Origin of the sequence: Shewanella sp. Iso12 (assembly GCF_012030025.1) — a bacterium.
GTDB lineage: Bacteria > Pseudomonadota > Gammaproteobacteria > Enterobacterales > Shewanellaceae > Shewanella > Shewanella algae.
The window spans coordinates 286,118-343,788 of record NZ_JAAUHW010000004.1 but is presented as its reverse complement, the minus strand read 5'-3'; the positions used below and the strand labels follow the sequence as shown (position 1 = coordinate 343,788).

Genomic DNA, 57,671 nt, shown 5'->3' with positions numbered 1-57,671 from the left:
GGATAGTCACCGGCTCGAATTGGCAAGAGGATATGCGTGCTCCGCTACAGGCCATTGAAGATGAGTGGATCCAAAGCCAGCTCGGGAATATTGAGCTCAAGCTGTTTTCCCGCAAACATCACTTGCGCAAGGATGCCATAGGGACCCTGGTCAATGCGCTGGTCACCGCCATCAAAATCGACGAGAACCCGGACTTTGCCGAACCCTTGCTCAGATTCAATGCCAAGTTGGAACCGGCCTTTGCCGAGCTGCTGGAGCTGCTGAAACAGTTTGTCCTCAAATATGTGGTGCGTAAGCCCGAGATCCAGATGCTGGAGTACAAGGGCCAACAGATAGTGATGGAGCTGTTTGAAGCCTTTGCCTCGGATCCTCTGAGGCTCCTGCCCCACAATACCCAATCACGCTGGCAGCAGGCCAACTGCAGGGGGGAAAACAGCCACAGAGTGATAGCAGACTATATCTCGGGAATGACAGATGAGTTTGCCGCCAGGCTGCATCAACAACTGTTCAGCCCCAAAGGCGGTGCCATCATAGACTTGAGCCAGAATTACTGATGAACAATCGTCGCAACCAACTAACAATAAAGCGCCCGAAGGCGCTTTATTTTATCCCAGTAAGTTGGGAAACAATCCCTTGAAGCCGGCAGCTATCACCTCTATGCCGATGGATAGCATCAAGAGTCCCATCAGACGGGTGATCACGTTAATCCCTGTCTTGCCGAGGAGCTTATTGATAACCGAAGCCATTCTGAACAATGCAAAGCTGAGCAGACCAAACAGGGCCACAGTCACCGACATGGCCAGCAGATTGGCCAGGCCTTTATGCTCCGCGGCAAAGACGATGACTGAGCTGATAGCCCCCGGGCCGGCCATTAGCGGCAAAGCCAGCGGCACCACGGCAACCGATTCCATCGCCGAGGCTTCCCTGTCCTCTTCCTGATTGCGTTTCACCTCGCCCAGCTTTCCCTGCAACATGGACATGGCGATGATGGCAATCAGTGTACCGCCGGCAATTCGGAATGCCGACAGCGAAATACTGAACATATTCAATATATACTGACCCGCCACTGTGGTAACCAGGAGGATCACCACCACGGCAAAGTTGGATATTTTGGCAGTATGATTACGCTCAGCCTCAGTCTGGTGACTGGTGAGGCTGACAAATACCGGCAACAGGCCCATCGGGTTGATGATAGCCACCAGTCCGAGGAAAAATTTAACGTACAGGGTCAAATCCAATTTCGTATCCTTCCAGTGTAGGGAACTCACCGGGAAACAGTAGCTTGAGACGGTGCATACTCTACCCTAAGTTAACAAACCCCAGAAATGAGATTTTCTATTCTCGGTCACAACTTCGAATAAATTTTCGTAATATCAGTGCAGCCAAAGCTGCAGTATAGTCGACACTAATGCAAAGTTATTTTTCGCTCCTGGATGAGATCCAACGTTGTTGAATTACATAAAACGCCATGCCTGTGGCCAAGATCACAGATAACAACGCCGTTTGATTGTAATTTTATTTCATGTGAGAGAGTTTAACCAAGATGAGTCTTTGTTAAATTTTTTTACGGGAAACTGATTATGAAAGTCACCAATACCGAGGAACTGGATCTGCTACTGGAAAGAGTCAGCCAGGCTCAGACGAAATTCGCCGGCTTCAGTCAGCAGCAAGTCGACAAAATATTTCGCGCTGCAGCGCTGGCTGCCGCCGATGCCAGAATTGTGCTGGCGAAACAGGCCGCCGCCGAAACCTCCATGGGAGTGCTGGAGGACAAAGTGATTAAAAACCACTTTGCTTCCGAGTATATCTACAACAAGTACAAAGATGAAAAGACCTGCGGCATTCTGGAAGAAGACGATACCTTCGGCACCATCACTATCGCCGAGCCCGTGGGGATCATCTGCGGCATAGTACCGACAACCAACCCTACCTCCACTGCTATCTTCAAGGCGCTTATCAGCCTGAAAACCCGTAATGCCATAGTGTTCTCCCCACATCCCAGGGCCAAGGCATCAACAGTCGCGGCCGCCCGAATAGTACTGGATGCCGCCATCAAGGCCGGGGCTCCCGAGGACATTATAGGTTGGATAGATGAACCCAGTGTCGCACTATCCAATCATCTAATGACCCACGAAAAGATAAATCTCATACTGGCCACCGGCGGCCCGGGTATGGTGAAGGCCGCCTACTCTTCCGGGAAACCGGCTATCGGTGTCGGCGCAGGTAACACACCTGTGGTTATCGATGAAACCGCGGATATCAAACGGGCTGTGGCCTCCATCCTGATGTCAAAAACCTTCGATAACGGTGTGGTGTGCGCCTCCGAACAAGCGGTAGTAGTGCTCGACAGCATCTATCAGGCGGTGCGGGAGCGCTTCGCCCATCACGGCGGCTATCTGCTCAGTGACGAAGAATGCCTTGCGGTGAAACAGGTTATTCTCAAAGACGGCGCCCTCAACGCCGCCATTGTTGGCCAGAGTGCCGCGCGCATTGCCGAAATGGCCGGCTTCAGTGTACCGAACTGGACCAAGGTACTGATCGGTGAGGTGGATGAAATAACTGAAGCCGAAGCCTTCGCCCATGAAAAGCTTTCGCCGCTGCTTGGTATGTACCGCGCCAAAGACTTTGACGAGGCGCTGGATAAGGCCGATGCCTTGGTGAAACTCGGTGGTATCGGCCATACCTCTGGGCTCTATACCGACCAGGATACCCAGGTGCAGCGGGTCAAGCGTTTCGGTGAGCGAATGAAAACCGCTCGAATTCTGATCAACACCCCGGCATCTCAAGGCGGGATCGGCGATCTCTATAACTTCAAACTGGCGCCCTCCCTCACCCTGGGCTGTGGCTCCTGGGGCGGCAACTCCATTTCGGAGAATGTGGGTCCGAGTCACCTTATCAACAAGAAAACCGTCGCCAAGAGGGCCGAGAATATGTTGTGGCACAAGCTTCCATCTTCCATCTATTTCCGCCGCGGCAGCCTACCCATAGCACTGGAAGAGTTGGCCGACAAACGCCGCGCCTTGATAGTGACAGACAAGTTTCTGTTCAATAACGGCTACTGCGATGAAACCATCAAAATCCTCAAAGGCTTGGGGCTGGATACCGAGGTGTTTTATGAAGTGGAGGCCGATCCTACCCTGGCTGTGGTTCGCGCCGGAACCAAGGTGGCCGAGAGCTTCCAACCGGATGTGATCATAGCCCTTGGTGGCGGCTCACCCATGGACGCCGCCAAGATCATCTGGGTGATGTATGAACATCCTCAGGTGGACTTTGCCGATCTGGCGCTGCGCTTCATGGATATTCGCAAGCGTATCTACAAGTTCCCCAAACTTGGACGCAAGGCCAAGATGGTGGCTATCCCCACCACTTCAGGAACCGGCTCTGAAGTCACGCCATTTGCCGTGGTGACCGATGAGAAGACAGGTGCCAAATATCCCATCGCCGATTATGAGCTGACCCCCAATATGGCGATTGTGGATCCCAACCTGGTGATGGATATGCCCAAATCCCTGACAGCCTTTGGTGGTATCGATGCCATTACCCATGCCTTGGAGGCCTATGTCAGCGTGATGGCCAACGAGTACAGTGACGGCCAGGCATTGCAGGCCTTGAGTCTTCTGGTTGAGCACTTGCCCAAAGCCTATGAAGAAGGCGCTGCAGCGCCGATTGCCCGCGAAAAAGTGCACAACGGCGCCACTATTGCCGGTATCGCCTTTGCCAACGCTTTCTTGGGAATATGTCACTCTATGGCCCATAAATTGGGTGCCGAATTCCATCTGCCCCACGGTTTGGCCAATGCTCTGCTCATAAGCAATGTCATCCGTTTCAACGCCACCGACCTGCCTACCAAGCAAGCCGCCTTCAGCCAGTATGACAGACCCAAGGCGCTCTGCCGCTATGCCGCCATTGCCGATCACCTCAAGCTGACAGACGCTGGGCTGAGTGACGCCGAAAAAGTCGAGCGTTTGATAGCCAAAATCGAGCAGTTGAAGCTGGCTTTGGGGATCCCGGCCTCGATTCAGGAAGCCGGTGTCAAAGAAGCCGATTTCCTGGATAAGCTCGATGAACTGGCTGAAGATGCTTTTGATGATCAGTGTACAGGCGCCAATCCCAGGTATCCCTTGATAGGTGAACTGAAAGCTTTGCTGCTGGCGAGCTTCTATGGTGAAACGTATCGTGACTGACGGGTAAACCTGCACAAACAACAAAGGCCTCCCTATGGAGGCCTTTGGCTTTCAAGCGTTATACCGAATCGGTAGGTATAAGCGCCTTACCACATAAGATCGTCCGGAATGACATAATCTGCGTAAGGGTCGTCTTCTTCCGTTACTTGCGCGGCGTTGTTCTCGGCCTGCCACAAATAGCCACACCAAGCCGGCACCAACAGATTAACCCGCTCGGCGAGTTTATGAGGCACCAGATAGCTGCTTTGCTCAATTCGCACTATCCCCAAGCGGCCACCGAGTAACTGACTCTGAAGTTTTTCATTGATATACAAGGGGTATATCTTGTTCTCCAGGGTATAGTTGAACTTGATCTCGCCATCTTTCGGCAGCGCCACCGCATTTTGCTTAACTTCGGTGACCAGGCCACGGACCAGACCTTTCTCTGTGGCCTCGGCAAAGCGTTGTTCATTGAGTGCCTTGTCCTTTTCTGCCTGCTGCTTTTTCTGCTTAGCGATCTGCGCCTTCAGCTCAGCAGAGCCGTCATCAATATTGGACTTGCGGTTACGTTTCTTTTGGGTTTTGACATCGCGAACTTTTTGCTTGCTGGCGAGACCCGCCTTGAGCAACTGTTCCTGTAATGCGTTTGCCATTTTATAATCTCTCTCTTGCTACTTACTTGATTCTTGCTTTGCTGCCAGTGCCCCGAGCTGACTCATGGCCGCACTGGCACCGCCAAGCGACCAACCGCCGTCAACCGGTAATATGGTTCCGGTAATATACGAAGCCATTGGCGATGCCATAAAGAGTGCAGCATTGGCCAAGTCTTCCCCCTCACCGTTGCGTTTTAACGGCACACTCTCGGCCACCTGTTGCTGCAACTGCGCCGACGGCGCCAGGCGATTGAACCCTTCGGTACCGGCAATCGGCCCGGGTACCAGGGAGTTTATCCGAATACCCTCTGGCCCCCATTCCAAAGCCAGGGTGCGGGTCAACATATCGACGCCCGCCTTGGCGGCGCAAACGTGGATCTGCATCGGCATGGCAATATACGCCTGCGGCGCCGAAATTTGAATAATGCTGGCGCCAGGGCGCTTAAGCATGGGATAGGCTTGCTTCAACACCTGAAAACTGCCCAGCAAATCGATATCCATGACAGATTTAAAACCGTTGGCACTGAGCTTGGCGGCGCTGGCGGGGAAATTGCCGGCGGCGCCACTGACAAGCACATCGATATGCGGGAAACTCTGGGCCAAGACGGCAAAGCCTTGCTCGAGTGCCGGCAAATCCCTGACATCGAAGCTCAGGCCCAGATGTTGACCTTGTGGATTGGCTTCATTCAATAACGCCACTGCGGCTGCCGCTTTTTCCGGGTTACGGCTGGCAACCGCCACATGGGCACCAGCAACTGCGAACGCCTTGGCGATACAGAGGTTAATGCCGCTGGTACCCCCGACGACCACTACATACTTACCCTGATAATCGAACATTGAGCTTCTCTCCTATCCACTGATCATTCGTTATTCCGGTCCATACTGCGAGTCGCCGGTATGTCACAAGTTTATGCCAGCGATTGATGTATCGCCTGCAGTGTCGCCAAAGGATCGGCCGCTTGAGTAATGGGTCGGCCTATGACCAGATAATCTGAGCCCGCCGCCATCGCTTCAGCCGGGGTCATGATGCGTTTTTGATCGCCGGCATCACTGCCCGCCGGACGAATGCCCGGGGTCACCAGTTTGAAATCGGCGCCAAGTTCAGCCTTGAGCATACTGGACTCACGGGCCGAGCAGACCACGCCATCGAGGCCGGCTTTTTGCGTCAGGCGCGCCAGCCTGCGAACCTGATCTTCAGCACTGCCTGCAACACCAATAAGCTTGAGCTCATCGTCGCTCATTGAAGTCAGCACAGTAACGGCAATCAGCAAGGGGGCGTTATCCCCGTAAGGCAGCAATGCTCGGCGGGCGGCTTCCATCATGGCGAGGCCGCCACTGGCGTGGACATTCACCATCCAGACGCCCATTTCGGCGGCAGCAGTGACCGCCTTGGCCACTGTGTTGGGAATGTCGTGAAACTTCAGGTCAAGAAACAGATCAAACCCACGGTCATGGATCTCTTTCACCAGTTGAGGCCCGAACAGGGTAAACATCTCTTTGCCTACCTTAAGGCGGCACATAGACGGATCCAACTTATCAATAAGTTGCAATGCTTTGAATTTGTTATCAAAGTCCAAGGCGACCACAATAGGTGTCTCTGTCATTTTTACTCCGTTATCTGAGGGTTATTCACCGTCCAAGCCACGCACCCGCTTAATACTGCCCCAGCTCTTGCAGGATGGGCAGTGCCAATATAGGGTGTGTGCCGGGAAACCACACTCCCGACAGCGGTAACTTGGACGGAATCTTATTTGTTGTTCTACCAGTTTTTCCAGCATCGCCAGGCTATCTCGCGCCTGCCCCTGCTCTGCCTGCTTGATATGCATCTGCATCAGGTGCTGGAACCCCCGCATGGTGGGGTGGCGATAGAGAGCTTCCATCACCATGTCTTCGGCGCCTTTGATGTTGCCGTCTTCAATCATGCGTTGCGCCAATGCCACCACAACCGAGGCACCGGCGCCCTTATCTATCGCGTGAGCCAATAGCTCGCGATAACCATCGATATCTTTGAGCTCTTGATAGAGCTGGCGGGCACAAGCGAGTGCATCGGCAAAAAGCTCGGCATCAGCGTCAATCAGTTGGTTGAGCATCTGCTTGGCCTGAGGCAATTGCCCGGCATCCAGGTAGGTCTTGGCCAATGACAACAAGGCGCGGCCACATTGAGAATCTTGCTTGAGTGCCGCTTGAAAGCCCTTGAGTTTTCCCGCTTCATCGCCGGCTTCCTCGGCCAGTTGACAATAGAAATGAGCGATAACGGGTTTCAGACCCTGCTGTCGTTTACGTGGCAAGCGCTTGGTGATATCAATCGCTTTCTGCCACTCTTTGGTGATTTGGTAAATGGAGATCAGTTGGGTTTCAGCTTCTTCGCTGTGATCGTCCTGACTGACGAGATTAAGGAATATCTCCTCGGCTCTATCGTAGAACCCGGCGGCCATATAGTCCTTGCCCAGTTCCATCATCGCCATGTCTCTTTGCTCTGTGGCGAGATTGGGCCTTGCTATCAGGTTTTGGTGAATACGAATGGATCTGTCTACCTCACCACGCTTGCGAAACAAGGAACCCAGCGACAGATGAGTGTCTATGGTTTCATCATCGACATCCAACATGCTGATAAAGAGATCGACCGCCTTGTCCGACTCATTGGAGAGCAGAAAATTGAGCCCGGTGAAGTAGTCACGGCTCAGTTTCTTTTGCGCTGAATTCTGTTTCTGCCTCAAACTGCGGCGGCCCATGTACCAACCGTAAGCCGCAGCAATAGGCAGCAACAGAAAGAGAAGTTCGAGCATACTAGGCGTCTTGCCCCTGCTGCTGAGTTAAGGTCTGGATCTTTTTGCGGGCATTACGCAATGACAGCTTCAGCTTCATGATGTAGTAGAAGGCGATGATCCAACTTAGGATAAACCCCGCCAGAAATACCACGGCCAACACTACAGGCAAGCGGAACTCTCCCTGTGCCACAAAATAACTGATGGTGACCAGCTGCTCATTGCGGGAGCCAAATACCAGTGCCACTACAAACAGCATTGCCACCAGTACGGTTGCGACAAATGACTTCACGTTGCACTCCATAAACGCGTTTCAATGTTCTGATTATCCAGTAATTTGACTGAGCTGACCAGCTTTAGCCAAGATCCAGACATAAAAAAGCCCCCTTTCGGAGGCTTTTAATACAACAGCGATTAACGGTTATAAGCGTCAACGCGTTCGCGCAGTTCTTTGCCTGGCTTAAAGTGCGGGACGTACTTGCCATCCAACTCGACTGATGTTCCCGTCTTGGGATTACGACCAGTGCGAGGTGCACGATAGTGAAGTGAAAAGCTGCCAAAGCCACGGATCTCTATGCGATCACCGCTTTCCAATGTCTTCGCCATTTGCTCCAACATCTCTTTGATGGCGCCTTCTACTTCTTTCGCCGACAGTTGCGACTGCCCAGTGGCGAGTTTTTCGATCAGTTCGGATTTAGTCATCCTAGCTACCCCTATTATCAAGCCAAACACAGTCACCTAACAGGGGGCTAGCCCCCTGTACTACAGGCACTTACTTACGAGCTGCCTTAAACGCTTCAGCCATTGCATTAGTCATGATAGCGTCGTCCTGCTTGTTCAGGTTAGCCATCACTTCTTTTTCTTCAGCTTCGTCTTTAGCACGTACAGACAGGCTGATTGCACGGTTCTTGCGATCTACGCCCATGAACTTGGCTTCAACGCTGTCACCTACATTGTAGACGCTTGATGCATCTTCAACACGGTCACGGCTAATGTCAGATACACGGATGTAACCTTCAACAGTGTCAGCCAGCTCAACAGTAACACCTTTGGCGTCAACAGCAGTAACAGTACCAACTACGATAGTACCTTTCTTCTTGTCGGCCAGGTAAGCGTTGAATGGATCGTCTTCAGTCTGCTTAACACCCAGGCTGATACGCTCACGCTCTGGATCAACAGACAGAACCACTGCAGTGATTTCGTCGCCTTTCTTGTACTCGCCAACAGCGTCTTCGCCGCTACCGTTCCAAGAGATGTCAGACAGGTGAACCAGACCGTCGATACCGCCGTCCAGACCGATGAAGATACCGAAGTCAGTGATAGACTTGATCTTACCGGTAACTTTGTCGCCCTTGGCATAACGGTTAGCGAAGTCTTCCCATGGGTTGGTCTTGCACTGCTTGAGACCCAGAGAAATACGACGACGCTCTTCATCGATGTCCAGAACCAGAACTTCAACTTCGTCACCCAGGTTAACAACCTTGGATGGGTGGATGTTCTTGTTGGTCCAATCCATTTCAGAAACGTGTACCAGACCTTCAACGCCTTCTTCGATTTCAACGAAGCAGCCGTAGTCAGTCAGGTTGGTTACGCGACCAGTCAGACGAGTGTTTTCTGGGTAGCGCTTGCTGATTTCCAGCCATGGGTCTTCACCCAGTTGCTTCAGACCCAGAGATACACGAGTGCGCTCGCGATCGTACTTCAGTACTTTGACGTTGATTTCGTCACCAACATTCACGATCTCGGATGGGTGCTTAACACGCTTCCAAGCCATGTCGGTGATGTGCAGCAGGCCGTCAACACCGCCCAGATCTACGAATGCACCGTAGTCGGTCAGGTTCTTAACGATACCTTTAACTGCTTGACCTTCTTGCAGGTTTTCCAGCAGAGCATCACGCTCAGCGCTGCTTTCAGATTCGATAACAGCACGACGAGAAACAACAACGTTGTTGCGCTTCTGGTCCAGCTTGATAACTTTGAATTCCAGTTCTTTGTTTTCCAGGTGAGCAGTATCGCGTACTGGGCGAACGTCAACCAGAGAACCAGGCAGGAACGCACGGATACCGTTCAGCTCAACGGTGAAACCGCCTTTAACCTTGCCATTGATGACACCGATTACAGTTTCAGCATCTTCGTAAGCTTTTTCCAGAACGATCCAGGCTTCGTGGCGCTTGGCCTTCTCGCGAGACAGTTGAGTCTCACCGAAACCGTCTTCAACGCTATCCAGCGCAACGTCAACTTGGTCGCCAACGGCGATTTCCAGTTCACCTTGAGCGTTTTTGAATTGCTCAGCTGGGATTGGGCTCTCAGATTTCAGACCGGCGTCAACCAGTACCATACCGTTTTCGATGGCAACTACAGTACCACGAACGATAGAACCTGGGCGGAATTCCAGTTGTTGAAGGGATTGTTCAAACAGATCAGCAAAAGATTCAGTCATGTTAATTAACTTTAAGTAATAAACCACGTATCTATCCTGAACGTGGAGTCAGTAAAATAACTCGCCTCTTCCCTGTGGCGAATGCCTACCTCGCCAGTCTCAAAGACTGACGTCAGATAACTTGTCAACTATGTGCTTGAGCGCCAGCTCCAGCACAGTTTCAATCCCGAGTCCTGTAGTGTCTATCACCAGGGCATCTTCTGCGGGCACCAAAGGCGCAACTGCGCGATTCATATCCCGGTGATCTCTTTCCTGGATCTCGGTTAAAAGACGCTCGATATTAACATCGAAGCCCTTGTCCTGCAACTGATTATAGCGCCGCTGGGCCCTTTCTTCAGCCGAGGCTGTCAAAAACAATTTTGCCGGTGCATGCGGGAAAACAACGGTTCCCATATCCCGGCCATCGGCTATAAGGCCAGGGGCAACTCTGAAAGCACGCTGCCTTCTGAGCAAGGCTTCTCTCACCCGGGGAAACGCCGCCACTCTCGAGGCTGCGTCAGAACATTCCTGAGTACGAATGGCATGGCTGACATCTTCGCCTTCCAGCACCACTTTTATGGCTTCATTTCCGGCTCCCGCCAGAAACTGTACATCCAGGTGCGCGGCCAACAGGGTGATGGCCTCTTCGTTATCCAGTTCCACATCGTGGTGAATAGCGGCCAGTGCCAGCACTCGATATATGGCACCGCTATCGAGCAGTTTCCATCCAAGTTTGTTGGCAAGCAACTGACTTATAGTGCCTTTTCCCGCACCGCTTGGGCCGTCAATTGTGACAACAGGCGCCCGTTCAGACATAAATTCCTCCGCAGTAATTGTCATCTTCCATGAGGACACAGTATGAGTTCACCGAAAATGAGCGGCCAATATTATATATCAACTGCATGCTTTCCGTATGCTGAATTCAAGGTCAATTTCGGGCCGCTGCTGTCAACAGCCCGAAATTCAGCCGCTTTACCGGCCAAGGCCGCAAAGCGTTGGAAGTAATCCGGGAAGGTTTTTGAGGTGCAATCCGGGTCATTGATGGTGACGCCGCAATCGGCAAATGCCAGTAGCGAAAAACACATGGCCATGCGGTGGTCGTTATAGGTATCGATGGCGGCATGCTTGGGCGCAAGCGGTGGATTAACCAGAATATAATCCTCACCCTCCTCCACCTCGGCACCAATTTTACGCAGTTCTGTCGCCATGGCGCTGAGACGATCTGTCTCCTTGATACGCCAGTTGTAGATATTACTGAGGCGGGTCGGCCCTTTGGCAAATACCGCAGCTGTGGCTATGGTCATTGCCGCGTCGGGTATATGGTTCATGTCCATATCTATGCCCTTGAGCTGGCTACCCCTGGCAATAATAAAGTCATCTCCCCATTCAATCTCGGCGCCCATGGCCGCCAGCGCATCGGCAAACTTGACATCCCCCTGAATGCTGAGACGGCCAACTCCGGTGACTTTCACTTCGCCGCCGGCGATGGCGCCTGCGGCCAGGAAATAAGACGCCGATGAAGCATCGCCTTCCACCATTACCTTGCCCGGTGACAGATAGCTTTGACCGGATGGGATCTCAAAACGCTGATAGTCGTGGTTGATAACCTTGACACCAAATTGCGCCATCAAAGCCAAAGTAATATCAATATAGGGCTTGGAAACCAGTTCACCCTTGACCTTGATATTGACAGCGGCACCGGCCAGCGGCGCAACCATCAGGAGCGCGGTAAGAAACTGGCTGGAGAGATTACCGGCAATTTCCACATCCCCGCCACTGAGGCCCGTTGCCTTGATTTTTAATGGCGGGAAGCCGGGATCCTTCAGATATTGAATATCCGCGCCCAACGCCTTGAGGCTGTCGACCAAATCTCCTATCGGCCGCTCCTCCATTCTGGGTTCACCCGTGAGAACAAACTCACCGTTCCCCAGGGTCAGCGCGGCGCACAATGGCCGCATCGCGGTGCCGGCATTACCGAGAAACAGCTCTTGCAGCTTGTTGCTGTTGATAGCGCCGCCAAGGCCCTGCACGCTGCAGCGGCTCTTGTCTTCGGAAAGCTCAAATTGCACGCCGAGCTGTTTAAGCGCTGCCAACATGTGGCGAATATCATCTGAGTCGAGCAGATTGGTCAGTTCTGTGGTGCCCTTGGCCAGGGTTGCCAATAGCAGCGCCCGGTTGGAGATACTCTTGGAGCCGGGGATGTTGACCTCCCCATGCATTCTACTTATGGGATCCAGTCGCAATTGCTTCATCTTTTTTGGATTCTTGCATCTGTGTTTGACGGAGTTGCAGCGTCACGCCACGTACCGCCAAAGCGGGTTAAAAGACCTTGTCACCGATTATGGGATAAAACCGGTAAATCAAGACAAAAGATTAGATACAGCGAGTGCTGATAGGCCTGAATTAAGTGTTCGTGGCATTAAAGTTACCTGAGCGCCACAGGGATTCAACCGTTTTTTGCTGAAAAAAGCCGATTTCAGCGGAAAATTATTCAAGCAGCGCTAAATAAGCTCTTTGCTGTCCGATTGACTTTCGAAGACGTGACTCACAGATGCGACTCTCCTTTCCTGCAACTGAGCTTTACACCCTGGAAGCCCAGCTTGCCAGTTGCACCACTCTGACTATCGCTTGCTGCAGCCTCGCCAGCCGTTAACAAATAGCCTAAATGCCGTTATGCTAATCCTCTTCAACAAGTATTCAATCCAGGGAACCCTATGTTCAGCACACTCAAGGCGATGCCAGCCGATCCCATTCTTGGGCTGCTCAGCCAATATCGCGACGACCCTCGCGGTGAAAAAATTGATTTGGGCGTTGGTGTCTATAAAGACATCTTGGGAAATACCCCCATCCTCGACTGCGTTAAAACTGCCGAGCAGCGCCGCACCGCCACGGAAACCACCAAGGTGTATATCGGCCCTGCCGGTAGCAGTGATTTCAATCGGCTCATTGCCGAGCTGGCATTCGGTGAGCAGCACCCTACCCTGAGCGCCGGACGCATTCGCAGCGTATCCACTCCCGGCGGTACAGGCGCGCTGCGGGTCGCAGCCGACTTTATTAAACGTTGTCGCCCAGGCGCAACCATTTGGGTCAGCGATCCGACCTGGGCCAATCACACCGGACTTTTTGAAGCGGCCGGTCTCAAGGTTGAGCGTTACCCTTACTATGACTACGCCACCAAGGCGCTGAAGTTTGATGAAATGCTCGCCAAACTAAACACCCTTGGGGAAAACGATGTTGTGCTGCTGCATGCCTGTTGTCACAACCCATCGGGCCAGGACCTCAGCACCGAACAATGGGACCAAGTGGTACAAGTCGCCGTCAAACGCGGTTTTACCCCGCTAATTGATATGGCTTACCAGGGCTTTGGTGACGGTGTCGAGGAAGATGCCTACGGCGTTCGCAAGATGGCGGCCGCCGTGGAAGACATGTTGCTCTGCTCCTCCTGCTCAAAGAATTTTGGCCTTTATCGCGAACGTATCGGCGCCTGCAGCATCATAGCCAACAGCAGTGCTGCCGCCGATGTAGCCTTGTCGGTACTGCTTTACGTGGTGCGTTGCCTCTACTCCATGCCGCCGGCCCATGGCGCGGCGTTGGTGGAAACCATTCTCGGCGACAATCAACTCAAACAGCAGTGGCTGGATGAACTCAAGGTGATGCGTGACAGGATAAACGGTAACCGTGCCATCCTGGTTGAGCGTTTAAAGGCGATAGGCGTCGAGCAGGACTTCAGCTTTATCGCCCGCCAAAAAGGGATGTTCTCCTTCCTTGGGGTGTCGCCAGAGCAGGTTGAACAACTTAAGCAGGAGTTCGGAATCTATATGGTGGATTCAAGCCGGATCAGTATCGCCGGGATAAGCGATAGCAATGTCGATTACCTTGCCAAGTCTATCGCCAAGGTGTTGCAAGGTTAAAATTGGAGAGTTAGATGAAAAAAGCGAATGCCGAGGCATTCGCTTTTTTATGGAACTTGTTGCAATAAAGCGATTTTCGCCGGGGTTCAGCTGCTGTGCTTGGCCGCAAACGCCTGCATAAAGGCAACCAGGGCCTCAACGCCGGCCAAAGGCATGGCGTTATAGATACTGGCGCGCATCCCGCCGACAATTCTGTGCCCTTTAAGAGCCACCAAACCTGCGGCCTCCGCCTCTTTCAGGAACTCACCATTGAGCGACTCATCGGCCAATTGGAAAGTTACATTCATCCGCGAGCGGTTTTGCGCCGCCACCCCATTGCGGTAAAAGTCCAGTTCATCGATACAGGCGTAAAGCAGTTCGGCCTTGGCCTTGTTAAGCTCTGCCATCGCCTCGATACCGCCCACCCGGTGCAGCCACTCAAACACTTCGGCCGCCAGATACCAGGCAAAAGTAGGAGGAGTGTTAAACATAGAATCGTTTTCGGCCGCCAAGCGATAATCCATGATGGACGACTGTGGCATGGCCGGCAAAGCCAGCATCTCTTTACGCACTATCACTATGGCCAAACCTGAAGGACCAATATTTTTCTGTGCCCCGGCATAAATGAGTCCGTAGCGACTGACATCGATTTCACGGGACATGATAGTGGATGACATATCCGCGACTATTGGCCAGGGAGACTTCAACTCTTCAAAAATTTCGATACCATCTACCGTCTCGTTGGGGCAATAGTGCACATAGCGATACTTACCACTATCACCTTCCAGCTTAGGCAAGGTTACTTTGTTGAATCCATTTACCTTTTCAACAATGCTCTGGCTATCAATCCTGTCATCTCCGGCCAGCTTTCTGGCCTCTGCCGTGGCCGACTTTGACCACTGACCACTCTCCAAATACAGGGCTCTGCCGTTATTGCCCAAAAAATTATTCACGACAGCCGAGAACTGACCGCGACCACCGCCATGCATAAACAGTACATGGTAATCTTCGGGAATATTCATCAGTGAGCGCAATCTGGATTCGGCAGCCTTGGTGAGATCGATAAAGGCCTGACTGCGGTGACTGATCTCCATAACGGAGACACCGTGTCCCTGCCAGTCCAGTAATTCCTGCTGGGCTTTTTGCATTACCGCGGCCGGCAACATGGCTGGTCCGGCACAGAAATTATAAATCGTGCTCACTTCATTGTTCTCCTTGAAAAAAAGAGCGTCCAGATGGACGCTCAGATATGCTTGATGCTGTTATTCCTGCTCGGCTTCAGGTGCTTCAGGTGCTTCGGGCGCTTGGCCTTCAGTATCCTCGGCTGCAGCTTCGGCCACTATGGGTTCGCCGTTTTCATCGAATTCCACTTCGTCTTCATCAGACTGGATTTCATCGATACGCTGTAAACCCACCACGGCCTCGTCACCGGCAGTGCGGATAATGGTCACGCCCTGGGTATTACGGCCTATGATGGAAACACCGGCCGCTGGGGTTCTCACCAGTGTGCCCTTGTCGCTGATCAGCATGATCTCATCATTGTCGCCGACCTGAACTGCACCGACTACGGCGCCGTTACGCTCACTGACCTTGATGGAAACCACGCCCTTGGTAGCACGGCTCTTGGTTGGGTATTCACTCAGCTCGGTACGCTTACCAAAACCGTTCTCTGTCACAGTCAGAATGGCGCCATCTTCTTTTGGCACTATCAGTGAAACCACTTCCTGACCGTCTTCGAGTTTGATACCGCGAACACCGGTAGCGGTACGGCCCATGGCGCGCACCTGATCTTCGCTGAAGCGTACAACCTTACCTTCGTTGGAGAACAGCATGATTTCATTGCTGCCGTCGGTCAGGTCAACGCCAATCAACTGGTCACCGTCTTTCAGGTTAACGGCGATAATGCCGTTGGCTCTGGGGCGGCTGTATTCGATAAGCGATGTCTTCTTCACGGTACCGTGGGAAGTGGCCATGATGACATACTTGTCGGCTTCGTATTCACGAACCGGCAGAATCGCCGTAATGTGCTCGCCCTCAGACAATGGCAGCAGGTTAACGATAGGCTTACCGCGCGACTGACGACTGGCCAGCGGCAACTGATAGACCTTGAGCCAGTAGAGTTTGCCAAAGTCGGAGAAGCACAAAATGGTGTCGTGGGTATTGGCAACCAATAGCTTCTCAACGAAGTCTTCGTCTTTGACCTTGGTGGCGGCCTTGCCCTTACCACCGCGGCGCTGCGCCTGGTAATCGCTCAGTGGCTGATACTTGGCATAACCCAAGTGCGACAGGGTTACTACCACGTCTTCTTCGCAGATCAGGTCTTCGAGGCTGATGTCCACGGCAGAAGCGTTGATCTCGGTGCGGCGCTCATCGCCATACTGCTCGAGCACTTCTTCCAGCTCTTCTTTGATCACTTCCATCAGACGCTCCGGGCTTCTGAGGATATGCAGTAATCCGGCGATCAGCTCCAGCAGCTCTTCATATTCCTGGAGGATCTTCTCGTGCTCAAGACCGGTCAGACGGTGCAGACGCAGCTCGAGGATAGCCTGGGCTTGCTGCTCTGTCAGATAGTAGAGACCATCGCGAATACCAAACTCCGGCTCCAGCCACTCAGGACGGGCTGCGTCATCACCGGCTTTTTCCAACATGCCCTGCACGTTGCCGAGCTGCCAACCGGTTTCCACCAGTTTTACCTTGGCTTCGGCCGGTGTTGGCGAGGCCTTGATCAGCGCAATCACAGGGTCGATGTTGGCCAGGGCGATAGCCAGGGCTTCCAGGATATGAGCGCGTTCGCGGGCCTTACGCAGTTCAAACACGGTTCTGCGAGTTACCACTTCACGGCGGTGCAGAATAAAGGCTTCCAGCATCTCCTTAAGGTTAAACAACTTGGGCTGACCATTGTTCAGGGCCACCATGTTGATACCAAAAGAGGTTTGCATCTGGGTCTGGGCATAGAGGTTGTTGAGCACCACCTCGGCCACTTCGCCGCGCTTGACCTCAACGACAATACGCATACCGTCTTTATCAGACTCATCGCGCAGGCCACTGATGCCTTCAATTTTCTTGTCTTTTACCAGCTCGGCAATCTTTTCAATCAGACGAGCCTTGTTCACCTGGTATGGGATCTCGGTAACAATGATCCGCTCGCGGCCATTGTCTTCGGTTTCCACCTCGGCACGGGCGCGCATAATCGCCTTGCCGCGGCCGGTACGGTACGCTTCCTCTATGCCTTTCTTGCCATTGATAATGGCAGCAGTCGGGAAATCCGGACCCGGGATATAATCCATCAGCTGTTCGATAGACAGCTCAGGTTCTTCGATAAGTGCCAAACAGCCTTTAACCACTTCGGTCAGGTTGTGCGGCGGAATATTGGTGGCCATACCCACGGCGATACCGGAGGAGCCGTTGACCAGCAGGTTGGGGATCCGGGTCGGCAACACGGCCGGGATCATTTCTGTGCCGTCGTAGTTGGGGACATAATCGACGGTTTCTTTCTCAAGGTCAGCCAGCAGTTGATGCGCCAGCTTTTCCATACGAATTTCGGTATAACGCATGGCCGCCGCGGCATCGCCGTCGATGGAACCGAAGTTACCTTGGCCATCCACCAAGGTGTAACGCAGTGAGAAAGGCTGTGCCATCCGCACTATGGTGTCGTATACGGCGCTATCACCATGAGGGTGATACTTACCTATCACGTCACCGACAACACGTGCCGACTTCTTATAGGGTTTATTCCAATCATTTTTCAGCTCGTTCATCGCAAAGAGTACGCGGCGATGCACCGGCTTGAGGCCGTCGCGTACGTCTGGCAATGCCCGCCCGACGATAACGCTCATGGCGTAATCCAGATAGGAGTTCTTTAGTTCGTCTTCAATATTTATTGGCGAAATTGATAAAGCCAGATCAGTCATAAACTGCTCGATCCCCTTAAATTAGCTGACAACTTGTAATCCGTGTCATTGTCGAGCCCAACAAACGTGATTTGGCATTCTAACACAGTTATTTAATGTCGGAAGTCCTTAAAGCCGCCTTTGCAGCCAAAAACGCCAAGGGCATGATACAAGTCGCGAGCGGGGGCAGATATCACTGTCATAGACATGAGTTCCGTTGCTGTTTTTATCATCAAAAACCGAATCTTGCCGATATTTTGTGCAGCTTTTGGCCTTTAGTGCCATCGATCACATTGAGGCGCCAATTTATGCTGCCCTTCCCTATGGCTTATATGGTTATAATGGGCACATCTTTATTATTGCTGTTTCAGGTCTGAATATGTCTTCTCAACCCAATGTCGACCCTCAGGAAATTGCCAAGTTTGAAAGTATGGCCGCCAGTTGGTGGGATCCTGCCGGTGAATTCAAGCCACTGCATGAACTCAACCCCCTGCGCCTTAATTATATAGACGCTCAATCCGGCGGTATCTTTGACAAGCAGGTACTGGATGTCGGCTGCGGCGGTGGCATTCTGTCCGAGAGCATGGCCCGCATCGGCGCCAAGGTCACCGGGTTGGATATGGGCTTTGAGCCGTTGGAAGTCGCCAGGCTGCATGCACTGGAAGCCGGCGTCAGCATAGACTACCTGCAGGAAACCGCCGAAGTGCATGCCCAGAATCATCAGGGGCATTACGACACTGTTACCTGTATGGAGATGCTCGAGCATGTACCGGATCCGCAATCTGTGATCCAGGCTTGTTGCGATATGGTCAAGCCCGGAGGTTGGGTGTTCTTCTCCACCATTAACCGCAACATCATGTCCTGGGTGCAAACCATACTCGGTGCCGAGTATGTGCTGAAAATGCTGCCGGCAGGTACCCATGACCACAGTAAGTTTATCCGCCCATCCGAATTAATTGCCATGGCAGAAAACACCGAACTATTGTGCCGTGACGCGCTGGGCATCAAATACAACCCCTTGAGTGGCGTATTCAGTTACACCAAGAGCGTTGAAGTCAACTATATGATTGCCTGCCAACGCCAGGACTGATGCCATGACGCCTAAGCTGCCGTTTCAAGGGATTCTGTTCGACTTGGACGGGACTCTGGTGGATACCGCCGAGGACCTGACCGAAGCACTGGCCTTGGCCCTTGCATCCCATGGGGTATCGATAGAGGATAAGCGCAAACTTCTTCGCACTCTGGCCTCTCACGGCTCGCTTGCCATGGTGCAAGCCGCCGTGCCCCAAGCCTCAGCCGAGGAACAGGAGCATCTCCGGCAAGCGATGCTCAGGGAATATGATGCGGTTAACGGCCAAAAAGCCTGTTTGTTTGAAGGCATAGAAGCCTTGCTGGACAGTGCCCTATCAAGAGCCTTACCGCTGGGGATTGTCACCAATAAACCGGCGCGTTTTACCCGGCCCTTGTTAGAGCGCATGGGGCTGCTTAAGCGCTTTGATGCTGTGGTCAGTGCCGATACAACCCTCTATCGTAAGCCCCACCCAGCCCCTATGTTGCTGGCTGCTCAGCAGCTTAACTGCGCGACCGAACGTATTCTCTATCTTGGCGATGCCGAGCGCGACATCGCAGCGGCGCAGGCGGTCAATATGCCCTCTGCCATCGCCATGTGGGGATATCTGGCGGCCGAGGATAAACCGGCGGAATGGGGTGCCGATTGGCAGTTAAATCATCCACAGGCAGTGATGTCGCTGCCATTGTGGTAACAAGGTAAGACAAGCACTAAATTGGCACTGTTTTCCTGAGTAGACAAGACCTTAAAGAAAGTCGCAGTCCGGATGCTGCTTTAACCGACCGGATCTGCGCGGGATCGCGGATCGCTGCTTATTTTAGCAGTCGATCACCTTGAGTGAGATCGCTTGAATTTTGACCATGACGACTGTGCGCCAGCAATGATGCCGCTTTGCGGAATCGGCCAGTCAATATCCTCAAGATATCCACAAGATATACCCAAAACTCAGGCTTGCAAAAAGTGCCATACCTCACTATCTTGTTATCCAAGATATAGAAAAACACCATATCTTGTGTATCGGTAGCAATCAGACATACTAGTCTTGCACTGGAAACTCCCGGTTAACAGAGCCCTCTCGGGCCGCCGTCGTTAACTGTTCGGTTGATTGTTTTACAAGGGAAGGTTTAATGACGCCGTCGCGTCATTTCACAGATATTACAACCAAGGCCTATCTTCAATGAATAGCACTATGACAGTTACCAAACGCAGTGGCGCACGCGAGACGATAGATCTCGATAAGATCCACCGTGTTATCACCTGGGCAGCCAAAGGATTAAACAACGTCTCGGTTTCCGAGGTGGAGTTGCGTTCTCACCTGCAGTTTTTCGATGGCATCCCCACCGAGGCCATCCATGAAACCATTATCAAGGCTGCCGCCGACCTGATCTCTCCCGACTCTCCGGACTATCAGTTCCTGGCCGCTCGCCTTGCTGTTTTTCATTTGCGTAAGAAGGCCTTTGGTCAGTTTGAGCCGCCAAAACTGTACGATCATGTCAGCAAGTTGGTCGCCATGGGCAAGTACGACAAGCATGTGCTGGAAGACTACAGCCGTGAAGAGCTGGATGTGCTCGATAGCTATATCGACCATTGGCGCGATATGAACTTCTCCTATGCCGCCGTCAAACAGCTGGAAGGCAAGTATCTAGTGCAAAACCGTGTGACTCATGAAGTCTACGAAAGTGCCCAGTTCCTCTATATTCTGGTGGCCGCTTGCTTGTTTGCCCGTTATCCGAAGGAAACCCGGCTGCAGTATGTCAAAGACTTCTATGATGCGGTCTCTACCTTCAAGATCTCTTTGCCGACCCCTATCATGTCCGGTGTGCGTACGCCGACCCGTCAGTTCAGCTCTTGCGTGTTGATCGAGTGTGACGACAGCCTGGATTCCATCAATGCCACGGCCTCTTCCATCGTCAAGTATGTCAGTCAGAGAGCCGGTATCGGTGTGAATGCCGGCCGCATTCGCGCTCTGGGAAGCCCTATTCGTGGTGGTGAAGCCTTCCACACAGGTTGTTTGCCTTTCTACAAGTATTTCCAGACTGCGGTTAAATCCTGCTCCCAGGGCGGTGTTCGCGGCGGTGCTGCAACTCTGTTCTACCCTATCTGGCACCTGGAAGTTGAATCGCTGCTGGTACTGAAAAATAACCGTGGTGTTGAAGACAACCGTATCCGTCACCTGGACTACGGCGTACAGATCAACAAGCTGATGTATCAGCGGATGATCAAAGGTGAGAACATCACCCTGTTCAGCCCATCGGACGTTCCCGGCTTATATGACGCCTTCTTTGCCGATCAGGACGAGTTTGAGCGCCTGTATGTGAAATATGAGCAGGACCAGAGCATTCGCAAGAAGACCCTAAAAGCGGTCGAGCTCTTCTCGCTGATGATGCAGGAGCGTGCCTCCACCGGCCGTATCTATGTGCAGAACGTGGATCACTGTAACACCCACAGTCCGTTCAACGCCGAAGTGGCCCCTGTGCGTCAGTCCAACCTGTGTCTTGAGATTGCCCTGCCAACCAAGCCACTGAACAATATTGACGACCCAAATGGTGAAATCGCCCTTTGTACTCTGTCAGCACTGAACCTGGGTGCGATAAAAGACTTGGGCGAACTGGAAGGCCTTGCCGATTTGGCTGTGCGCGCCCTGGATAACCTGCTGGACTACCAGGACTACCCTATTCCTTCTGCCAAGACGGCATCGATGAACCGCCGCACTCTGGGTATCGGGGTCATCAACTTCGCCAACTATCTGGCCAAGAACGGCGTGAAATACTCTGACGGCAGCGCCAACGGCCTGACCCACAGAACATTTGAAGCCATACAGTACTACCTGCTCAAGGCCTCGATGAATCTGGCCAAAGAGCTGGGTGCCTGCCCGCTGTTCCATGAGACCACTTATTCTCAGGGGATCATGCCGGTAGATACCTACAAGCGGGATCTGGACAAGATTTGTGATGAGCCGCTGCACCTGGATTGGGATGCTCTGCGTCACGATATCAAGCAGCATGGCCTGCGTAACTCGACTCTGTCGGCACTGATGCCGTCAGAGACCTCTTCGCAGATCTCCAACGCCACCAATGGTATTGAGCCTCCACGCGGCCTTATCAGCGTCAAGGCCAGTAAAGATGGCCAGCTCAAGCAAGTGGTGCCCGATTATGAAGAACTCAAGGACAAGTACGAACTGCTGTGGCAGATGCCCGGCAACGACGGTTACCTGCAGTTGGTGGGTATTATGCAGAAGTTTGTCGATCAGGCGATTTCGGCCAATACCAACTATGACCCATCCAAGTTTGAAAGTAACAAGGTTCCGATGAAGCTGCTGCTCAAGGATCTGTTGACCGCCTACAAACTCGGGGTCAAGACCCTTTACTACCATAACACCCGTGATGGTGCTTCCGACAAATTCGATGACATTACCAGCATCGAGAAGGAAGACGACGGTTGTGCCGGCGGCGCCTGCAAGATTTAAGCAGGATTAAGTAACAAGTTCGGGGCCCAGGTGGCCCCGTTGTTTGGAAAGAGTAGATCATGGCTTATTCAATTTTTTGTCAAACCCCCAACGATGCCACCCGCGAACCTATGTTTCTCGGCCAGGCGGTTAACGTGGCCCGTTACGATCAACAGAAGTACGAAGTATTCGAGAAACTGATCGAAAAGCAGTTGTCTTTCTTCTGGCGCCCGGAAGAAGTGGACGTCAGCCGCGACAAAATCGATTTCGGCGCCCTGCCGGATCATGAAAAGCATATCTTCCTCTCCAACCTCAAGTACCAAACCCTGTTGGACTCGATTCAAGGCCGCAGCCCCAATGTGGCTTTCCTGCCGCTGGTGTCCCTGCCTGAGCTGGAAACCTGGATTGAAACCTGGTCTTTCTCCGAGACCATCCACAGCCGTTCCTACACTCATATCATCCGCAATATTGTCAACGACCCATCCGTGGTATTCGATGACATAGTGGTCAATGAGGAGATCCTCAAGCGCGCCGGCGATATTGCCGAGTATTATGACCGCCTTATCGAACTGACCCAGCTGTATCACCTGCATGGTGAAGGCAAGTTCGACGTCAACGGTCGCACGCTTGAAGTCACTACCCGCACCATCAAAAAAGCCCTCTATCTGTGCATGATGTCGGTCAATGCGCTCGAAGCGATACGTTTTTACGTCAGCTTCGCCTGCTCCTTTGCCTTTGCCGAGCGCAAATTGATGGAAGGCAACGCCAAGATCATTCGCCTGATCGCCCGCGATGAAGCTTTGCACCTGAACTCGACCCAACACATTATCAACCTGATGCAGGGTGGCAAAGATGACCCTGAGATGGGTGAAATCGCCAAAGAGTGCCAGCAGGAAGCTTACGATCTGTTCCTGCGCGCCGCCGAGCAGGAAAAGGCTTGGGCCAAGTACCTGTTCAAGGATGGTTCCATGATAGGCCTGAACGAAACCATTCTCTGCCAGTATGTGGAGTTCATTACCAATCAGAGAATGAAAGCGGTTAACCTGGGCGCACCATACAGTGAGCAGAGCGATCCCCTGCCCTGGATGAAAAACTGGCTGGAGAGCGATGCCGTACAGGTCGCGCCTCAGGAAGTGGAAGTATCATCCTACCTGGTCGGCCAGATAGACTCGGCTGTCGACGACGATGAGTTCTCCGACTTTGACCTTTAACAAAGCCCCTATCGTGCTGCTGCGCGGAGAGCCCCTGCTGCTGTATACCACAGAGCACAGGACTCTCCTGGCAGCGCTCGAAGCCCGTAAGGTGAGCATTTTTTCCGAGTGCCGCAGCGGGTTTTGCGGCGCCTGCAAGACCCGGGTGCGCAGTGGCGCGGTCACTTACCTGACCACGCCATTGGCCGAGTTACAGGCGGATGAATGCCTGCCCTGCTGCTGTGTGCCCACGGAAGATCTGGACTTGGATCTCTCCAGCGAAGGCGCCGACATGCCGCTGCTGCGGGTTAAACACTTGGCCTGACACAAGCGCAAAAAACACCGTCAATGGCAGATCTCCTACAATCAAACAAGCGTTTTTTCGTTGTAAATCCAGCCTGACTCCGGTACTCTGCCGGACTTATGAAATCAGACTCAAGTTATTCATTCAAAAGTCTTTATTGCGCTTTTGATCGCTACCCTCTGCCCAAAGGCGCTTCGACCCATATACGTTATATGGCGTCAACCCTGTTTGCCTTCCAGTCCCCTGGTATGCTCTATCTACAAGGTGATCCCCAGATGCCTTCCTGGCAGCAGGAAACCCTGTCACTCGGCAGCAATCCCGGCGAGGTAAGCAGCGAGGTCAGTATCGTCAGGCACCAGCTAAACCCAAGCTCGGGCAATAACGTGCTTGCCAAGGCGCTGGACTATGCCAATCAGCTTGGGGCGCTGCTCAGGCAAAATCGCGATACCCTGACATTGGCGCAGTTTCGCGACCCCTGGGCGGGGGTGCCTTTGCTGGATCATCGCAAGGACAATCCAGCGCTCAAGCTTGTCTATGAGGTCAATGCCCTGCCCAGCATAGAGCTGCCTATTCACCTGTCGCTGCCGCGAAAAACCCTGGCCAAAATCAGCGCCTGGGAGCAGCGTTGCCTGGATGGTGCCGATCTGATTGTGACCCCATCAAAACTCACGGCTGTCAGCCTTGAAAAACGCACTTCTACTCCAGTAGTCTATCTGCCAAACGGCGCCGAGTTGCCGCCTACCGAGCCATTGAGGCAAGCAGAGGATGGTCTACCCAGGCTCATCTATTTTGGTGCTGCCCAGCGCTGGCAGGGGCTTAGAGAGCTGCTCAAAGCTTTTGCCTTGGTGCGTCAGCAGTTGGAGGTCGAGCTGGATCTCTGCCTGTCACTCGAAAATCGCCAGGCCCGGCAGGTAAAGGCCTGGCTCAAGTCCATGGAACTGGAAGATTGTGTTTCGCTGCATTTCGGGCTGGACCAAGCCAGTCTCAGGCAAAAAATTCAGGCCGCGAGTGCGTCTTTGGCGCCGCTCACGCCCTGCAGGCGCAACATGCTTCAGGGATGTTGCCCTTTGAAAGTGCTCGAATCCATGGCTTGCGGCACCGCAGTTATCGCCTCGGATCTGCCGGTTATTCGTGAGCTGGTAACCCATGAAGAGCATGGGCTCTTGGTTCCTCCCTCCAGGCCCTCCGAGCTCGCCAGAGCCTGTATTGAGCTGCTCAGTCAACCGGCCAAGGCCAAAGATTTGGGACTCAAGGGCCAACAAAGGGTGACAGAGCAGTTCCAATGGCAACAGATCTGCGCTCAGCTCAGCGACTTGTATATACAGCTGAGTCAAAGCCCAATGCAAGCTAGCGCTTAATAGCTACTCGTTTAATAGCACCTGTTTAATGTCAAGGAAACGATATGGAAACAGCCATAAACCCTTTTAACGCCCCGCTTCACTACTGGCGAATGCGCAAAGTGTTCAAGCAGTTAACCCCGGCGGAGCAGGAATTTATCCGCACCAAGAAGTTGGATGCAACCCATTCGACCCAGCACTGGTTACTGTTTCTCAAGCGCCTGACCCGATTGGATCGTATGGGCAGCCCATTGAGACGCCAGTTTCGCCGCAGCCGCAATTGGTTGATAGGTTTCACTATTGTCAGCATATTCCTGCCCGTGCCTCACCTGGTGGTGTATACCCTGGTGGGTTTGACTCTGGCGTCTATATTACTGCTTCACAGCTGCAACAATATGGACGTCAACGACAATGTGCGCACCGGCCTTATCAAGTTGATGCAGGTACTGGCGATGGAGACCAACAGCGTGCAGCTGAAACTGGATCTCGACTCCATACATAAACGTAAGCCGGCCCGAACCGAAAAGCCCGAGAAGAGCACCCAACTGGCCTACTTTGAAGTGCCACTGTTGCAATTCAGGGCCAAACTCAAAGACGGCAATGAGCTGCAACTGCGGGTGGATGATGTTATCTGTCGTCGTAAACGCACCCGTCGCAACGCCCGAGGCAAGGTCAAAACCAAGATCAAGTACAAGGGACGGCGCAGCATTCGCAGCTGCCTGACCTTGAATCCTGATCACTACCATCTGCGTAAAACCAAACTGGCACCAACGAGCAAGGCACAGACTCAAAACGGCATCACCAAGGTGAAATCCAACTCCACCTTTAAATTTATCGGTGAGTCACGTTTGATGGATGCCGAGAATATTCTCAGAACCATCGCCAAGTCCTATCAACAGACCAGTATTCGAGCCAGGGGATAATATGAGTCAGTGTCAGCTAAAAATCGGTTTTTTCACCCTCAGCCCTTGCGGCCAACCTGCCGTTGGCAGTTGCAGTGAGTGCCAAGCCAGTGTCTGCGAACATCACCTGGATCCCAAAACCGGTCTGTGTTTTCAGTGCGCCGCCAAACCCTTGAAGGTCGGCAAGGAAGTCTATGAAGATCCGCGCTCAGGCACCAAGTATGAGCAATTGAGCCTACAAGGCGTTAAACCCGAGGATCCGCTTGCCGGTTTCGCCCTCAAACAACTGTATCTCGGCAGTGCCTGGTACCAACTGCACACCAAACACGGCAGTTACAACAAGGAGTTTGATGCCGAGGACTTTGCCGCTTTTGAGCTCCCTGTCGACGAAGATGATGAGCAGTTGCCGGATTACGAATATCGGGATATCTATGACAGCTAACCCCAGGCTACTGTGGCTGACTCAACACTACCCGCCGGCCAAAGGCGGCATGGCACTATCCTGCGATAGACTGGTGCGCCATTTGCGGCGGCTCGGGGTACATATCACCCTTTATCATTTACGCGCCGGCGGCTTGGAAAAGGAGACCGGCTATTTTGCCGAGCAGGGTTGCGATCACAGCTTCCCCATGGGTACAAACCCGGCGCACTCGCTCAATCTTCTATGGCACAAGCTGGAGGGTGAATATGATGCTGTCGTTGCCTATGGCTATCCCTTCTCCATGCATGCCGGGCGAGTCTTTGCCGCCTGGCTTGGGCTACCGCTCATCACATTGCTGCGCGGCAACGACTTTGACTTGAGTATTCTCGATCATCGTCGCTATCAAGTGCTGCAGGATACGCTGCAAGCCAGCGCGCTGGTATTGGCCGTCAGCGCCGACAAGGCAAAACGGGTCAAAGCCCTGTGGCCGCAAGTCAGAGTGCACAACATGAGTAATGGCCTGGATAGCGAACGTTGGCAGCCATTGCCGCTGGATAAAGAGCAAGCCAAAGCCTGGCGTTCCAATAACCTGGAAAATCCCAGTCAGCCAGTGATTGGCCTTTTCGGCCATTTGAAAGAGAAAAAAGGTTTGGCCTTTTTTATCGAGACCTTCAAACGCAGCCCCTTGGTACACAACTGCCATCTGTTGTTGATTGGCGAGTTGGATGAAAGCGCAGCCGAGCTGTTGCAGACTCTGTCCGAGGGCAGTTACACCCTGGAGCCGTTTCTTGACAGGTATCAGCTGGTAAGCCGTTATCTGGTATGCGACCTTATCGCTATTCCCTCTTTCTATGAGGGAACCCCCAATGTACTGCTGGAGGCGGCGGCGCTTAACATCCCTGTGCTCGGCGCCCGCTGCGGCGGTATGGCCGATCTTATCTTTGACAGCCTGAATGAGCACGAAAAGCATGTCTTTGATGGCCGTTTGACTGACAGTAATGCAGCAAATAATCTCCGCGGCCAAACGGACTCAGGTTATCTGTTTCATCCAACTTCGGCGGAATCGCTTTTGGATGCGTTGGTGCGTTGGCAAACCGATACGGCTTCGATTCGCGCCGCCAAGAGCCAGGCCTTGTACCAAACGGTACTGAGTCAATGCAGCGCCGAGGCTGAAGCCGAGCGCTATTTGGCTGCCATCAAGACACAGATCGCTCAAACGGCGAATTACTGATGCTTATCTATTACGCCCCCGGCGGCGGACTCGGGCACTTGAGCCGGGCACTGAAAGTGCTCGGCGTTGTCAAGGCGCAGCAAGCGTTGGTGATCACAAGTCCGCTGCCGTTAGCGGTCGACACGCTGTTACCAAAGGGCATTCAACACATCAGTCTGCCGACCAGGCTTCAGAGCCGAGCCGAACTCAGCGCTTGGCTCAAGCAGTTACTGGCATCGCTCAACAAGCAACAAGCGTGTCGGCTCATGCTGATAGACGCCTTCCCCGGGGGCATTTGGGGCGAGCTTGGGGATATCCCCTTGCCTGGCAAACTTGTCTATATCGCCAGATTGCTCAACTGGAATGTCTATCGCCAGCGCGTTGCCCATATTCCCCGTTTTCAGCAAATCTGGTTTTGTGAATGGCCGACCCCTGAGCAGGAACAGGCACTCTCCAATCAAACGGGCCAACGCTTCTGGCTGCCGTTACTCGGCGAAGACAAGTCCCAAGATGCAACCCCAAAGGGTCTTGAAAAGACTAAACAGACTCTGGTGATCCACTCGGGAAGCCTTGCCGAGCAGGCTATGCTGCTTGAACACGCCGCAAAGGCAGGAGAAGCGATAGATATTATTGCGCCGCCGCACCCAAGCGCCGATGCAGGCTTTAATAACAACCCCCTTGATAGCAAATCCCTTGATAAGAGTGCTCTGAGCGACTTCAACAACTGCAACAACAAAGAGCGCAAACCCGGATTAACCCGGCTGCAGCTGTACCCGGCCTCAGATATTGGCTGGCAGTATCAAAGGGTTATCTGTGGCGGCGGCTTCAACCTGGTGAGCGAATATATCCTTCATCCCGGCGCCCTCTTCGTGCCCCTGACCCGAGCGCTGGATTTGCAGCATTTGCGTATCGAACGCGGCTTGGGCGGTTTTTTACCGCCGCCCGGGTTGAGCTCAGTGCCGAACGATATTCTCAAGCGACTTTGAAACGCTCATTTAGTGGTGCCAGGGGAGCTTGTCACTCAAGGCTGTGACTCGGCTATCCGGGCGTGAATACGATTGACCTCCAGCAATGCCGCACTACCGTACCAGGCTTTAAGTTCCATGATAAGGCCACCGGCCTGAACCGCAGGATCGCTGGCCGTCAAGGCTTCAGCCTCAGCCAAACTGGCAACGTCAAAGATATAAATCCCCCGCCACTCGCCGCCATCAATAAAGGGCCCGGCTAACACGAGTTTGCCCTCTTGCGCCAAACGCTGAATATGGCTCATGTGCGCTCTTTGAAGCTCGGCGCGCTGTTCTTTGCTGCCACTTCGATTGGGACCCGCCTTTAAAAACGCCATCACATAAGGTTTCATACCATATTGATCGGCACCGAGTGCATGGGCCAGCGCCTTATCATAGGCAGGCGTTTCAACGGAAACCGGATTATCTGCACCAGCGGCGGTTGCCACTAAACTCAAGCCGGTCAACAGCGCCAGCGCGCAGCTACTCGCCATGGTAGTTTTCATCATTGATATCTCCCCAATCCGATGCTGTTGTATGTCCACTTTTCGACAATAAGGTTATAAGTAAAGCAAAAAAATCCCCGCCGTGGCGGGGAGTTAAACCCGGTTAGAGACTAGATCCTCATCGCCAATTCTGCACCCTGACGAATGGCGCGTTTGGCATCCAACTCGGCAGCGACATCAACGCCGCCAATGAGGTGCATTGGCAAGCCGCACTCTTCCAGTTCCGGCAACAGCACACGGTTGGATTCCTGACCTGCGCAGATCACCACAGTATCCACAGGCAGCAGCTGCGGCTTGTCATCAATCAGTATGTGCAATCCCTGGTCATCAAAGCGCTCATAGCTGACCCCACTGAGCTCTGTCACCTTGTGCTGCTTAAGCACCATGCGATGGATCCAGCCCGTGGTCTTACCTAAGCCTTTACCCAGCTTGCTCTTCTTGCGTTGCAACAAATACAGCTCTCTGGCCGGAGCATACGCCTGTGCTTGTTTGGCCAGTCCGCCGCGCTCGGCGTAACTTGTGTCTATGCCCCACTGACGATACCAACGTTCCGGCTCCAGCGTACTGGACTCCTGCTCGCCGAGGAAATGCGCCAAGTCAAAACCTATGCCGCCGGCGCCGATAAGTGCCACCCGCTGGCCGACTTCCACCTCGCCCTGCAGCACCTGTTGATAGCTGACCACCTTGGGAGAATCAAACCCGGGCAAGTTGAGCTCTCTTGGCAAGACACCACTGGCAACCACCAACTCATCAAAAGGTTCATCCCTGAGCACCGAGGCGTTGAGCGGCGTATTCAAACGCAAGTCCACCTTAAAATGTGCGAGGCGATTCTTGAAGTAGCGTATGGTTTCGTTGAATTCCTCTTTACCTGGGATCTTGCGCGCCAGGTTAAACTGGCCACCGACTTCATCTCGGGCTTCAAACAAGGTCACCTTGTGCCCCCGCTCAGCGGCGTAGACAGCAAATGCCATCCCAGCCGGGCCCGCGCCCATCACCGCCAGGCGTTTGGGGGACTCAGTTTTGGGGAAATTAATCTCTGTCTCATAGCAGGCTCTTGGATTAACAAGGCAAGTAGCACGCTTGAGCGAGAAGGTATGATCGAGACAAGCCTGATTACAGCCGATGCAGGTATTGATGGCTTCGCTTTGATTGGTCGCGGCTTTGTTGACAAACTCAGGATCGGCCAGGAAGGGCCTGGCCATAGACACCATATCCGCCTGCCCCGAGGCGAGGATCTGCTCGGCTATCTCAGGCGTATTGATCCTGTTGGTAGCCACCAAAGGAACACTGAGTTCTTTTTTCAAACGTTCAGTGACCCAGGCAAAGGCGCCTCTGGGTACGCTGGTGGCTATGGTCGGGATCCTGGCTTCATGCCAACCTATGCCGGTATTGATGATAGTGACACCGGCTTGTTCCAGCGCTTTGCCGAGCTCAATGACCTCCTCGAGGCTTGAGCCCTTGTCGACCAGATCCAACATAGACAGACGAAAGATAATGATGAACTCGGGACCAACCTTGGCGCGGATAGCGCGAACAATTTCCAGTGGCAGGCGAATACGGTTGGCAAAACTGCCGCCGTACTCATCACTGCGCTGATTGACCCGCTCGCAGATGAACTGATTGATGAGATAGCCTTCAGAGCCCATCACCTCTACGCCATCATAACCGGCCCGTTTGGCCAGTTCGGCAGAAGTGGCATAATCCTTTATGGTGCAGCGGATTTGCCGCAACGACATGGCGCTCGGCGTAAATGGGGTAATGGGTGACTTGACCTTGCTCGGTGCCAGCGAAAAAGGATGATAGCCGTAACGGCCGGCATGAAGGATCTGCATACAGATCTTGGCGCCGCCCTCATGTACAGCTCGGGTAACGATTTTGTGTTTGCCCACTTGCCAGGGAAAGCTCAGCTGACAGGCATTGGGTGCCAAACGGCCGCGAAAGTTGGGCGCTATGCCGCCGGTGACAATCAAACCCACACCACCCAGCGCCCGCTCCTTGTAGAAGTGTGCCAGTTTCTCAAAACCGCCCTTTTCTTCTTCCAACCCGGTATGCATGGAACCCATGAGTACCCGGTTTCTCAGCTGGGTAAACCCCAGATCCAAGGGTTCTAATAAATGAGGAAAGCCCGACATTAAAACATCCTTTTTAAACAAGTGATTTAAATCAGCATAACCTGAGCCGCCATCAAGCTCAACATAAAGCATTGGCCGCCGGCGACTCATCGGCTAAAGCAGTGAAAGCTCAGGAATAAAATCACTTACAAATGTATTTTCCCGTTGCAGCTATTTTCAGTTAGCATTAACGGAATGCATGGAAAAATGGAGTGGCTATGTCCGCAAAACCCCTGACAACCAAGAATACCCTGATGTTGATCTGGAATGTGATCAACTTCATTCGCAAGCTGGTGTTGAACATAGTGTTCTTCCCGCTATTCTTCATCGCTTTGATAGCCGTGGTCATCGCCATGGTCAGCAGTGATGAAATCCAAGTTGAGGATGGCTCGGCGCTGGTACTGAACCTGGCCGGCGGCATAGTGGATCAAAAGCGCCAGGTTGACCCGTTCGAGGCGATGTTAAGCCAAAGCAAAGGACCCGATGTCAACGGCGAAATCTTATTGAGTGATGTGCTCTATACCATTCACAGCGCCACCAATGACAAGCGGATCAAGGCTCTGGTATTGGATCTGTCCGAGTTGCAATACGGTGGTCTGAGTAAGCTCAGCGCCATAGGCCAGGCACTCAACGAATTCAAAGATAGTGGAAAGCCTGTGGTCGCCATAGGTAACTATTATGATCAGAATCAGTATTTCCTGGCGAGTTTTGCCGATACTGTTTACCTCAACCCTGAGGGCATGGTGGCGGTAGATGGCCTGAGCCGCTACCGCCAATACTATAAGTCGGCACTGGATAAGTTAAAAATCAAGGCGCACATTTTCCGTGTCGGCACTTTCAAGTCAGCGGTTGAGCCCTTTATCCGTGATGACATGTCAGAAGCGGCGAAAGAAGCCAACTCTGTCCTGCTCAACGACATCTGGGGCAGTTACACAGACACTGTGGCCGCCAATCGCGGCATAGACAAATCCAGCCTTGGCCTTAATGCCACAGCTTATTTGGCAGAACTGGAACAAGCCGATGGCGATTCCGGAACCATGGCGGTTAACCTCAAGTGGGTTGATAAACTGGCCAGCGCTGAAGACTTCCGCCTGGCGATGTTGGACCAGGTAGGCAAAAGCAAGGAAGGAGATAGCTTCAAGCAGGTCAGCTACTACGACTATGCCAAGCTGATGGCACCACTGCCGGCGCTGGTACCCACCGAAGGAGTGGGCATCATAGTGGCCAAGGGTAATATTCTCAACGGCAGTCAACCTGCCGGTGATATCGGCGGTGAAAGTACCTCTGCCCTGCTGCGTAAGGCCCGCTTCGATGACACTATCAAGGCCGTAGTGCTCAGGGTCGACAGCCCCGGCGGCAGCGCCTTTGCTTCCGAGCAAATTCGTCAGGAAGTGCTGGCATTGAAGAAAGCCGGTAAGCCTGTGGTAGTCAGCATGAGCAGCATGGCGGCCTCCGGTGGTTACTGGATTTCGGCCAGCGCCGATTATATCTATGCCAACCCCACTACCCTGACCGGATCCATCGGCATTTTCGGCATGATAACCACCTTCGAGGACTCTCTGTCTTCAATCGGTGTCAATACTGATGGAGTGGCCACCTCCGACTGGGCCGGTCTCTCTGTTACCCGGCCACTTTCCGATGGCGTCAAGGCGGTGATACAGCGCCATATCGAACGCGGCTACAAAGACTTTATCTCGCTGGTCGCCAACGAGCGCAATATGACACTCGAACAGGTGGATAAGATTGCCCAGGGCCGCGTCTGGTCCGGCAAGAAAGCTCTGGAGCTGGGTCTGGTGGATGAACTGGGCGATCTCGATAGCGCCATCGCCAAGGCCGCCGAAATGGCCGGACTGGATAAGTTCGATAGCCGAGTGATAGAGCAGGAGCTGACACCTGAGCAACTCTTCATTCAGGAGATGTTCGCCAGTGTCTCCGCTTATCTGCCCCACAGCGTCAAGCAGTCCAGCGTGCTGGAAAAACTGCTGACTCAATGGAGCAAGGTACTGGAAGAGTTTGCCGCCTTTGACGACCCTAACGGCGTCTATCTCTACTGTGATAACTGCAGTTACTGATAATCCTGAAAGCCCGGCTCGCCGGGCTTTTTTGTGCCTTATGCTGCCGGGCTTGATTTGCTATAATCCGGCCTCTCTTTTGCCCCAGTGAAAACTAAAGCCAGATTATGAACAAAAAAAAGTCCATCTATGTCGCATACACGGGCGGCACCATAGGGATGCAAAAAACCAGTAACGGCTTTGCCCCGGTCGCCGGCTTCCTGACAGAATGCGTCAACTCCATGCCGGAGTTTTTCCATGAAGAGATGCCGACGTTCGTGATCCAGGAATATTGTCCGCTGATAGACTCTTCCAATATGGCCCCCAGCCACTGGCAGATGATAGCCGACGACATTCAGGCCAACTATGACAAGTACGATGGCTTTGTCATTCTTCACGGCACAGACACCATGGCGTTTACCGCATCGGCACTGTCTTTCATGCTGCAGGATCTCGGTAAGCCGGTTATCGTCACCGGCTCGCAAATTCCGCTGTCACAGCTGCGCTCAGACGGCCAGACCAATCTGCTCAATGCCTTGTATATCGCGGCCAATTATCCGGTTGCCGAGGTTTGCCTGTTCTTCAACAATAAGCTATTCCGCGGCAACCGCACTACCAAGGCCCATGCCGACGGCTTCGATGCCTTTGCCTCGCCGAACTTCCCTTTATTGCTGGAAGCCGGGATCAAAATTCGCCTGCGGGCCGGAAAAATTGCGCCGCCCTGCGATAAGCCCTTGAAAGTGGCGCCCATTACTCCTCATCCCATAGGTGTGGTCACTCTGTATCCCGGGATCTCCACCGAGGTATTCAACAACATACTGCAGCAACCGGTAAAAGCCCTGATATTACTGACCTATGGTGTCGGCAATGCACCGCAGGATCCCGCCTTGCTGGAAACCCTCAAGCGGGCCAACGACAAGGGCACAGTGCTTATTAATCTGACCCAGTGTCTGCAGGGAAAAGTCAATATGGGCGGTTATGCCACAGGCAACGCCCTGGCCAAGGCAGGCGTTATCAGTGGCGCCGATATGACCACGGAAGCCGCCTTGACCAAGTTGCACTACCTGCTCTCCCAAGGGCTGGGCACAGAAGAGATAAGACGGCAGATGCAGCAAAACCTCTGTGGCGAACTCACGGCAGACTGAATTTAATTGATAGCAAAAAGCCCTGTATATACAGGGCTTTTTTACAAATAGAATCCAAGTAATTAATTACAGATCAGATTCTTTGAATTCAGCAATACTCTCACCGCGAAACTGCTTTTTCAGCTGCGCCTTGGACAGCTCGTTGATCTGTCCACCGGCGCCTATGGTGAAGTGCTCGGTTTGATCCAAACGCCTGGCTTGGTAGAGCATCACCAGTTGCAGCGTGTTTTCCCGCTGCTCCTCGGTCAGCACAGTACCATCTTCCCACTTACCTATCTCGGCGGCGCTGCGCAGTCTTTCATAGACTTCAACCGGCATCTCTTCAATCACTTTGTTGATATCTGTCATACACTTTTCCGCTTGTGCAAAATAATACGTACCCGGGTTATCAGGTAACCCACAAAACCGAGCGTAAAGCAGACGGCACCGGCGATAGCTCGATTGCCTTCGGCGACTTCTCCTCCCCAAAACCAGATGACCACCCCGGCGATAAACAGGGTCAAGGCCAAAAAGCTCTGGTTCATCAGTTTGGTCGACTGCTGAATATGGCTGATCCTCGACAGCGACTCGGTGTTGGGTCCCAGTTTGGAACTGCAGTGTGGGCAACTGGGTGCCTTACTGGAGATCCGCTTGTGGCATAAAGGGCATTCAACCAGTGCCATAACTGCTCCTTACCTGAGTTTGTCCACGACGGCCAGCATGGCGGTCAAAGAGGCTTCACCCAGGTACAGGCAACGCTCGGGGGACCAGCCCACCAGCGGATCGGCCAGATTATCATTGTCTTTAAAAGGCATTTCCAGAGTATTTGACAGGCAGTTGAAGGTTTCGCCGACCCAGTTGGAACCTATGGTCAGGTTGGCCTTGCCTGGTTCGTCCTTTTCATAGCCATGTTTGCTCTGGAAATCCGGGCTAACCAGCAAGAGCGCCGAGGCAAATTCCTGCTGCAGCTGAGTCAAGCGCTCATCCCAACAAGGAATGCCTTCACAGCCTGCCAGGAACACATACGGCAGACCTTCATCACCGTGGACGTCATAGAAGAGGTCCACGCCGGTTTCTTTCATCTTTTGTACCACATGGTACACCTCGGGGCTCTTCTCAAGGCTTGGCGTTTGCCACTCACGATTTAGGTTTACACCGGCGGCATTGGTACGCAGATGGCCTCTGACGCTGCCGTCCGGATTCATGTTGGGTACAACATAGAAGTTGGCCTTATCCAGCAACTGTTTGGAGACAGGGTCATCCGAGTCCAGCAAACGGTACAGCAAACCTTCCACCAGCCATTCGGCCATGGTTTCCCCTGGGTGCTGACGGGCTGTGATCCAGATATTACGCTTGCTGTTATCGCCGTCACCCACCTTGACCAGCGTCAGATCGCGACCATCCAGGGTCAGACCCAGGTGCTCCAGGCTCACTTCAGGATGCACCTGTACTGCGCTGAGCAGGTCCAGGTGGCGTTCATAACTGTAAGGTGCAAAATAGGCTATCTGAATCGCATCAGCGTCCAATTCCACATTGATACTCAATTTGCCGTCATCATACTTGGTCGGCAGGCGGAACCAGTGCTGGCGATCATAGCTGGCAACGGCCTGATAGTTCTCCCAACCTTTGGGATAGGAAGCGCTGCCGGCATTGATGATATTGAGGGTGTAGCTGTTTCCTACCTGGCCTTCAAAACGGAAATTGAACCACTGGTAGAACTCTCCGCCCTGATCCGGGCGGATCGCCAGTCTGATGTCGTCCTTGTTATCAAGACTGATGACCTGAATATTGCCACCATCAAAATTCGCGCTGATCCGCATGATGTTTTCCTTCATTGCTTTTATAGGGTGTGGAGCCTGGGAAGGCTCACGCAAGTGGGCTATAGGATAAACCAAATCGGCCGCGCTTGAAAACGCGGCCGAAGCAGGCTCTGGTATTCGAGGGGAAATCAGTAGGGTTTAAAGCACTTTACCAAAGACTGAAGCTGTATCCCTGGCCGCGCACCGTATTGATAAGGCTTCTTGGCAAACGGGTTTGCTCCAGTTTACGCCGGGTATTGGAGATATGCATATCCAGATTACGGTCAAACCGCCCCAGTTCTTTTTTCAGCACTCGTCGCTGCAGCTCCTGCTTGGTAACCACTTGTCCCTTGCGTTCAAACAGGTACTTAAACAGGCGAAATTCTGTCTGGGTCAAGGATAGCTGCTGATCGGCAATGGCCACAGTGTAATCAGTTTCGTCAAACTGAATATGTTTGTTGAGCGTAAGATCGGCGGTGTCCTGCCCTTTACTGATATTGATCCTTCTTATGAGTGCCTGAATCCGCACCAGCAGTTCTTTGACACTGAATGGCTTGCTCAGAAAATCGTCTGCCCCCAGTTCATAACCTTTGATCCTTTCTTCTTCACTGTCGATAGCCGAGATCACTATGACAGGAGTGTTGTCCTTACGGGCAAGCAACATCTCAAAGCCATTGAGTTTGGGCATCATTAAGTCGAGCAAGATAACATCCGGAGTAAAAGTGTCGAGTCTCATCAGCGCATCCAAACCATCAGCGGCACAAACAACATCGTGCCCCTCGCCCTCCAGTGCTTCTTTGAGCAAGTCCCTGAACTCCAGGTCATCATCCACTAATAAAATTTTCGTCATTTCCGTCAACACAATTCTCAAATAAGAACCATTACCATTTACGTTAACATAGTTAACCTAACCGAGCTAGCAAAATCCTCCTTTAGTACTGGCTAAAGTGCGCAGGATCACACAGAAGGAATAATGAAAAAGGGACAGATGGTCAAACTGTCCCTATAGGCAATTGGGCAAGCGGCGATCAGGCCCTCTCTTCTGACGTAAGCCATGCAGTACAAGGCTTACGCCGGCCTTTGCTACTTGTCTTGCATCAATTGGCTGATGTACTTGACCGGGGCACTGCCATAGCTGAGGAAGCTTTCGTGGAACCTCTTGAGATCAAACGCCTTGCCTTGCTGCTGTTTGAGCTCTTCCCTTAAGTCGTAAATTTCACGATATCCGGCGTAATAGCTGGTCAACTGTACCTGGCTCAGTGTTGCCCGGCGCCATTTACCTTCCGCCTCGGCTTGCTGCTGGAAGGCTTCTTCCGTCATCAGCTTGATGGCCTGCTCTTCAGTCATCCCCTTGACCTGAATGCTGTAGTCCAGAATGGTGTTGCAAATCACCCTGAGGTTCCACTTGTAGTACATCAGCCACATTTCCGGCTCAAAGTTGCCATAGCCCTGTTCCAGCATCATACGCTCGGCATAAACGGCCCAACCTTCCACCATGGCACCGTTGCCAAACAGGCTCTTGACCAGGCTCGGTGACTCATTGGAATACACCAGCTGGGTGTAATGGCCGGGGATCGCCTCATGTATGTTCAGTACCTGCAATATCCAGTGGTTATATTCGCGCAAGTAACTTTCGGCCTGCTCGTCGGTCATGTCATCGAGGGGAGTCACGTTGTAATAGGTGTTGCCGCCCTTCTCATAAGGACCGGGAGCACTGATGGAGGCTCCGGCAAAACCCAGCATATATTCAGGTGTTTCCCTGACCACCAAAGGCTTTTTCGGATCCAGAGTCACCAAGTCGTGTTGATTGACAAACTTCACCAGCTCGGGGATCTGCGCCCTCACCTCGGCCACAAAATCTTCCCGCTTTACATGCCGGGCCGAAAGCTTGTCGATCAACTGCCTGATAGCCTTCTTCTCGTCTTGCGGCTTGGGCTCCTGGAAATACTTGCTCCAGAGCTTATCGGTAATTTTCGCCATTTCGCCCTGAACCCTGGCCTTATCGGCCAGCGCTTTTTCATAGAGGGCCTTGGCGCTCATACCAGCCTGAATATCGAAGGCAAACTTCTCCTCATAAAGCGCTTCACCTATCCGGAAACTACGGCTGCCTTCGCGCTTGAGCTGCTGCTCCAGCTGTTTTAGAAATTGGATATGCCCTTCGATGGCCGCTACGGCTTTATCCATTCTTTGCTTGAATAACGCCTTTTCATCAGCGTTCAGGCCGGAGGCGTTCACCTTGGCGAGCAGCTCATCGGACAATACGGTAAAGGCACCCTGATTTTGCATGATGGCCAACTCTGTGTGCTCCAGAGTAGGATTATCTATGTTTTGCTGCGCCGCCAGGTAATAGGCCGGCACATTTTCCAATCGGCCCAATGCAGAGCGCAACCTTTGATCCAAAGGTGCAAAGTCCTCATTGATGATTTGCGCAAAACCACCGGCCACATTGTAACTGGATGGGTCCCACTGCCAGGACTTGAAGCGCTTGATTTCCCACTCCATGCTGCCGAGGACATTTTCAATCAAACGATAGTCAATCAGGTTAGCCGCTGTCAGCGCCGCAAAATCAAAGCTCGCCATCTTGGCACGCTGTTGCTGAATAAAGTTCAACGTCGCGGTGCGGCTGTTCGCATCCGGTACCAGGAGTTTGCCATCGTATTGATGAAAGCCGTTATAGAGTGCCCAGGTCGGCGCAACCTGCCATAGCGAATCGATAAAGCTTTGACTGAACGCACTGAACGCTTGGTTCTGATCTTGTTTTACAGCAGCAGAGACTTTGGACGCCATCGCCTCGGGAGAGCCTTGGGTTTGACATGCAGACAGCCCTGTCAGCGCCAATGACACCGCCAGGCAAAGGGTGAGTTTTTTCATATTATTTTCCTTCCCGGCACCCGTTTGTTGGAAATTTGAATTCTTATCGGTTTTTCGGGTGCATAGTGCGCAAGTAAATCATGGACGCGGCGACTTTTCAGCAATTGTTGCTAAAGAGACATGCTTTGTTACAGTTTGCAGCCCGTTTTAAGCCTCTGGTTAAATACTCCATGTTCGCTTGATAGCTCCCATTGTCAGATAAAATACGGCTTTTGTTGAGAAGGCAGAACGATAACCCCTGCTCAATTATGATTTTTGGAAGGCCGGTTACATGGCATTGCAGAAGGTTCAAATAGGCATGACCACTTGATTTGCATCGAAAAACTCGCTAGCGTGTGCGGCCAAATTACATAGGACGTAATTCAATATGAATCTGAAGTTTAATGCTGCCCATCAATACGTACTGGAATTGTTAAAGCAACAGGGAATACGCTGTTTGGTGGACGATCAATACGACGAACTAAACGAGCATTATTTGCAACTTTGGCTACCCGAGCCGCTGACAGAAATCGAAGTCAAGCAACTGAATAAGTTCCAAAAACAACATTATTCCCTTTGGAAAGATAGTGCGCAGCCATGGGAAGATGTTAAGACGCAAGTGAAGCTCGATTTTTCCGATAGCTGCTACAACGAACTCAAGGCCACTTTGGTCAAAATGACACTGGTAGACAGAATGACCTTTGAACGAGCCTGGCAAGAACGCTTGGGGGTTGTTTGCAACAATGTCGACCTGGATGTTATCACCCATCGCAGCACTCAAGTGGCTGATATAGATCCCCTCACCAAGGCAATCGCTGACAGCTTTTCCGATGAATGGCTGAAACTCTGCGCCTCTATGGAACTGTTTCAGGTACGGTATTTGGTTTTCAACAGAGCGGTGCGCAAAGATAAATCAGCCCGCAACTCCGAAATGCTACATTTGTGGACCGACACAGAGGGCGAAAACCCTAAACAGGCGCGCAAAGCTGTTGGCCGGGTAACAGGTAATCCTGGTGGTATAGCCAACTACCAAAAGGGTGCCCGCGTCATACGGCAAGGTAACTGTGTAAGAAAGACCAAGCTCTATAATCATGAGTTTGAAGACGCCTACCAACGCCGGGTTCGCGTCAATATCAAAGGCGTAATGGTGCCTATGATGAATCATGCGGACTTATTACAGCTATCGTCATACGATTAAGCAAAGATAGCCGCCTCTGCCAGAGATTTACTCTGGCAGAGGCGGAAAACGTCACTCTAAGTTGAATGGATCCGAACCCTCTGATATAGCAGTACAGCCCCAAGTTTGGCCCACTAGGGCGCACTAACCGTGCGGCAGTGAATGAATTGGTTAATGGGAGCTAGATATTGCCCAACATCGGCATAGCATGGTGGATGGCTGAAAAGGGTTGTTATCGAGAATGGTGTAAAGCCAATGAAGCTCAAATCATTGGGGGCGCTTCCAAATACTCGCCCCCTAAATCTGCTATCAACGGCGGTGAAACTTGGCGTCCTTATCGAGACACCAGTGTGCCGTAGCACTCTTGTCTTCGTTGGGGCGGCCGGTTAACAGCTCACCTTGTTCATTGATGTAATAGACAAAAGCTTTGGCATCACCGAGTTCATCCCAATACAGCATCGCCTCATCCGCTTCCTGGCCTTCACAAGTGGTGACTTTGCCGCCTATGGACTCGATATAGGCACTGCCCTTGATTTGGCTCAGCGGCGCCCCTGTACATTGGTTGTTGTCATAAAGATTGGCGACACTGTGGTAGCGGTTTTCCTCAAAGCGCATGACAAACTCTTTACCCAGTTTACCGTCACTGAGACAACCTGTGGTCCACTCCCCTTTGAGCCTGTCCGGCATGGCATCATCGCCATGGAACATCAGAAAACCGAGCGTTGCAGCCAAAATAAGCAGCAACATCACACTTAAGGACTTGAGCATTAACACATCTCTGAGAAAGGATTTTTCAGGATAGTACTCTGCGATGACTGAAGACGCTATCGTACTCATCGCAAATTTACATTGAGTGTCACAAATTGGCCCCATGGGATAAACTGTGGCACATTGGAGTAACATACGGATTCCAAGTCATTTTCTTGCTTAGGCAACCACTTGTTGGAGGTTCTCTCGGTGTCTGACATGCATTCTGAGATAGATTTTCGCCGCAAAATTACTGCGCAGCGCCCCTTTGGTAAACCGGAAGACACTCGGGTAGACAATCCAGAAAAATTGCAGCTGGCGCTGGAAAGCGATCGTGGCCGCATCATTAACTCGGCCGCCATCCGCCGTCTGCAGCAAAAGACCCAGGTGTTTCCACTTGAACGCAATGCCGCGGTGCGAAGCCGTTTGACACACTCGATGGAAGTTCAGCAGGTAGGCCGCTTTATTGCACAGAAGATATTCAAGCTCTTGGGGCCAGACGCCGAACGCTGGGGCCTGCAATATCTGGAACGGCAATTGGAAACCCTGGTGGAGATGAGTTGCCTGATGCACGATGTGGGCAATCCACCCTTTGGTCACTTCGGTGAGGCCGCGATCAGTGATTGGTTCAAGCGCAACCTTGTTTCTCTGGTGCCTTCGGGTTTCGATTCCGGGTATCCAGAGTTGATCCAAGACTTATCCCATTTTGAGGGCAATGCCCAAGGCATTCGTTTGATCCACACCTTGCTCGGGCTCAATCTCACCTACAGTCAACTGGCCGGCATTTTGAAATACACCCGTCCGGGTACGCTTGTGAAAGATAAAGCCAATCCTGAGCAAAGCTATCTGATGAAAAAAGTCGGTTATTACGCCAGTGAGTCCAGGTTTGTTGCCGAACTGACTCAAGCCATGGAGATGGCACCCGGTTGTCGCCACCCGGTGAGTTACATCATGGAAGCCGCCGATGACATCTCATATTGCCTGGCCGACATTGAAGACGCAGTGGAAAAGGGCATCATAGAGCTGGATACCCTAAAACAGAGTCTGATAGCCGAGTACCAACGGCAAATTGCGGTCAAGCAAGGCGCTCTCGGGCACAAAGACTTTATGAGCAAATCGATTGAGGCGGCAGACAGCAGCGCCCGCCATCTGGCAATCAACCAACAGAGCCAATTTTTTACCTTCCTCCGCGTTCGACTGATCCACCCTTTGGTCAATCACGCCGCCAAGCGCTTTATCGACAATATTGAGGCTGTGTACCACGGCAACTTGAACGAGTCGCTGCTTGAAGATGGCGGCTACGAACACGCCATTACAGAAACCCTCAAGCAAGTTGCTATCAAGCAGGTATTTTGCCATCGGGAAGTGGAGAAACTTGAGCTGCAGGGATACAGGATCATCACAGGCTTACTGGATAACTATCGCTCCCTGCTGGCCTTGAGCGAAGATGAGTTTAGCAAACTGGTACAAGGCCTGCCCAAAACAGCTCTTATCGAAACCCGGCTGTTCCATAAGCTGCCTGGCAAGCACCTGGCCACCTATAAAAGAGCCATTGAAGCCAATCAGTATCCTGAGTTTTACCACAGGTGTCGTTTGCTGCAGGATTATATCAGCGGCATGACAGATCAATACGCTTTGGATGAGTACAGACTACTTATGGTACTTGACTGACTCTTAAAGAGAGTTGTTTACTAACTAAGGCTCGGGATACGAGCCTGGAATGCCATTACTATCAGATCCGCCTAAACAGGAGATCGTTACGCCCGGACGCCTTGACCTGATACATCAAGCGGTCGGCGTCGGCCAGCACAGACTGGGCATCCCGGGCACCGGGTTTGGCATACACGGCACCTATGCTGATACTGAGGGGCAATTTGCCGGCCTTGGTGGCAAATGGCTCTCTGTCTACCGACAAAAGCAGCCGGGTGGCCAGGGTCTTGGCCTCGGCTTCTGTCATGCCCAGCTGCAGAATACAAAACTCCTCACCGCCTATGCGGCCAAATACGCTTCCCTCCGGCAAGATGGCCACTACCATTTGCGTCAATTGGCAAATGACCTCATCACCCACATGATGACCATAACTGTCATTAATCCGCTTGAAATCATCTATATCAAACAGTAACAAGGTCAGACTGTCATAACCACGGCCATCACAGGCTTGTTCGAGCGCATCCATAAATGCCCGCCGATTGGCGATACCGGTAAGCCCATCTGTAGCCGCCAGGTGAGCCAGCTCGGCATTGGCAGCCTCAAGCTCGGCGGTGCGCGCCGCCACGGTACGGCGCAGCATAAACACGTACACCAGGATCCCGAGCAGAAGTATCCCAAGCAAGCCTTGCAGCAAATAGCGTGGATAGACAGTTTCCACATACATCCAGCGATTGAGGATCCTTTGATATTCGGAATCTGGGATCCGGGCCAGCCCCTGGCGGATCTCTTCCAGTAAGGCGCTCTGCCCCTCTTTGACAGCCGGACGAATTTGGGCACTGTAAAGATGGCGGACTGGAATAAAACGCGCCGGCTCGTGTGAGGTATAGAGATAGAAGTTGGCGACCTGCAGATCGGCAACAAATGCCTTTAACCTGCCGGCAAAGGCGGCCTTTAACATCAGATCGTTGCTGGCATAAGTCAGCACGCTGGCCTTCGGGTATTTCTGACGCACAAACGTCTCTTCATAGCCACCACGGACAACGCCGACTTCACCGCCGTTGATCAGGTAGCCGTCCGGCTCGGTACCGAGTAACCCTTGACTGAAAAACAGTTGACTCTCGATCCCCAGCAAACCCTGAGCATAATCCAGGTAATGTTCCCTGTCCTGAGACCAAAGCAGCCCGGCGTGGATATCGGCCTGACCACTGCGAACCAGATCCAGCGAACCTTGCCAATCTGTCAATATAAAGCGGACTTCGACCCTATTGGCCTTGGCATATTCCTGCCAGATATCCACCAGGATCCCGGCCGGTTCACCGGCATCATTCAAATATGAAAAGGGTTTCCAGGAATTGGAGTTGGCAATAACCAGTTCTCTTGCGGGTTGCTGAGCGGTATCCGAGTGCGTATCTTCAGCGGCCTGGCTTTGGCCCGTTGTCGGCAGGAACAGGGGCAAAATGACAAAAAGTCGGCAGAGGGTGGTCAACGACAGCTGGAGCAAGGAGTTAACGTAGGCTGTTGCAGCGAGCTTCATGTGGCCGGAATATCCTTACAAGGCATGGTTTGGGTGGGTTCTACCCGGGTTATAGCCCCGGGTTCAGCGAACATCCACCGGAAACACACCAAATATTAACATTTGTAGAGAACTTCCAGCAGTTTTTTTTCAGCAGCGACGGATCCGCACCACCTTCATGGTCTCCATCTCAAAACCGGCTACTATGGTTGTTTGCGGGTAATAGTCGACCGACACTCGGGAACCTTTCAATGAACGGTATTTTTTAGGGCGTTTGAAGCGAAAAGGCGCATCACAATTTTCCAGCATCAGAGTATGTTGGATCCAGTCGCCTTCATCCCGCTGGGTGTGGGAGACAACTGTCTTGTCTTCGGTGTGATAAAGTGGTGAGTGTTTCTCTGTCAATACGTCAGCTATTGTCATAATGCATTTACCTCCGATGGGTCGCTTCTGACTATGAATCCAAGGTCCTGACGGGCCCGACCTTGCCCGTGGCAGCCCGAGCAGTAGCTTCGCCTTCTTGATCAACCTCTTGCCGCAAGCAAGTACAGAAGGTCAGACTGTAGAGTACCGTCTTACTCAAAAGCCTTTTGCTGAGGGAAAAGTTCCCCGGCCGCGGCAGATTGGCGGTAGCTATGCAGTCGGTCTGGGTAAGCAGATCATCCCCGGGCAAAAAATTTCCGGGGGAAGGTCAATAAAAAGCGAGCAATCATTGTAGCAAATTTGCGCAGAAAGATCTTGGTGAAAAAGCCAACGACGCTTTATACAAGGTTAAACGGCGCTCAAAAACAACTGATAGCAGCAAGCACAACTCTGCAGGACTCTGCGTAACGCTACGTTGTATTAGTCACGACAGCTTGGCAGGACTTGGCCTCTTGGATCACAATCTATAAAACTTATGGTCGAGTAACTGTATGAGAACATTACTTACGCCCGGATCAATCCCTTTTCCCAATAAGGCTTGCCATGACACCTTTTCCTTCAACAGTCTATCGCAGCCTTGCTGCAGTGCTTATACTGCTCACCCTACCCGCATGTCGGGATAATACCGAATCGCTATGGCAAGATTACAGCGCAAGGCTTGAGAGAGTCACAGCACAAAACTTTATCGCTCCGGACTATCGACCTGAAGTCGACCAAAACCTGAATGCAGCAAATAGACCTGAAGCTTTGGAAGCCAGACTGCCACTGCTGGAAAGCCTTGGCTTAATGCATTGCAGGCTCGGGGAGTTAATTGCCGCACATAACTCCAGCCTTGGCAGAGTCGCAGAGCCCAGCGAGCAGCTTAAGTATCTGCTTGCCTTTATTCAAGCCGCGCCGATTTGTCTTATAGACACCAGGCTAGAAAATCAGACCAAACAGTTGCTGACTGAAGCCCTATTGCAAAAGCAACAAGATGCGCTGGACTGGTTCGATTGGATGCTTCTGCAAGACAGGGCACTGGATAAACTGCTGTTTATCGGCACTGAGTCTCTGTCCAGCGAATCCCCGCTTGCCGGTCTAATCGAAACAGAATTAGCACTGGCCGCCCTGGTGAAACTCAAAACGGACATAGTGAAAGCACAAGGCGGGCAAATTTCCTGGCAAGCACTGGACACCCAGACTCTGGATGCGGCACTGGCTGAATTGGCGCGCAGTCGGATTATTGCTCGCAATATGCGCAGTCAGGCGGTCAGCCTGCTTTGGCTTTCGAGCCTCAACGATTGGTTGGAGCCTCGGCTCGATGGCCTGCTATGCCGCCCGGGCCATAACAATCAGCGTCAGGAGATATTGCAGCGAATACTGGTAAAAAACTTCATCGGGCAAATACAACGGCAACTTAGCCAGAGTCGCCACATTCAACGCCGTTTGGGCGATTTGCTGCAGCAACTCTATCAGGGAACCGCTGTGGAGAGTCGTGTCGCGTACTTCTTTGCCGAAACCGCTAACAAAGACAGCTTAAATATCCGGCTCGACAAGGAACTCAAACGCCACGTGAATTGGTGGCAAAAGCTACGCGACTCCTGTAGCGGGACTGCACCTGGAGCATAATCCATTGTGATGCCGCAGGCTCTGGCAGCTTGCTCCTCTATTGTCTTCTGCCACTATTTACCGACTCAGCCCTTGTATATCAATAGATAAGCATGTTGCCAGCAGGTTATCTTTTGGTGACAATAAGCCCATATTTCAAATCAATAATTCATCGGGTTTCAATGGGAACAGCCGAACTCATCCGGCAGGCAATCCTGCAGCCGTATCATAAGATCTCAACCTCTCTTCAGAGGTTTCGCACAGGTATAAGTCAACGGCTCGCCAAGCTGAGCACAGCCCAAAAGCTCTACCTGTTGGCGCTATTCAGTCTGCCGTTTTATGAACAACACCCTTCGTTGACAACCCTGCTCACAGTCAGCGCGTTGGTTATTGAGTTCTGGCCGTTATTCAACAAACTGTGGCACTCTTTGGCAGGCAAGGCGGTCATTTTGCTATTTTATGCCACCATAGCCAACTTTTCGCTGGCCAGTAGCGGTGCCATAGTCAATGAAGTCACCGGCGTCTCGGCAGCGCATTTCAACTATACCCATAACTTCGCCCTGTTACTGGAGCTTCCGGTTTGGATGGTGATCACCAGCAGTATCGCCCTGTTACTGCTGCAGATGTTACTGCCCATCTACCTGGTAGGACTGCTGCTGCTCAAGCTGGTGGGGTTTATCGGCTTCAAGTGGCAGCCCAAGTACGCCTATCCTGTGAGCACAACCTTTCTCAGGCTCATGTTATCGTTTTTAATCCTGCATCATCTGATGCTGCTGGGTGATATGGAGCGTTTCATGGAAAGCCGCTTCAGAGTCGATGACAAGGGCGTCAGCTTCTCCTTTAATGGTCAGTTTAAGCCAAATGAGGATAAAGCAAATGCGAACCTCTCCCCTTTGCATGTCCCGGACACCGCCCAAGGGAAAGACGTCTTAAGCGCTGAGCAAGAGACAAACAAGCTGAATACTGAAAGCCAGGATCCTGCTGGACAGAAATCACAAGCGCAAGAAACGTTAAATAACGCAACAAAAGCGGAAGATGATGCTTTGGTATACGCCCGTTTCACCGCCGCCTATAGGCACAAAGTCAGGCAGCTTGTGGCCGACTTCGCTTTTGGCATGGAAGCCGATGGCCGCAGTCGCTGCCAGATGTCTGCCAATGCGACCGGCGTTGAACTCAATGATTACGAGCTGTTGCAGATCTTGCCCGACGCCGGCGAGCTTTATGGCTATCGTTTTGAGGTTATTCCCTGTGTCTCGGCTGCATTTCCGCGAACTCTGGGGAGGCCTTCTTCACTGCCGAGCGATTAATCCTGGTATACAAACCCAGTCTCTGAAGTGGATGATCTTTTAAGTGGATGTTCTCTTTTGTGAATGAGTACCATAGCGTCAGTAAAAAAGCCGCCTGAAGGCGGCTTTTTATCCTTTTATAGTCAGAAGCTTGCCAAGAGTTGCATGCCCGAGAAGGCGGAGTATCCGCGGATCATCACATGATAGGTCGCCGCCTGGGTGACTTGAAAGCTGCAGCTTTCAATGTTGCCATTCTTGTACGGACGGCAATCATACACAGACGTAGAAGGTGCAGCCCCGGCGCGAACATAGAGATCGGCGTCACCACTGCCGCCGCTGGTAGCAATATTCAGGCTAACACCCGCCGGAACCTGGATAGTGAAATGCTGCTCTGAACCCGCACTGCCACTCAAGTTGCTCTTCGGCACGCCATTTTCCAGACAATCGCTGCCACAACCACCGCCGGCGTTGTGTGTTGCCGTTAATGTGGCGCCGCTGTAGGCACTGTAGCCCTGCAGCATCACGTACCAGCGCCCTTCTGCCGGCGAGCTGAAGCTGCAGCTCTCATTGTTGCCACTCTTGTAGGGGCGGCATTGGTAGCTGTTTAACGTGGGTTTGCTGCCTTGGCTGACATAGAGATCGGCATCACCACTGCCGCCGGCCAGATCTATGTTCAAGTCGGCAGCGCCCGCAGGGACATCGATATAGAAATAGTTGGATGAACCCTGGACACCGCTGACACTGATCCCCACGCCGTTATCCAATGGAGTATCATCCGATGGACAATCATTGCCACAACCGCCGTCATCGCCTGCCAGAGAATAGAGCAGCTTGTTGGGTGAACCTGTCTTGGCATCGCCCACTTTGCCGGATGAGGCGCGGCTTACCAGCAAGTTAGTCAGCTGAGTCGGGCTCAAGGCTGGGTTTTCCGCCAGATAAAGTGCCGCCACCCCGGCAACATGGGGGGATGCCATGGAAGTACCACTAATGGTATTAGTTGCGCTGTTGGAGTTGTACCAGGCAGAGGTGATTGACGAACCCGGAGCATAGATGTCCAGACAGGTGCCGTAGTTGGAGAAACTTGAGCGACTGTCGGTGCTGGTGGTAGAACCCACAGTCACCGCATTGGCGGCCCGCGCCGGTGAATAGTTACAGGCATTACTGTTGTCATTGCCTGCTGCCACAACAAAGCTTATCCCGGCCGCTACGGCCGCATTTACCGCATCATCCAGCGCCTGGGAGGCGCCGCCGCCCAAACTCATGTTGGCAACCGAAGGCCCTTGGGCGTTGTTTTTCACCCAGTTGATCCCGGAAATCACTCCGGAGTTGGTACCTGAGCCCGAGCAGTTAAGTACCCTGACCCCGACAATATTGACATTCTTGGCAACCCCGTAAGTGCTGCCGCCTATAGTCCCGGCAACATGAGTACCATGACCGTTACAGTCACTGCTGTCGTTATCGTTATCGATAAAGTCATAGCCACTGCTGGCACGGCCGCCAAACTCATTGTGGGTGTTACGTACACCTGTGTCTATGACAAAGGCGGTGACGCCGGAGCCGTCATAGTCGTAATGGTAGTTACTGTTGAGCGGCAGATCCCGCTGATCTATCCGGTCAAGTCCCCAGGTAGCTCCGCCTTGATCGCCAGCGGCTTCCACCATGGGTTCAATGGACACCCTTTGATCCTGCTCAACATATTTGATGTTGGGATCTTTAAGCAGACTCTGGATCTGAGCCGCATTGGCCTTGACCAATACCCCGTTGAGGCTGTTGCCAAAGTTTTGTCTGACTTCAATGCCGTGTTCGTTGGCGAGCCTTGCGCCCATACTGCTGGCGTAGGCGCTGACGCCATTCGGGTCATTAAGGTTGATAACCGCCGGGGTATTGAACACCACTATGTACTGATCTTTGATGGCTTTGGCAGGATTGACTGCATGTAACTGGGCTTGATAGTCCTGTGCCAGAACGAGCGGGCTGCTCAGGGCTGCAGCAACTGCAATCGCAATGAAATGTTTCCTTTGCATAATGATTTCCTTGGTTATTATGATTTTGCCTCGAGGGCCGTTTTAACCTAGGACATTTTTTAAGCAGCATCTAAATTGCAGCGTTGCACTGTGCCGGAAACCGATATTGCAAATGTAACAACAACGTTACATTACCCCCACCAAAGTAGCAAAAAGATCCGCCAAGAGCATAACCGATACAAAACGGGGGCCCGTATCAACAAATGAACCAGTTATAATAATAAAATCAATTACTTTATTCTATTGCTTGACCAGCAAATCACCCAGCACTAACACTTTTGGGCCGGATGAATTGCAAGCTATCAACCCAAAGTATGATTTTAAACTCAGACTTAGCTTCTCGCCCTTTTTCCTCTTGTCTTTCAGCAAATTACCGGCCAAGCGCAAAATAAGCGCCATAGATAAAAAGAATCTGGTTACCAGGGTATGCTGTTGCCGCAGTAATCATAAAATCCGCCACTTTGTGCCTGGCTGAGGTTATCCAGCAGTTGTTTCATACCGGCCGCCGAGGTATCTACATCAATAAGCGCATTGGGGCCGCCCATGCTGGTTTGCACCCAACCGGGATGCAAGGCTACCGCTTTGACACCGACATTGGCCAAATCTAAGGCAAGACTCTTGGTGATCGAGTTGAGCGCGGCCTTGGATGAACGATACAGATAACCACCACCACTCTGGTTGTCGGCCATACTACCGACCTTGGATGAGATATTGGCTATGATGCCTTTTGCTTGGATAAGATGAGGCAGGAAAGCTTCAGCAAGCTTACAAGGCGCTATGCTGTTTACTTCAAACACTGTGCGCCATTCATCCACAGGCAATTGTCCTAACTGCAAACCTTTGGGGCCATAATAGCCTGCATTGTTGAGCAGCAGATCCAGGCCCCGTCCCTCAAGCTCTGCAGCCAGATCAGCCACCGCCTCATAGTCGGTCACATCCAGAGCAAACACCTCCAGCCCCTGAAATTCGTTGACCAGATCCAGCAGTTCGTCGGCCGTTTCCGGATCGCGACAACAGGCCAATACGTCCCAACCGGCGGCAAGATAGACTTGGGTCAACGCCAATCCTATGCCGCGGTTGGCACCGGTTATCAATAGTTGTGGCATAGGGTTAATCTCCTTTTACTTGAGAATTTCGGGCTTAGGTTGTCGTCACTCATTAGCTAAATGACGCACGATCGAGCTTATCATAAGCCAGTTAACTTCCGTTTGGCTTCTTGTTACTTTCACGATGACTCTGGCGGATAAGCGCTTCACCGAGCATGCCAAAGTAATTTGTCAGCGCGTTGAGAATCGCTTTTCTATGAGCCTCATCAGGATAGGCCCCTGAATCATTGAGATGTGAGAAAGTCGTACCCGACACCAGGTATTGGTTCCGTATATCGGTAAAAGACTCGATAGCGGCTTCAAAGGCCCGGGCCATCAACTCCGTAGGGAGCGAAAAATAGCACCTGCCATAATGTTTATCCAAGGCAATGGCCCGGCGCACATAGTCACTCGGCTCAAGGCCATCCGGGCTTATAAGCACGGTTTGATAAAGGAATGCCAAATGACGGTTGAGTGGATGGGGTCTAAGCTCAACATCTTTAAGATAGAGGTCACTGCCAAAACCAATAGCAGTGCCAACACTATACGCCAAACCGGAATCGTTGCAGCAGGCTAGCTGGTCGACACTTGAATGAATGCCAAAGGCTGCTTTGGCAATATAGTGATCAAAGGCGTGCCAAAACTCATGGGCCAAGGCGCCGGCACCGGCATTTTTCGCCAGCGCCAATATCCTTTCATGGGGGGCGTAGTGCGCCTGGACACCTTTCTGACCGCCGAGACCAAAGTCCAGATTCAGGGTTTGTCTAAGTCCAATGGCGTCCGGCGGCAACTTGAGTATAAAAGCCAGGTCCGCCAGAGAATCAAATATCAGATTGGCAGCCAGCCGTGATTCTTCAGCGCTGACCCACTTGCCTACCCGCACATTGGCAAAGCCGAACTGTTGCTTGATATCGAGAAAACTGACCTGCTCGTCGAAACGATAATCCGGTCCTTCGCGCAAATAGTGGCGGCTTGTCAGCAAAACTCTTGGCTCCCAATCGATTTCAAACAAAACGAGTGTATACCCGAGGAACGTAAATGTCCCATCATGCTTGAAATCATTGGCTATATCGTTTTTGGAACGACTCAGAGATAAATAGCAAACGGCAGAATGGCAATGCTATGGAAATATAGCAAGAGAAAGCATCTGGGTTGGGACACAAAAAAGGCTCCTCGTGGGAGCCTTTTTTGCACCATTTAGAATGGTACCCGAGGACGGACTTGAACCGTCACGCTGTTACCAGCGAGGGATTTTAAATCCCTTTCTTATTCTATGAAAATCAGGATGTTATATGTGGTTTTCAGAATATAATTATGGATTTTTATGCGGTTTAGTTATTGATTTTGCTGGTTTCTGCCAAGGCATCTTCTGAAGGAAAATCGCTTACTGACTAAGCTGATCACCAACCGAAAAAGATAGGGATAGGTATGTGAATATTGTCATTATGCTGATACTGATAATCTTGGGCTGGGCAGCCGGCGAGCACTTCAACTGGCTGCTTGGCTTACCTTTGATGTGTGGAGGTTTATACGTTGGCGGGTTGATGGGTTCACCTGCATGGCGATTTAGGCAGGAGAACGCTTGGACCTTCCTTGGTCTCATATCCATTGTAATAGTTTTTCTAGGGGCCATATTCAACTGGTAACCCCTTCTTGCTTCCTTCTGTGTTCCAGGGTATCGCGGTGCAATGCCGCTGTTTAATCTACCCAATATTCACTATCAAAAACCACTCAGATTGAGCCCGACATACGCGCGCTGATAGAGTGCGTTCTTCTGTCTGGTTATATCATCAAGCTTTTCACGTTTTTCCGCTGCGCTCAGGTTGGAGTTGTGTACTTGAGTTGCAGATCGGTTTAACGCACTAACTTGCCGTTGAATACGCCCAAGCGCTAAACGAACACTGAGCTTATCCCGATTGTCTTCCAGCAATCGCTTGGCTCGTTCGTTATCACCTTCTTCCATAGCCCGTTTGTAACTGCCATAGGCTTGCTGAGCGGCGTCCAGGGAATCGTAAAACTCCTGCTGGAAGTAAGTGCTGCTTTTGGGCGCATCGCCACCATAGAAGGCTTTGATGACCGGATAACGGCTGATTGGTGTTTCAGGTTTTTCAATGCCCATCATCTGTCTTGAAACAATATCTGCCATACCCAACACATACCCACCAAGAGTGCCGGTGTACCCATTAACCAGATGTTCAATTTTCTTTGGGCTTATGTTTAGCAGTTGGCCAAGTTCCCGGGCAACGTCACTGGTATGAACACTGTAGCGATCACCTGGTTGCCGCTGTTCATCACCCATACCTTCAATTGGTGACCCCTTAAAGAATGAGCGGTTAACCATCACCTCAACCGCTGGCAGTGCGAACTGAGGGATCGGGTTCAATGCCAAGGTGTTGAATATCGCATTACCAACCGCTTTAGTTGTGTCGTCACCTTCTTGAGTGCCAGTACCAAAGTGCAGCAGGCGCTCTGGTATGGTGCCGAACACAATGCCGAGCTCAAACGGTTTCGGGATCCGGATGTGGTCGTCACCAAACCAGAAATGCCAGTTTGCATCCTTGTCCCAATCAGGTAATTCCTGATAACGCTCGTCGTCATCATTCATGGCAGCCAGTGCCAGCGAGAATGCCGCCACCTTCATGCCTTTCATTGCCAGATTAGCGCTCAGAACCTTGAGCACGCGGTCACCTTCACCGGCAGCTGCTCCGCGGGCCAATTTATACATACCCTGCAGGCGTGCGTTGAAGAACGGCAAGAAGTCAATCATTGTGGAGATCAGCGCAAAGTTACCTTTCAGGCTGTAGTCCATCAAGTCCTTGGCCTCAAATGCAGCCTGGCGCTTGCTCTTGCCGGCATCCATACCAGCTTTGAAGGTGCTGAGGCGATTGGCATTCTCGACCTTATCTGATACCTCACGATACTTCTCAAGCAACTGGGAGCCATTGGTAACCAGGCTAGACATGTAACCGTCAATTTCCGATTTCCCCAAACCCTTCTTGGCCAGTGCGCGACGTATCTGTTGGGCGGCCGCTTCAGGATCTGCGCCGTGAATATAGCCCCCCTGGAATGCTGCCCCGGAGAAAATAAGGTCGCGGTAGGCCTCATCTTCGGCAAAGGCATCTTTGAGGCCCTTGATAGAATCAGTTCCAAGGGTGAATCCGTCCTTGTTTATCATCCAGGCATGTGCCGCATCACGGACAAAGTTCTTGAAGATAAAATCAGGTGACAGAGTAACGCCTGTTGTCAGGAAGCGTTTGAAGCTACGCCCCATCTTGTTGAAGAGGCTCGAGCTGCCAACATAGTTGACCGCAATCAGCGAGCGCAGCAAGGCGCTATCACTCACAGCATAGGCTTCAGCTTGGCCATTGCGCATAACCTTCACCCTCTGAATGCTGTTGAGCTCACGCTGGCTCAGCTTGGCAAACTCTGGGCTGTCTACCTTCGCCATAAAGTCGGTGCCGGTAAGATTGTCGGTCACTTCCATCATTGCCTTGTTCTTGAGCGCGGCATCGAGCATGGTTGACTGGCGGAGAATGATGTTTTCAAGCAGGTCTTTGGTGGACTGTTTGCCGCCCTTCAGCTCTTTAATTTTGGCGTTTTGCCCTGCAATGCCTTTTTTGCTGTACGGCGCCACTACCATAGAGTGAATATCCTGCATTTCAGGATCAACATCCTGCTCGCGGAAGAACGGCACATAATACTGCTCGTCAAACCCGGCACGCTGCTCGGCGCTGATAAGCCCGGCGCCCTGGGCTACATCGAGCACAGCGCTGTTAATGGCGTTGTACTCACTTCGGACCTGCTCGAATAGTGCTTCCTTACCATCAGCCAGTGCCAGCAGCTCGTCAATATCGGCTTGGCTTAGGTTGTTCTCGCGGCCCTCTGCTTTAAGTTGTTTGGCGCGGTTGGCGCCCATCCATGCAAGCCAATTGTTGAGCTCGCCGTCAGGCAACTGGCCAAGCACTTCCAAGAGGCCCTTGGTGCCTTCCTTGCGCTGAATGATGCCATCGCGCCACTCTGGGGCGCCGTAGTGGAATACGCCATGCAGCACATCAGCCAGGCCTGAAGCCAAGCGCGCAGATACATAGCCCATCTTGTTGGGGTCGGTAATGCCTGCGGCTTCTTCTGCCTGCTTGATGCCGTGGAGCCCGTCGAAGACCCCCTCTTTCAGGCGGTTCCAAAACTTTGAGTCTTTAAGGTTGCCGGCAGTCTCCCGATACTTGGCCTTGATCCGCTCGCTAACGCTTTCCTCTGCCTGTTCCTCGAGGCCTAGCTTCTCTTTGGCGGTGCGGGTGTCACCTTCAGTTTCCATGCTAAATTTTAAGTCACTTACCTCATCAGGCTCTGCGAGGCGCTTAACTCCATCACCGACAAGAAGATAGCTTGTTCCATGCTCATCATCCATTTCAACAACATCGAACCCAAGATTTCTAGCTAGCTGCCCTCTTAGCTTCTGCGTAAACCAAGATAGCTCACCTTTTTCTTCGCCAAATCTGTGCTCTATCTGTTTTGTTGGTTCGCTATCATCCCAAACAAATGAATCATCATCAAAAACTACTGCTTCGTATAAAACTTCAAATGCCTCATCATCTAACTCTGGTGCAACCTTTTTGAGAAAATCCCTCGACTTATCAGTATCAAGGTCAGATGATTCTGCTATTTCACCTCTGTAAACAAAGCGATTAAGATCGCCATGACTCTCAGCTACATATTTTTGGCCAGAAGCAAAAATACCATCAAAGAGATTGTTAAATACCGGCCCCTTACTGCCACGCTGAATTAGGTTTATGTACCTACCAGCGCTTGAACCGCTATAAAGAACATTATCAACATCATACCCAAGCTCTTTAGCTTGATCTTCTGTGATAACAAACTTGTTACTCATTGAATCATCCTGATAGTCTTTGCTAAAACGCAAGTTATCACCCATCTTGCTTCTTCGATCAAGTACGCGTTGAGCCCTGTCTATTCTTTTTTTGCGTTTCGCAAACCCTCGCACAATTGAGTGCATCATGTCTTCCATGTCATTGCGCGCATTATTGGTGCGAAGGATCCCCAAGCCCTCAAACTGACGGCGAAGCCACCGCTTCAACTCAAACCACCAAGCTTTAAGGCTGCCGCGCTCTGGCTGGTTCTGGACAAAGTTGGCAAAGACTTCTTCAGCCTTAACAGATTCGGATGCGCCCTTATAGTCCTTGTCTATGCGGGCCCACAGGTCTTTAAGCTCGGAGCGTGCCCGGGTGCTGGTGAGTTTTTTGACAAATTCCTGATACTTGGCTTGGCCAATTACTGTATGCAGCCCACCGTGGGCCAGCACTTCATGCACAAGAGTAGAACGAAGGTCATCAATACTGGCGAAGTTATCGAGTATCAAATAGGCAGAATTGCGGCGATCATCATACGCACCGTAAATAGTCTGACCTTGCTGAGCCATGGCTGGCACGTTGAATCGTTCCAAAAATTCTTCTTGGCTGGTGAATAAGTTGACCCTGATACCTGCCGCACCTGAAAGGCGTTTCATTACATCATCAACGGCGCGCTGGGCATCGGCCTGACTAAACTTGCGACTGCCACGGTTTACGCCCCGGGAGTTCTTGCTGAACAGCTCAATATTGCCGCCTTCAGTTGGCCTGCTGTCAATGGTTTCAAATAGGGTTTGGAACGCAGCATTAATGCCGGCCGCTTCTTCATTGGTTGGGTATGGGTACGGCTTTGCCTCCAGTCCGACCTCAGCCAGTGCGCCTTGCACCTTGTTCCATTCGGCCTCGTCTATGATGTTCGCCAGATAGTCGTTGCTCATTCCCTTGCGGCCAAGCTCGTCGATAATAAAGCGCTCAAAGCTTCGTGCCAGCATTTCAGTATTTTCTGACCAATAAGCCTTTGAGCGTGTGGAGTCTAGCCCCAGCGCTCGCTTGAGCATCCCCGAGTCTTTGCCTATGGCTTTCATCAGTCCCTTGAACGCATTTACTACAGGCTCACGCACTGGGTCGTTGTGCTGACCGTAGGCATTGTCGCTGATGAAGTCACCGCCACGGCGATCACGGTTGAAATAATTATCCAGCGCATGCATCCATTCGTGGGCCAATGAACCGGCACCAGCCTTCTTGGTCAAGTTAATGACCAGTTTTCCTGGCTCGTAGTGAGCCTTGGCCGGATTAACGCCACCTGAGCCACGGGCACCAAACGCCATACCCAAGCGCCCATTGAGTGACAAGGCCTTGAGCGGGATATCAATGGCATCGGCCAAATCAGCCAGTGCGTCATAGGCCTCGTTCAAATCTTTTTGACGCTTGCCCTGTTCTACCCAGTTGCCGAACTCCACGCCACGGAATCCGAAGGTTTCAGCAAACACCGCCGGGGTCACGTTGGCAGAGTAGCGCTTTGGTCCTACTCGGCTGCGGTTTTCTGCGCGGCGCTCTGATGGGATCTTCTTCATCTGCTGTAGACGCTGTTCAACCTCATCGCGATTTGCTTCAAGGTAGGCGCGCGCCTCTTTGGTGCCGGGGAAAGTCTTGATCCTCAGCACTCCTGTGGACGACTCCCAACCAAGGAACGATTCTTTGGTATGGCGATCAACGTAGACTGATACCTTGGAATACTTCTTGGTGTCGCCAGCCGTGCCCGATGATTTGGCGTCGGCAGCCAGCAACTCAGCCAACCTGCCCTGCACTACCTCGAGGGATTCATCTGCGGTGCTGTAGATTGATTTTCCGTCAAACTCTACCAGGTGCATGGTTTTGGGCTTATCAAACTGCACTCCGTTGAACATAGAGAAATTGCCCCCGCCAATCATGTATCTGGCGGCGCGCTTAAAGTTTGCGGGTGACGACTTGGCGATAACAGGCAGGGTGCGGCGGATCTCGTAGGCATTGACGCGACTGGAGATCAGGCGTTCATTTATCATTGAGTCAATGGCTTGGTCGGCCGTCTTTTCTCCGGATATGGCAGACAGAGCGATTTCCTTCAGCTTGTTAACTGAAGCAGTCCAACCGGCAAGCCGGCGCTTATCTCTTGGCTTGGTTCCGGTTACGCCTCGAAGCATGGCCGCCAGCGCCGCTGCTTCAGGTGTAACGCCT

At 52.2% G+C, this 57,671-nt stretch carries 44 protein-coding genes and 1 pseudogene (2 of these 45 running past the window's edge); 19 read left to right on the top strand and 26 right to left on the bottom strand.

Features of this window, described 5'->3' with window-relative positions; all coding sequences use genetic code 11:
- A protein-coding gene (locus tag HCX89_RS10375; protein WP_167715992.1) for an anti-phage deoxyguanosine triphosphatase crosses the window boundary here: on the top strand, positions 1-554 show its 3' portion. It extends 781 nt beyond the left edge of the window; only the last 554 of its 1,335 coding nucleotides appear in the window; its start codon lies beyond the left edge, outside the window; it ends in the stop codon at positions 552-554.
- Positions 555-605: 51 nt separating this feature from the next.
- Here HCX89_RS10375 and HCX89_RS10370 read toward each other — a convergent pair whose 3' ends face one another.
- The gene (locus HCX89_RS10370; protein WP_167715990.1) at positions 606-1,238 is read right to left on the bottom strand and encodes a YchE family NAAT transporter; all 633 of its coding nucleotides are present in this window, start codon (positions 1,236-1,238) and stop codon (positions 606-608) included.
- 342 nt (positions 1,239-1,580) lie between these two features.
- On the opposite strand from HCX89_RS10370, the gene adhE reads away from it, so the two are divergent.
- A complete protein-coding gene (gene adhE, locus HCX89_RS10365; protein WP_101058768.1) occupies positions 1,581-4,184 on the top strand; it encodes a bifunctional acetaldehyde-CoA/alcohol dehydrogenase in 2,604 nt (867 codons plus the stop codon).
- 86 nt (positions 4,185-4,270) lie between these two features.
- Here adhE and HCX89_RS10360 read toward each other — a convergent pair whose 3' ends face one another.
- From HCX89_RS10360 to aroA, 9 genes and pseudogenes are all read right to left on the bottom strand, one after another.
- Positions 4,271-4,816, bottom strand: a complete 546-nt coding sequence (locus tag HCX89_RS10360; RefSeq protein ID WP_101058767.1) for a DUF2058 domain-containing protein — start codon at positions 4,814-4,816, stop codon at positions 4,271-4,273.
- 18 nt (positions 4,817-4,834) lie between these two features.
- A complete protein-coding gene (locus HCX89_RS10355) occupies positions 4,835-5,653 on the bottom strand; it encodes an SDR family oxidoreductase (RefSeq protein ID WP_167715988.1) in 819 nt (272 codons plus the stop codon).
- Between the two features lie 71 nt (positions 5,654-5,724).
- Positions 5,725-6,420 (bottom strand): orotidine-5'-phosphate decarboxylase, encoded by a 696-nt coding sequence (gene pyrF, locus HCX89_RS10350; protein WP_096141780.1) that lies wholly within the window; start codon positions 6,418-6,420, stop codon positions 5,725-5,727.
- Positions 6,421-6,441: 21 nt separating this feature from the next.
- A complete protein-coding gene (gene lapB / locus HCX89_RS10345) occupies positions 6,442-7,602 on the bottom strand; it encodes a lipopolysaccharide assembly protein LapB (RefSeq protein WP_044734503.1) in 1,161 nt (386 codons plus the stop codon).
- A 1-nt stretch (position 7,603) separates the two neighbouring features.
- On the bottom strand, positions 7,604-7,873 hold the full coding sequence (locus HCX89_RS10340; protein ID WP_025010412.1) for a LapA family protein: 270 nt from the start codon (positions 7,871-7,873) through the stop codon (positions 7,604-7,606).
- 122 nt (positions 7,874-7,995) lie between these two features.
- The gene (ihfB, locus tag HCX89_RS10335) at positions 7,996-8,283 is read right to left on the bottom strand and encodes an integration host factor subunit beta (protein ID WP_025010413.1); all 288 of its coding nucleotides are present in this window, start codon (positions 8,281-8,283) and stop codon (positions 7,996-7,998) included.
- 70 nt (positions 8,284-8,353) lie between these two features.
- Entirely contained in the window at positions 8,354-10,021 is a 1,668-nt protein-coding gene (gene rpsA / locus HCX89_RS10330) for a 30S ribosomal protein S1 (protein ID WP_025010414.1), read from the bottom strand.
- A gap of 99 nt (positions 10,022-10,120) precedes the next feature.
- Positions 10,121-10,816 carry a (d)CMP kinase gene (cmk, locus tag HCX89_RS10325; protein ID WP_025010415.1) on the bottom strand — a complete coding sequence of 232 codons (696 nt, stop codon included), beginning with the start codon at positions 10,814-10,816 and terminating at the stop codon, positions 10,121-10,123.
- Between the two features lie 161 nt (positions 10,817-10,977).
- Positions 10,978-12,252 (bottom strand): annotated as a pseudogene (aroA, locus tag HCX89_RS10320) (3-phosphoshikimate 1-carboxyvinyltransferase); the annotation flags it as partial.
- A gap of 462 nt (positions 12,253-12,714) precedes the next feature.
- On the opposite strand from aroA, the gene HCX89_RS10315 reads away from it, so the two are divergent.
- Positions 12,715-13,911 carry an amino acid aminotransferase gene (locus HCX89_RS10315; protein WP_044734505.1) on the top strand — a complete coding sequence of 399 codons (1,197 nt, stop codon included), beginning with the start codon at positions 12,715-12,717 and terminating at the stop codon, positions 13,909-13,911.
- A gap of 86 nt (positions 13,912-13,997) precedes the next feature.
- On the opposite strand, the gene serC is transcribed toward HCX89_RS10315, so the two are convergent.
- Complete coding sequence (serC, locus tag HCX89_RS10310; RefSeq protein WP_096141784.1) at positions 13,998-15,092, bottom strand: 3-phosphoserine/phosphohydroxythreonine transaminase; 1,095 nt, start codon at positions 15,090-15,092, stop codon at positions 13,998-14,000.
- A gap of 60 nt (positions 15,093-15,152) precedes the next feature.
- Complete coding sequence (gene gyrA, locus HCX89_RS10305; RefSeq protein WP_167715984.1) at positions 15,153-17,801, bottom strand: DNA topoisomerase (ATP-hydrolyzing) subunit A; 2,649 nt, start codon at positions 17,799-17,801, stop codon at positions 15,153-15,155.
- Positions 17,802-18,159: 358 nt separating this feature from the next.
- Here gyrA and ubiG point away from each other — a divergent pair, with 358 nt between their 5' ends.
- From ubiG to HCX89_RS10255, 10 genes are all read left to right on the top strand, one after another.
- Positions 18,160-18,870 carry a bifunctional 2-polyprenyl-6-hydroxyphenol methylase/3-demethylubiquinol 3-O-methyltransferase UbiG gene (ubiG, locus tag HCX89_RS10300; protein WP_044735812.1) on the top strand — a complete coding sequence of 237 codons (711 nt, stop codon included), beginning with the start codon at positions 18,160-18,162 and terminating at the stop codon, positions 18,868-18,870.
- Between the two features lie 4 nt (positions 18,871-18,874).
- Positions 18,875-19,543, top strand: a complete 669-nt coding sequence (locus tag HCX89_RS10295) for an HAD family hydrolase (RefSeq protein WP_045282896.1) — start codon at positions 18,875-18,877, stop codon at positions 19,541-19,543.
- Positions 19,544-20,026: 483 nt separating this feature from the next.
- The gene (gene nrdA, locus HCX89_RS10290) at positions 20,027-22,315 is read left to right on the top strand and encodes a class 1a ribonucleoside-diphosphate reductase subunit alpha (protein ID WP_025010420.1); all 2,289 of its coding nucleotides are present in this window, start codon (positions 20,027-20,029) and stop codon (positions 22,313-22,315) included.
- Between the two features lie 59 nt (positions 22,316-22,374).
- A complete protein-coding gene (gene nrdB / locus HCX89_RS10285) occupies positions 22,375-23,505 on the top strand; it encodes a class Ia ribonucleoside-diphosphate reductase subunit beta (RefSeq protein ID WP_025010421.1) in 1,131 nt (376 codons plus the stop codon).
- Positions 23,480-23,809 carry a class I ribonucleotide reductase maintenance protein YfaE gene (yfaE, locus tag HCX89_RS10280; protein WP_037436974.1) on the top strand — a complete coding sequence of 110 codons (330 nt, stop codon included), beginning with the start codon at positions 23,480-23,482 and terminating at the stop codon, positions 23,807-23,809. Before nrdB ends, yfaE begins: the two co-directional genes overlap by 26 nt.
- Before the next feature lie 98 nt (positions 23,810-23,907).
- The gene (locus tag HCX89_RS10275) at positions 23,908-25,146 is read left to right on the top strand and encodes a glycosyltransferase family 4 protein (RefSeq protein WP_167715982.1); all 1,239 of its coding nucleotides are present in this window, start codon (positions 23,908-23,910) and stop codon (positions 25,144-25,146) included.
- Positions 25,147-25,190: 44 nt separating this feature from the next.
- Entirely contained in the window at positions 25,191-26,048 is an 858-nt protein-coding gene (locus HCX89_RS10270; protein WP_071238179.1) for a hypothetical protein, read from the top strand.
- Between the two features lies 1 nt (position 26,049).
- A complete protein-coding gene (locus tag HCX89_RS10265) occupies positions 26,050-26,469 on the top strand; it encodes a hypothetical protein (RefSeq protein ID WP_025010425.1) in 420 nt (139 codons plus the stop codon).
- Complete coding sequence (locus tag HCX89_RS10260; protein WP_167715980.1) at positions 26,459-27,679, top strand: glycosyltransferase family 4 protein; 1,221 nt, start codon at positions 26,459-26,461, stop codon at positions 27,677-27,679. Before HCX89_RS10265 ends, HCX89_RS10260 begins: the two co-directional genes overlap by 11 nt.
- Positions 27,679-28,644, top strand: coding sequence for a hypothetical protein (locus tag HCX89_RS10255; RefSeq protein WP_144131027.1), 966 nt, complete (start codon positions 27,679-27,681; stop codon positions 28,642-28,644). The genes HCX89_RS10260 and HCX89_RS10255 overlap by 1 nt, the downstream gene beginning before the upstream one ends.
- 35 nt (positions 28,645-28,679) lie before the next feature.
- Here HCX89_RS10255 and HCX89_RS10250 read toward each other — a convergent pair whose 3' ends face one another.
- Together HCX89_RS10250 and HCX89_RS10245 are read right to left on the bottom strand one after the other, a co-directional pair.
- Positions 28,680-29,171, bottom strand: coding sequence for a YciI family protein (locus HCX89_RS10250; RefSeq protein WP_254428374.1), 492 nt, complete (start codon positions 29,169-29,171; stop codon positions 28,680-28,682).
- A 107-nt stretch (positions 29,172-29,278) separates the two neighbouring features.
- On the bottom strand, positions 29,279-31,300 hold the full coding sequence (locus tag HCX89_RS10245) for an FAD-dependent oxidoreductase (protein WP_167715977.1): 2,022 nt from the start codon (positions 31,298-31,300) through the stop codon (positions 29,279-29,281).
- 197 nt (positions 31,301-31,497) lie between these two features.
- Between HCX89_RS10245 and sppA the strand changes: the two genes are divergently transcribed.
- Together sppA and ansA are read left to right on the top strand one after the other, a co-directional pair.
- On the top strand, positions 31,498-33,351 hold the full coding sequence (gene sppA, locus HCX89_RS10240) for a signal peptide peptidase SppA (protein ID WP_167715975.1): 1,854 nt from the start codon (positions 31,498-31,500) through the stop codon (positions 33,349-33,351).
- Positions 33,352-33,458: 107 nt separating this feature from the next.
- Entirely contained in the window at positions 33,459-34,475 is a 1,017-nt protein-coding gene (ansA, locus tag HCX89_RS10235) for an asparaginase (RefSeq protein WP_044734515.1), read from the top strand.
- Between the two features lie 66 nt (positions 34,476-34,541).
- Here ansA and HCX89_RS10230 read toward each other — a convergent pair whose 3' ends face one another.
- The 5 genes from HCX89_RS10230 to HCX89_RS10210 all read right to left on the bottom strand — a co-directional run bounded on the left by HCX89_RS10230 (position 34,542) and on the right by HCX89_RS10210 (position 39,124).
- Complete coding sequence (locus tag HCX89_RS10230) at positions 34,542-34,823, bottom strand: YeaC family protein (RefSeq protein ID WP_025887363.1); 282 nt, start codon at positions 34,821-34,823, stop codon at positions 34,542-34,544.
- Positions 34,820-35,137, bottom strand: a complete 318-nt coding sequence (locus HCX89_RS10225; protein ID WP_025887361.1) for a hypothetical protein — start codon at positions 35,135-35,137, stop codon at positions 34,820-34,822. The genes HCX89_RS10230 and HCX89_RS10225 overlap by 4 nt, the downstream gene beginning before the upstream one ends.
- Before the next feature lie 9 nt (positions 35,138-35,146).
- A complete protein-coding gene (locus HCX89_RS10220) occupies positions 35,147-36,274 on the bottom strand; it encodes a M14-type cytosolic carboxypeptidase (RefSeq protein WP_144437628.1) in 1,128 nt (375 codons plus the stop codon).
- A gap of 148 nt (positions 36,275-36,422) precedes the next feature.
- Positions 36,423-37,103 (bottom strand): response regulator transcription factor, encoded by a 681-nt coding sequence (locus HCX89_RS10215; protein WP_025010433.1) that lies wholly within the window; start codon positions 37,101-37,103, stop codon positions 36,423-36,425.
- Positions 37,104-37,336: 233 nt separating this feature from the next.
- Positions 37,337-39,124, bottom strand: a complete 1,788-nt coding sequence (locus tag HCX89_RS10210) for a DUF885 domain-containing protein (RefSeq protein ID WP_167715973.1) — start codon at positions 39,122-39,124, stop codon at positions 37,337-37,339.
- A gap of 367 nt (positions 39,125-39,491) precedes the next feature.
- Between HCX89_RS10210 and HCX89_RS10205 the strand changes: the two genes are divergently transcribed.
- Complete coding sequence (locus HCX89_RS10205; RefSeq protein WP_167715971.1) at positions 39,492-40,301, top strand: hypothetical protein; 810 nt, start codon at positions 39,492-39,494, stop codon at positions 40,299-40,301.
- A gap of 288 nt (positions 40,302-40,589) precedes the next feature.
- Here HCX89_RS10205 and HCX89_RS10200 read toward each other — a convergent pair whose 3' ends face one another.
- Positions 40,590-41,048: a hypothetical protein gene (locus HCX89_RS10200; protein WP_071238185.1), complete on the bottom strand. Its 459-nt coding sequence runs from the start codon at positions 41,046-41,048 to the stop codon at positions 40,590-40,592.
- Positions 41,049-41,246: 198 nt separating this feature from the next.
- On the opposite strand from HCX89_RS10200, the gene dgt reads away from it, so the two are divergent.
- Positions 41,247-42,698: a dGTPase gene (gene dgt / locus HCX89_RS10195; protein ID WP_129978567.1), complete on the top strand. Its 1,452-nt coding sequence runs from the start codon at positions 41,247-41,249 to the stop codon at positions 42,696-42,698.
- A 61-nt stretch (positions 42,699-42,759) separates the two neighbouring features.
- Here dgt and HCX89_RS10190 read toward each other — a convergent pair whose 3' ends face one another.
- Together HCX89_RS10190 and HCX89_RS10185 are read right to left on the bottom strand one after the other, a co-directional pair.
- A complete protein-coding gene (locus HCX89_RS10190) occupies positions 42,760-44,211 on the bottom strand; it encodes a diguanylate cyclase (RefSeq protein ID WP_167715969.1) in 1,452 nt (483 codons plus the stop codon).
- Between the two features lie 129 nt (positions 44,212-44,340).
- Positions 44,341-44,613 carry a hypothetical protein gene (locus HCX89_RS10185; protein ID WP_044734518.1) on the bottom strand — a complete coding sequence of 91 codons (273 nt, stop codon included), beginning with the start codon at positions 44,611-44,613 and terminating at the stop codon, positions 44,341-44,343.
- Between the two features lie 543 nt (positions 44,614-45,156).
- On the opposite strand from HCX89_RS10185, the gene HCX89_RS10180 reads away from it, so the two are divergent.
- Both HCX89_RS10180 and HCX89_RS10175 read left to right on the top strand, forming a co-directional pair.
- Positions 45,157-46,221 (top strand): DUF3080 family protein, encoded by a 1,065-nt coding sequence (locus HCX89_RS10180; protein ID WP_167715966.1) that lies wholly within the window; start codon positions 45,157-45,159, stop codon positions 46,219-46,221.
- Positions 46,222-46,382: 161 nt separating this feature from the next.
- Positions 46,383-47,507, top strand: a complete 1,125-nt coding sequence (locus HCX89_RS10175) for a hypothetical protein (RefSeq protein ID WP_167715964.1) — start codon at positions 46,383-46,385, stop codon at positions 47,505-47,507.
- Positions 47,508-47,629: 122 nt separating this feature from the next.
- On the opposite strand, the gene HCX89_RS10170 is transcribed toward HCX89_RS10175, so the two are convergent.
- The 4 genes from HCX89_RS10170 to HCX89_RS10155 form a co-directional block, all read right to left on the bottom strand.
- Positions 47,630-49,510 (bottom strand): S8 family peptidase, encoded by a 1,881-nt coding sequence (locus HCX89_RS10170; RefSeq protein WP_044734521.1) that lies wholly within the window; start codon positions 49,508-49,510, stop codon positions 47,630-47,632.
- A gap of 416 nt (positions 49,511-49,926) precedes the next feature.
- The gene (locus tag HCX89_RS10165; RefSeq protein WP_054744399.1) at positions 49,927-50,616 is read right to left on the bottom strand and encodes an SDR family oxidoreductase; all 690 of its coding nucleotides are present in this window, start codon (positions 50,614-50,616) and stop codon (positions 49,927-49,929) included.
- A 91-nt stretch (positions 50,617-50,707) separates the two neighbouring features.
- Positions 50,708-51,577, bottom strand: a complete 870-nt coding sequence (locus tag HCX89_RS10160) for a CLCA_X family protein (RefSeq protein ID WP_045282898.1) — start codon at positions 51,575-51,577, stop codon at positions 50,708-50,710.
- 738 nt (positions 51,578-52,315) lie between these two features.
- Positions 52,316-57,671, bottom strand: the 3' portion of a protein-coding gene (locus HCX89_RS10155; protein WP_167715962.1) for an LPD38 domain-containing protein. 2,846 nt of this gene lie beyond the right edge of the window; only the last 5,356 of its 8,202 coding nucleotides appear in the window; the start codon falls outside the window, past its right edge; the stop codon is at positions 52,316-52,318.

Bases quoted from the DNA above. Each gene is read 5' to 3' on its own strand.
- HCX89_RS10295 (WP_045282896.1), top strand. From the start codon at position 18,875: ATGACGCCTAAGCTGCCGTTTCAAGGGATTCTGTTCGACTTGGACGGG.
- HCX89_RS10260 (WP_167715980.1), top strand. From the start codon at position 26,459: ATGACAGCTAACCCCAGGCTACTGTGGCTGACTCAACACTACCCGCCG.
- pyrF (WP_096141780.1), bottom strand. From the start codon at position 6,420: ATGACAGAGACACCTATTGTGGTCGCCTTGGACTTTGATAACAAATTC.
- HCX89_RS10250 (WP_254428374.1), bottom strand. From the start codon at position 29,171: ATGATGAAAACTACCATGGCGAGTAGCTGCGCGCTGGCGCTGTTGACC.
- HCX89_RS10315 (WP_044734505.1), top strand. From the start codon at position 12,715: ATGTTCAGCACACTCAAGGCGATGCCAGCCGATCCCATTCTTGGGCTG.
- HCX89_RS10215 (WP_025010433.1), bottom strand. From the start codon at position 37,103: ATGACGAAAATTTTATTAGTGGATGATGACCTGGAGTTCAGGGACTTG.
- rpsA (WP_025010414.1), bottom strand. From the start codon at position 10,021: ATGACTGAATCTTTTGCTGATCTGTTTGAACAATCCCTTCAACAACTG.
- HCX89_RS10210 (WP_167715973.1), bottom strand. From the start codon at position 39,124: ATGAAAAAACTCACCCTTTGCCTGGCGGTGTCATTGGCGCTGACAGGG.
- HCX89_RS10265 (WP_025010425.1), top strand. From the start codon at position 26,050: ATGAGTCAGTGTCAGCTAAAAATCGGTTTTTTCACCCTCAGCCCTTGC.
- HCX89_RS10175 (WP_167715964.1), top strand. From the start codon at position 46,383: ATGGGAACAGCCGAACTCATCCGGCAGGCAATCCTGCAGCCGTATCAT.
- HCX89_RS10185 (WP_044734518.1), bottom strand. From the start codon at position 44,613: ATGACAATAGCTGACGTATTGACAGAGAAACACTCACCACTTTATCAC.
- sppA (WP_167715975.1), top strand. From the start codon at position 31,498: ATGTCCGCAAAACCCCTGACAACCAAGAATACCCTGATGTTGATCTGG.
- ihfB (WP_025010413.1), bottom strand. From the start codon at position 8,283: ATGACTAAATCCGAACTGATCGAAAAACTCGCCACTGGGCAGTCGCAA.
- HCX89_RS10275 (WP_167715982.1), top strand. From the start codon at position 23,908: ATGAAATCAGACTCAAGTTATTCATTCAAAAGTCTTTATTGCGCTTTT.
- HCX89_RS10270 (WP_071238179.1), top strand. From the start codon at position 25,191: ATGGAAACAGCCATAAACCCTTTTAACGCCCCGCTTCACTACTGGCGA.
- HCX89_RS10165 (WP_054744399.1), bottom strand. From the start codon at position 50,616: ATGCCACAACTATTGATAACCGGTGCCAACCGCGGCATAGGATTGGCG.
- HCX89_RS10225 (WP_025887361.1), bottom strand. From the start codon at position 35,137: ATGGCACTGGTTGAATGCCCTTTATGCCACAAGCGGATCTCCAGTAAG.
- dgt (WP_129978567.1), top strand. From the start codon at position 41,247: ATGCATTCTGAGATAGATTTTCGCCGCAAAATTACTGCGCAGCGCCCC.
- lapB (WP_044734503.1), bottom strand. From the start codon at position 7,602: ATGCTCGAACTTCTCTTTCTGTTGCTGCCTATTGCTGCGGCTTACGGT.
- HCX89_RS10190 (WP_167715969.1), bottom strand. From the start codon at position 44,211: ATGAAGCTCGCTGCAACAGCCTACGTTAACTCCTTGCTCCAGCTGTCG.
- HCX89_RS10245 (WP_167715977.1), bottom strand. From the start codon at position 31,300: ATGTCGGGCTTTCCTCATTTATTAGAACCCTTGGATCTGGGGTTTACC.
- HCX89_RS10200 (WP_071238185.1), bottom strand. From the start codon at position 41,048: ATGCTCAAGTCCTTAAGTGTGATGTTGCTGCTTATTTTGGCTGCAACG.
- adhE (WP_101058768.1), top strand. From the start codon at position 1,581: ATGAAAGTCACCAATACCGAGGAACTGGATCTGCTACTGGAAAGAGTC.
- HCX89_RS10220 (WP_144437628.1), bottom strand. From the start codon at position 36,274: ATGCGGATCAGCGCGAATTTTGATGGTGGCAATATTCAGGTCATCAGT.
- ansA (WP_044734515.1), top strand. From the start codon at position 33,459: ATGAACAAAAAAAAGTCCATCTATGTCGCATACACGGGCGGCACCATA.
- HCX89_RS10180 (WP_167715966.1), top strand. From the start codon at position 45,157: ATGACACCTTTTCCTTCAACAGTCTATCGCAGCCTTGCTGCAGTGCTT.
- nrdA (WP_025010420.1), top strand. From the start codon at position 20,027: ATGAATAGCACTATGACAGTTACCAAACGCAGTGGCGCACGCGAGACG.
- cmk (WP_025010415.1), bottom strand. From the start codon at position 10,816: ATGTCTGAACGGGCGCCTGTTGTCACAATTGACGGCCCAAGCGGTGCG.
- HCX89_RS10360 (WP_101058767.1), bottom strand. From the start codon at position 4,816: ATGGCAAACGCATTACAGGAACAGTTGCTCAAGGCGGGTCTCGCCAGC.
- gyrA (WP_167715984.1), bottom strand. From the start codon at position 17,801: ATGACTGATCTGGCTTTATCAATTTCGCCAATAAATATTGAAGACGAA.
- HCX89_RS10170 (WP_044734521.1), bottom strand. From the start codon at position 49,510: ATGCAAAGGAAACATTTCATTGCGATTGCAGTTGCTGCAGCCCTGAGC.
- yfaE (WP_037436974.1), top strand. From the start codon at position 23,480: ATGAGTTCTCCGACTTTGACCTTTAACAAAGCCCCTATCGTGCTGCTG.
- HCX89_RS10230 (WP_025887363.1), bottom strand. From the start codon at position 34,823: ATGACAGATATCAACAAAGTGATTGAAGAGATGCCGGTTGAAGTCTAT.
- nrdB (WP_025010421.1), top strand. From the start codon at position 22,375: ATGGCTTATTCAATTTTTTGTCAAACCCCCAACGATGCCACCCGCGAA.
- HCX89_RS10355 (WP_167715988.1), bottom strand. From the start codon at position 5,653: ATGTTCGATTATCAGGGTAAGTATGTAGTGGTCGTCGGGGGTACCAGC.
- HCX89_RS10205 (WP_167715971.1), top strand. From the start codon at position 39,492: ATGAATCTGAAGTTTAATGCTGCCCATCAATACGTACTGGAATTGTTA.
- HCX89_RS10255 (WP_144131027.1), top strand. From the start codon at position 27,679: ATGCTTATCTATTACGCCCCCGGCGGCGGACTCGGGCACTTGAGCCGG.
- ubiG (WP_044735812.1), top strand. From the start codon at position 18,160: ATGTCTTCTCAACCCAATGTCGACCCTCAGGAAATTGCCAAGTTTGAA.